The sequence below is a fragment of the Comamonas piscis genome, assembly GCF_014109725.1.
Classification (GTDB): Bacteria; Pseudomonadota; Gammaproteobacteria; order Burkholderiales; family Burkholderiaceae_C; genus Comamonas; species Comamonas piscis.
Window position 1 is genome coordinate 735,235 of record NZ_CP058554.1, and the last position, 55,341, is coordinate 790,575.

Here is a 55,341-nt window from a genome sequence, read left to right on the forward strand (position 1 = left end):
CGGCGTTTCGTGTAGACCGCTTTGCTACTGCTTAGCTGCAGCGGTCGTATTTTTATCTCAGGGAGTAAATGATGAGCAACGACATCCAACGTATCGACAGCAATGAACGCCTCAGCCGCATCGTCGTGCACGGCGGCGTGGTCTATGTGGCTGGCGTGACCGCTGGTGATATCTCGGGCGACATTGGCGCCCAGACCCGCGACGTGCTGGCCAAGATCGACGGCTACTTGAAAACAGCCGGCACTAGCAAGGCGCGCCTGCTGACCGTGCAGATCTGGCTCAAGGACATCGACAAGGATTTCGCCGGTATGAACCAGGTCTGGGGCGAATGGGCCGACAAGGCCAATATGCCGACCCGCGCAACCTGCGAAGCCAAGCTGGCGCGTCCAGAGTTGCTGGTCGAAATCATCGTGAGCGCAGCCGTTTAAGCGTCTGCTACACAGCAAAATGCCAGCCCTCGGGCTGGCATTTTTTGCTTAAAAATTCAGCAAATCAGGGGATCAGCAAACCCCGTTGCACGGCGGGGCGCTGCAGCCAGTGGCTGAGCACGCGGCTGACTTCCGGGTACTGACCCCAGCCGATCAGCGCCTCGGCGTTGTAGCGCACGATCATGTTGCGGATCCAGGGGAAGATAGCCATGTCGGCAATGGTGTAGGTATCGCCAGCCACCCATTCCTTGCCGGCCAGGTGCTTGTTCAGGACGGTCAGCAGGCGCTTGGATTCATCCACATAGCGGGTCAGAGGGCGCTTGTCTTCAAAATCCTTGCCGGCAAAGATGTTGAAGAAACCGACCTGGCCAAACATGGGCCCGATGCCGCCCATCTGGAACATCAGCCACTGCAGGGTTTCGTAACGCAGCGCAGGGTCCTGCGGCAGGAACATGCCGGTCTTCTCGGCCAGGTAGACCATGATGGCGCCGGACTCGAACAGTGCAATCGCCTGGCCGCCCGGGCCATTGGGGTCGATGATGGCCGGGATCTTGTTGTTCGGGAAAGTGCCGACAAACTCGGGCGAGGTCTGGTCATGGCTGTCGAAGTTGATCTTGTGCACTTCATACGGCATGCCCAGCTCTTCGAGCAGGATGGAGACCTTGACGCCATTGGGCGTAGGCAGCGAATACAGCTGCAGCAGATCGGGCCGGGTGGCCGGCCATTTGCGGGTAATACTGAAATCGGCGAGGGTGCTCATTGGGGATCTCCAGACGATATGCAGGCGGCTTGCAGGTGTGCGCCCTGCCAGCAGCATAAAGCAGATCGGGCGCGGGCCTGTCGGCCTACTTCGCGTCCTGGGGCTTCACAAAGTCGATGCGCAGGCCCTCGGCGGTCACCTTGAAGGTGGCAGGCAGCTCGGCCGCCTTGTCCAGCCGGTCCAGGTCCTCCTGGCGCAAGGTATGCACCACCACATCCTCCATCGCATGCTCGGCCGCGCGCGGCGCATAGGCCTGCAGCATCACGGCCATGGATTCCGGTAGGCCGGTCATCTGCAGTGCACGCACTTGCACCTGGGTGGCCCGCAGGCTGTGGTCAGCCGGCGAGTAGCGCAGTGCAAAGTCCAGCACCATGCTGCCGTCCAAGCGGTGGGGCAGCACTTTGCCAGACATGTCGGCGCTCATTGTTGCCTGGATGCGGTTGGTCTCTGGCAGCAGCTGCAGGCTGGGCGCCTGCACATCGAGCTGCAACAGGCCCAGCAAGGGATAGGAGCGGGGGAAGGACTTGGCCACGATGGCCTGCATATCGGCAGCAGACAAGGTGTAGCTGGGAGGGGAGAGCAAGGAGCAGGCGGCCAGCAGGCTGGCGGCGATCAGGCTGGAGGCCAATAAAAGGCGGCGGCGCATAGGGATGGGGTGGCGTAAAAGCAGAGGGCAGGTGGAGGCAAATCGTAGCCATCACTGGTGGCTACGAGCGCTGGATTTTCCCACCTGCAGGGACCGCATTGTTGCGCAGCTTGCATAACATTGTGTGCTGCACGAACAATGTCAGGTAAAGATCGCCCATCTCCTTGTTTTCTTGGGGTAAATGCCCACTTTTCGCGGGCCGCGCAGGCGTTAGGCGATGTAATTTTCGTGTGAGAATTCCCAGGCTTTCCGGCTGCGGACGATGGCGCGCGCTGGTGTGCCATGGCCTCGCCTTCCGGCTCGAAAGCGCTGCTTCCCCGCAGTGCTTATCCAGATCCCTAGGACAGACATGACTTTCGCATTGAACAAGCGCGCCCTGGCGCTGGTGGGCGCCTCGCTGATCGGCGCAGCCCACGCCCAAAACCTGACCATCGCCCTGGCCTCCGAGCCCACCGCGGCCGATCCCCACTACCACAAGATGACGACGAACGACTCGTTCTCGGCGCATGTCTACGACTCGCTGGTGGGCCGTACCGCCAGCATGGAACTGGTGCCCGGACTGGCCACCTCGTGGAAGAACCTGGACGACCTGACCTGGGAGTTCAAGCTGCGCAAGGATGTGAAGTTCTCCAACGGCGCGCCCTTCACCTCGCAAGACGTGCTGTTCACCATCTGCCGCACCTTGAACAACGAGACCAATGTCTCGCAGTCGTACATGGATACGACCAAGCTGATCACCGATGTGCAGACACCCGATGACCTGACGGTGATCGTCAAGACCGCCGAGCCGGTGCCGCTGATCCCGGCCGAGTTTGCGCGCAACCTGCCCATCATCTCCAGCAGCATCATCAAGCACGACAAGCTGAAGTTCGCGCCCAAGGAAGGCTGCGGCTACAAGGGTGCCTGGCCCACGGTGGCCGACTTCAACAGTGGCAAGATGGCGATTGGCACCGGCCCGTTCAAGCTCAAGTCCTATGTGAAGGGCAATGCCATCACCCTGGAGCGCAATGACAGCTACTGGGGCCCCAAGCCCGCCTGGCAGACCGTCAAGATGGTCGCCGTGCCCAATGCCGGCCCGCGCCTGACCGGCCTGATGTCCGGTGACTACGACCTGATCGAGAACCCGGCTGCCCGCGACCTGGCCCGCATCAAGGAAGACAAGAAGCTGGCCTTTGTCGCCACGCCTTCCACCCGCCTGGTGTTCTTCCAGCCTGACATCGGCCGCGACAAGTCGCCCTTTGTGACCGCCCCCGATGGCAAGAACCCGCTGCAGGACCTGCGCGTGCGCAAGGCCATCAACATGGCGATCGACCGCAAGGCCATCGTGCAGCGCCTGATGGACGGCATGGCCACCCCCGCCTACCAGTACATGCCCGATGGCATGTTTGGCGGCCTGGCCAAAGCACCGGAGATCAAGTTCGATCCCGAAGGTGCCAAGAAGCTGCTGGCCGAAGCCGGTTACCCCAACGGTTTCGAGATGACCTTGTCGTCGACCAACGACCGCTACATGAACGACACGCAGATTGCGCAAGCCGTCGCGCAGTACCTGACCCGCATTGGCATCAAGACCAAGGTCGATGCGCTGACCGCGTCGATCTACTTCCCCAAGCGCGCCAAGCGTGAGTTCAGCTTCCCCATCGGCGGCTGGCCTTCGGAGAATGGCGAAGCATCTGGCTTGTTCCAGCTGTGGGTGGCCAGCACCGATTCGCCCAAGGGCCTGGGCACCAGCAACTACGGCGCGTTCAGCAATACGGATTTCGACAAGGTCTACATCCCTGCGGCCAAGACGGTGGACCCTGCCAAGCGCAAGGCCATGCTGGAGCAGGCCACCCAGATCGCGCTGGACAACGTGCCGCTGATCCCGCTGCACTTTGAAAGCAGCATCTGGGCCTTCAAGAAAGAGCTGAGCTACGAAGGCCGCCGCGACCAGTACACGCTGGCCACGTCGGTCAAGCCCGCGAAGTAAGCGCGGCGCTGGAAGCAGCCGGGGCGCAGTCCCCGGCTTGCGGATGGAATGGGTTGCTGTGGCATGGCATTTGCATTGCTTGGCAGCAGAGGCTTTTAACCAAGGAGGAACGACCTGTGTCTACCAAGAAGATCTCGCGCCGCATACCTTTGTCGCTGGCCAGCCTGGCTGCGCTGGCCCTGCCTGCGGGCATGGCTGCCGCCCAGTCCCTGACCATTGGCCTCGCTTCCGAGCCCACCGCCGCTGACCCGCATTACCACAAGGTCACCACCAACGACGCGTTCTCGGCCCATATCTTTGAGTCGCTGATCAACCGCAATGCGCAGATGGAGCTGATCCCCGGCCTGGCCCAGTCCTGGCGTGCCGTGGACGACAACACCTGGGAGCTGAAACTGCGCCAGGGCGTGAAGTTCTCCAATGGCGAGCCCTTCACCTCCAAGGATGTGCTGTTCACCCTGTGCCGCGTGCTGAACAACGAGACCAATGTCTCGCGCTCCTACATGGAGCCGGCCCAGAGCTTCAGCGATGTGCAGACGCCCGATGACTACACCGTCATCATCAAGAGCGAGCGGCCCATCCCGACAATGCCCAATGAGCTGGCGCGCTCGCTGCCCATCATCTGGAGCGGCATTGCCAAGTTCGACAAGCTGCGCTTTGCACCGAAAGAGGGCTGCGGCGTCACCTCGCCCTGGCCCACGGTGGCGGATTTCAACACCGGCAAGCTCTCGATCGGTACCGGCCCGTACAAGCTCAAGTCCTATGTCAAGGGCAACGGCATCGAGATGGAGCGCAACGAAGGCTACTGGGGCACCAAGCCGCACTGGAAGACCGTCAAGATGGTGCCCGTGCCCAATGCCGGCCCGCGCCTGACGGGCCTGATGTCGGGCGACTACGACGTCATCGAAAGCCCCGCTGCGCGCGACCTGCCGCGCATCAAGGAGAACAACAAGCTCGACTTTGTCGCGACGCCCTCCACCCGGCTGGTCTTCTTCCAGCCGGATGCCGGCCGCGCGCAAAGCCCGTTTGCCAAGTCCGCCGATGGCAAGAACCCGTTGCAGGACCTGCGCGTGCGCCAGGCCATCAACATGGCGATTGACCGCAAGGCCATCGTGCAGCGGCTGATGGATGGCATGGCGACCGTCGCCAACCAGTACATGCCCACGGGCATGTTCGGCAGCCTCGACAAGCCCACCGAGATCAAGTTTGACCCCGAAGCCGCCAAGAAGCTGCTGGCCGAGGCCGGCTACCCGCAAGGCTTTGAGCTGACCTTGACCACCACCAATGACCGCTACATCAACGACGGCCAGATTGCGCAAGCAGTGGCCCAGTACCTGACGCGCATAGGGATCAAGACCACGGTCGATGCGCAGGCCGCAGCCATCTATTTCCCCAAGCGCGCCAAGCGCGAGTTCAGCTTTGCGATTGGCGGCTGGCCATCGGAGAACGGCGAGGCCTCGGGCCTGTTCCAGTACTGGGTGGCCACCACCGACAAGGACAAGGGCCTGGGCACCAGCAACTACGGCGGCTTTAGCCTGCCAGCGTTTGACCAGGTGTTTGTGCCGGCCATGTCGCAGATGGATGCGAATGCGCGCAAGGCCGCCTACCAACAGGCTACGCAGATTGCGCTGGCCAACGTCCCCCTCATTCCGCTGCACTTTGAGAGCAGCATCTGGGCATTCAAGAAAGGGTTGAGCTACGAAGGCCGACGCGACCAGTACACGCTGGCCATGTCGGTCAAGCCGAAGTAGAAAGCTGATGCCACACCGGGCGCAAGACAGGCCCGGTCCCTGGCATGGCCCGCATCCAGCTCCAGTGGTGGGGCCATGCGGGCTTTGTGATTTTGTACGCCCCACGATGAACAGACTCCACAGAGGGCGGCAACCATGCAGGTGACAGCGCATGGCATTCTAATTTTGAGGACGTAATGTGATCGTCTATATCCTGCGCCGCATGGTGCAAAGTTTTCTGGTGCTGCTGGCGGTCTCGCTGGTGGTGTTCATGGCGGTGTACGCGGTGGGCGACCCCATCGAGCTGCTGGTGAGCGCCGAGGCCAGCGATGCCGACCGCCAGGTCATGATCAAGCGCCTGGGGCTGGACCTGCCGGTCTGGCTGCAGTACTGGAGTTTTCTGACCCGCGCCTTCCAAGGCGACCTGGGCACCTCCTTTGTGCATGGCATCCCCGCGATCGAGCTGATCGTGCAGCGCTTTCCAGCCACGTTTGAGCTGGTGGTGGTCGCCATTGGCCTGACCTGCCTGCTCGGCATTCCGCTGGGCCTGGTGGCCGGCCTCTTCAACGACAAGCCGCTGGGCCGGGGCCTGATGGGCGGCTCGGTACTGGGCTTTTCGCTGCCCAACTTCTGGCAGGGCATGATGCTGATCCTGATGTTCGCCGTCTGGCTGCAGTGGCTGCCATCGTCGGGCCGGGGTGACACGGTCAATGTGCTGGGCGTGCCGCTGTCGTTGCTGACGGCCGATGGCTGGAGCCATGTGATGCTGCCGGCCATCAACCTGGCGCTGGGCAATATTGCGCTGGTGCTGCGGCTCACCGCCACTGGCGTGATGGAGGCCAAGACCCAGGAGTATGTGAAGTTCGCGCGCGCCAAGGGCATCAGCGAGCGCCGCATTTTGACCCGCCACATTCTGCGCAACATCCTCATCCCCGTGGTCACCGTGATCGGCATGGAGTTCGGCACCCTGATCGCCTACTCGACCATCACCGAGACCGTGTTCGCCTGGCCCGGCATGGGCAAGCTTTTGATTGACAGCATCTACAAGCTCGACCGCCCGGTGGTCGTGGCCTATGTGATGCTGGTCACTTTTATCTTCGTGATGATCAACCTCTTGGTGGACCTGGCCTATGCCGTGCTGGATCCGCGCGTACAGCTGCAGGAGGCCCAATAATGCAGCCCGACAAACCCCTGATGACCATCGACCCCAGCAAGCGGGCCCAGCCCCTGCAAGACACGCCCCAGCGGCGTGCCATCCTCAAGCAACTGCGCAGCAAGCCCTCCGTCAAAGGCGCGGTGATCGCGCTCATCGTGCTGCTGGCCGTGGTGCTGCTGGCGCCGTTTCTGTCGCCGCAAAACCCCTATGACCTGGGCGCGCTCGACCTGATGGACGGCCGCCTCAAGCCCATGTCCGAAGCCGCTTCGGGCATGACCTACTGGCTGGGCACGGACGACCAGGGCCGCGACATGCTCTCGGCCATCCTGCATGGCCTGCGCATCAGCCTGATGGTGGGCCTGAGCGCCGTGGTGCTCGCCACCATCATCGGCAGCCTGGTGGGCCTGGTAGCAGCCTACTTTGGCGGCTGGGTCGATACGGTGCTGATGCGCATCGTCGACTTCATCCTTGGCTTTCCGACCATCCTGGTGGCGCTGGTGCTGCTGGCCATTCTGGGCCGGGGGGTGGACAAGGTGGTGATCGCCATCGTGCTGGTGCAGTGGGCACATTACGCGCGCATCATGCGCGGCCGTGCCTTGCAAGAGCGCAAGAAGGAATACATCGAGGCGGCCAAGAACCTGGGCTTCCCCGGCTGGCGCATCATGACCCGCCACCTGCTGCCCAACTGCATGGGCCCGGTGATGGTGTTCGCCACCATCCAGATTGCCAATGCCATCGTGCTCGAAGCCACCCTGTCCTTCCTGGGCGTGGGTGTGCCGATTACCGAACCCTCCCTGGGCCTGCTGATTGCCAACGGCTTTCAGTACCTGATGTCGGGTGACTACTGGATCAGCATGTTCCCCGGCCTGGCGCTGTTGGCCCTGATCCTGTCGATCAACCTGATCGGCGACCGCCTGCGTGAAGCTCTGGACCCGAGGAAGTAATGACTATCCCTTTGCTTGAAGTACAAGATCTGCAGACGGTGTTCCACACCGAAGAGGGCGCATGGCCCGCCGTCAGCGATATCGATATCCGCCTGGAGGCGGGTGAAATTCTGGGCCTGGTCGGTGAATCCGGCTCGGGCAAATCGGTCACCGGCTTCTCCATCTTCGGCATGATCGATGCGCCCGGTGAAGTCACCCAGGGCGAGGTGCTGTTCAAGGGCCAGGACCTGCGCGAGCTGTCGGCCGAGTCCATGCGCAAGCTGCGCGGCGACCGCATCGCGATGATCTTCCAGGACCCGCTGATGACGCTCAACCCGGTGCTGCGCATCGAGGAGCAAATGCTCGAAGCCATTGACGCGCACCAGAAGTTGCCCAAGGCACAGGCCATCCAGCGCTGTGTGGAGGCGCTGGCGATGGTCGGCATCCCCGCGCCGGAGAAGCGCCTGCGCAGCTACCCGCATGAGTTCTCGGGCGGTATGCGCCAGCGCGTGGCGATTGCGATTGCGATGCTCAACCACCCGGACCTGATCATCTGCGACGAGCCCACGACGGCGCTGGATGTCACCATCCAGGGCCAGATCCTCTACCGCATGCAGCAGATCTGCCAGGCCCAGGGCACGGCGCTGATCTGGATCACCCACGACCTGGGCGTGATCGCCGAGCTGGCCGACCGGGTGGCGGTGATGTATGGCGGCCGCATTGTCGAGACCGGCACCGTCGCCGAGGTGCTGGATGCACCGCGCCACCCCTACACCCAGGGCCTGCTCAGTTCGCTGCCCGCCCAGGCCACGCCGGGCGCGCGGCTGTCGCAGATCAATGGCATGGCGCCTAGCCTGTCGGGCCGCGTGCCGGGCTGCGCCTTTGCGCCGCGCTGCAGCCGCGCCACCCCGCGTTGCGTCGATGAGCAGCCGCCCGTCACTACCATCCCCGGCCGCGCATTCCGCTGCTTTGTACCGCTGGAGGCACCTGCCCCATGACCGCGATGACCCCCCCTGTGATTGAGCTGCGCGATGTACACAAGCGCTTTGTCAGCTCCCCCGATCTGCTGCAGAAAATCGTCGGCGCCGTCGCCCGGCAACCCGCGCAAACGCGCACCGTGCACGCCGTCAACGGCGTCAACCTGCAAATCGCCAAAGGCGAGGTGCTGGGTTTGGTGGGCGAATCCGGTTGCGGTAAATCGACCCTGGGCCGCGTCGTAGCCGGCCTGCACCCTGCCACCGAAGGCCAGTTGCTCTACAAGGGCCAGGATGTGAGCCAGCTGGGCCGCCAGGAACAACTCGCCTACACCCTGGGTGTGCAAATGGTGTTCCAGGACCCGCAGGCCTCGCTGAACCCGCGCCAGAAGCTGCACCAGATCCTGGGCGAAGCGCTGCATGTGCACAAGCTGGCACCAGCGGCCGAGGTGCCGGGCCGCATCGATGCTGCGCTGGCCGAAGTGGGCCTGGCCAGCGAGTACCGCGCCCGCCTGCCGCACCAGATATCCGGCGGCCAGCGCCAGCGCATCGGCATTGCCCGTGCGCTGATGGTGACGCCCGAGTTTCTGGTCTGCGATGAGCCGGTCGCCGCACTCGATGTGTCGATCCAGGCCCAGGTCATCAACCTGTTCATGGACCTGCGCAGCCAGCGCGGCTTGACCTACCTGTTCATCAGCCATGACCTGGGCGTGGTGCGCCATATCTCCGACAAGGTGGCCATCATGTATCTGGGCAAGATTGTGGAGATGGCGCCCACGGCCGAGATCTTTGGCCAGGCCCAGCACCCCTACACCCAGGCGCTGCTGGCCGAGGTGCCTGATGTGGGACGGCGCAAACGGGTGTTCACGCCTATCAAGGGCGAGATCCCGTCGCCGTTAAACCCCCCACCGGGCTGCACCTTCCACCCGCGCTGCCCGCACGCGATGGAGCGCTGCCGGCAAGAGGTGCCGCAGCTGCGCGAGACGGCAACCGGCCATGTGACCGCCTGCCATTTGTTGGACTGATCGCTTGCGCGACGACCGAGGAAACCACCGCATGGACTGGCAACGATTTACCCAGCAGCACGGCCGCTTTGCCATCGATTGGCAGGCCGGCGACGGCGCGCTCTACCTGCCGATCACCCTGAACTGCTACCGCCCCGAAGGCGTGGCTGCCGATGCGCCGCTGGTGCTGGTGCAGCATGGCGTGCTGCGCAATGGCGACGACTACCGCGACTTCTGGATGCCTGCGGCGGACCGCTATGGCTTGCAGATCATCGCGCCCACTTTTGGCAACCAACATTGGCCGGGGGTGGAGAGCTACAACAACGGCAGCGTCTGGAGCGAAGAGGGCGACCTGCAGCCGCGTGATTACTGGGCCTACCAGGCGGTATTTAACCTGGCCCAGCAGCTGCGCGATGCTGGGGTGCTGCGCCAGCAGCCGCTTTACCTGTTTGGCCATTCGGCCGGCGGGCAGTTTGTGCACCGCCTGGTCAGCACCTTGGGCGCTGCCGGCTTGGCCGGTGTGGCGGCGGGCAACCCGGGTTGGTACACCTTGCCCGATAGCCAGCAGGACTTTCCGCAAGGCCTGGCCGGCATTGGCCTGGCGGGTGATGCGCTGGCCCAGCTGCTGCGCACCCCGCTGGTCATTTTGGCGGGCGACCGCGACACGGACACCCAGGACCCGAACCTGCCAGCCGAGCCTGCCGCGCTGCGCCAGGGCCCGCACCGCTTTGCCCGCGCCCACCACTACTACGCAGCCGGCCTGCAAGCGTCGGCACGGCTGGGCATTCCGCTGGCCTGGCAACTGCATGACGTCGCAGGCATTGGCCATGACGGCGAGGCCATGAGCCATGTCTGCGCCCATTTATGGTTTGAAGGGCGTATGCCCGATGCGGACTGGCTGGCCCCCTGGGCCGGCCGGGTGACCGCCTGACCAATCCCCATCACTTTTCGACAAGACCCAAGGAACAAAGATGCAAGCAACAACGCAACAACTGGTGGACGGCATCTCGGCATGGATGCACTGCGAGTCGCCATCGAACAACCCCGCCTCGATCGCCCGCATGGTCGAGATGATGCGCGCCCAGGCCGCTGCCGCTGGCCTGCGCGCCACAGTGATCGAGACCCAGGCGGAAGGAAAGCATGCGCCCGGCCCGGTGCTGCCGGTGCTGCACATTACCAACCGCGCCGAGGGTGATACCCGCGAGGGCCTGCTGATCCTGGGCCACTCGGACACCGTGCACCCCATCGGCATGCTGGCCGACAACCCCATCCGCATCGAGGGCGACCGCCTCTACGGCCCCGGTGGCTATGACATGAAGGCCGGCATCTACCTAGCGCTGACCGCGCTGAGCGCCGTGGCCACGCCAGGCAGCACGCCCTTGCCGGTGGACCTGCTGATCGTGCCTGATGAAGAAACCGGCAGCCACGCATCGCGCAAGCACATCGAGGCCTTTGCCCGCCATGCGCGCTACTGCCTGGTGGCCGAGCCTGCCCGCGCCAACGGTGGCCGCTGCGTGACCGCACGCAAGGGCACCGGCATGCTGCGCCTTGGAGTCAAAGGCCTGGCATCGCATGCCGGCGTGGCCCATGACAAGGGCCGCAGCGCGATCCGCGAAATGGCGCACCAGATCCTGGCGCTGGAAGCGATGACCGACTACCAGCGTGGCGTGACCGTGAGCGTAGGCACCATCGAGGGCGGCACCACCACCAACACCGTGCCGGCCTTCTGCAAATGCGTGGTCGATTTCCGCCTGCCCGATCTGCAGGCCGCCGATGAGCTGGTGGGCAAGATGCGCGCACTGCGCCCTGTCGGCGAAGGCCTGACCCTGGATATCGATGTCGAGGTGAACCGCCCCCCCATGGTCAAGGACGCCCGCGCCGAAGCCCTGCTGGCCAAGGCCCAGCAATCGGCCCTGGAAGCCGGCTTTGCGCTGGAAGAAGCGCCCCCCACCGGTGGCGGCAGCGATGCCAACTTCACCTCCGCCATGGGCGTCCCATCGCTGGACGGTCTTGGCGCCGATGGCGACGGTGCACATACGGTGTACGAGCACATTCTGGTGTCCACCCTGGAGATGCGTGCGCGCTTCTGGCTGCACCTGCTGACCCATTTGGATTAAGAGGCTCAGGCTGGCCTCAGACGCGGGCCGGCTTAACCGATCCGCTGGTCCTTGAAAGTGACCGGCTGGGTGCGCCCACCTTTGCGGCGCACCACCACGGTGCCCGCAATCTTGTCGTGCCAGCCCTGCTTGCGCGGGTCAAACGCGACCCAGATGAGGCCCAGGCACAGCGGCAAGGCGGCGACAAAATAGCCGAGGTAGCGGATGACCGATTGGCCCAGGCTCATCGCCTCGCCCGTCTCGGCGTCCACGATCTCGGCCCCGATCAGCATCTTGCCTGGCGTGGCCCGCAGCTTGTGCCACAACCAGATGCAGGCGACAGCGGGCAGCACCCAGCTGATCAGCACATCGGCCGGGCCTTTTACCAGTCCGTCCGCCATGAAGTATTCCCAGCCATAAATGGCCACCAAGGCTGGGGTAATGATGACCAGCAACACCACGGTGTCGATCAAGGCCGCACCAACGCGCGCCCAAAAGCCTACATATTCCAGATCGCTGTTATCCATTTTTTGCTCCACTGAGAGGCGCCATCTTAGGCCTCTTCGGTAAAGCCGAGGTGACAAGGCCTGAGCGCGCCATGGCAAGATGCAGGCTTTCAGCACCGCCCGCACAACACCATGGAACCAGCAAACTCCGAGCCCCGCATGGCCCCCGATATGTGGGCTTTTGAAGCCCTGTACGCCCAGCCCGCGATGCTGGATGGCGAGACCCTGCGTGCCGCGCTGGCCGAGCGCCTGGGCGCGGTGGACCTGGTAGCAGATGGCGACACCATCTTGCTCGCGCTGCGCGATTACTGCGTCGATTACAGCGACAAAAAGGGCGTGCCCAGCGAGATCGCGATCATCCGCGCGGGCGAGCCGATGGACCCCACGGACTACGCCAGCGCGCTGGAGCAAACCTGGGACTGGCCCGAGAAAGAAAGCGCCTTGGCCCAGTGCCAGCACTGCGTGCTGGTGAGCGAATTCATGGGCCGGGGCTTATCCGTGCCCGAGCGGCTCGAAATTCTGCAAGCGGTCATGCATGTGCTGATCGAGAACGGGGGCGTCACTGCCATCAGCCAGACCAATGCTGGCTGCCTGCTTGACCCGCAGCGCTACCTGCAGGCCCATGCCGACGGCTTTATCTACTACGGCGTCGTCAATGTGCGCTTTTTCAACATCAGCAACCGCCCCGGCGAGATGCTGATGGACAGCCTGGGCGGAGCGACCTTTGGCGTGCCCGATGTGCAGTTATTGTTCTCCGAGCTAGACCCCGCCGAAGTCTCGCGCTTTGTGTTCAATACCAGCGTCTACCTGGTCGAGCATGGCGATGTGATCGCCGACGGCCACACGGTGGCCGGCATCGATGGCCAGAGCAAATGGGCCTGCAAGCACCTGGATGCGCTGGTTGAGCCGGAGCGGTTGGTGTTGGATATCGATCCCCGGCCCGCTGCCGAGGCCGACCAAGCCAGTTAAGGCTTAAGGCTTAAACCGGCGCATAGCTGCCGGTGCCATTCGGCCAGGTCGTCAGCACCTCATGGCCATCGGGCGTTACCGCCACCATATGCTCCCACTGCGCCGACAACGAATGGTCCTGGGTCACGACGGTCCAGCCATCGGCCAAGGTTTTGACTTGGCGTTTGCCGGCATTGAGCATCGGCTCAATCGTGAACAGCATGCCGGCCTCCAGCACCAGGCCCTCGCCCGGGTTGCCGTAGTGCAGCACATTGGGGGCATCGTGGTAGGTCTCGCCAATGCCATGGCCGCAGAACTCGCGCACCACACCAAAGCCCGCGCGCTTGGCCACCGTCTCGATCGCATGGCCGATATCGCCCAGGGTGGCGCCCGGCCGCACCTGGGCAATCCCCGCGCGCAATGCCTCATAGGTGGTCTCGACCAGGCGTTTGGCCAGAATGCTGGGCGTGCCGACAAAGTACATGCGGCTGGTATCGCCAAACCAGCCATCCTTGATCACAGCCACATCGATGTTGACGATGTCGCCTTTTTTCAGAATCCGGTCTTCGGACGGAATGCCGTGGCAGACGACATGGTTCACCGAGGTCAGGATGGTCTTGGGGTAGTCCTGGTAACCCAGATTGGCCGGCACCGCCTTTTGCACATTCACGATGTAGTCGTGGCAAATGGCATCCAGCGCCGCGGTGCTGACCCCCGGCACCACATGGGGCGCAATCATCTCCAGCACCTCGGCCGCCAGCTGCGCCGCCTGGCGCGCACTGGCCAGCTCGCTGGCCGTATGCACAGGCGTGATGCGGTGCTTCATGCCGCCATCCTTGCCTTGGCAACCAGCGAATGGATATCCAGGCCACCGTCCAGCTCCGCCTGCACCAGCACCTGGCAGATCGCTCGGTGGTCCATATCGGGGTACATCTCGGCCAGCATGCCCACCCGCATCCAGTGCTCGGCCTGCGCATTGATCGAACGGCTCAACGCCGCGCCCGCGACCCGCAGGTTTTCATGCATCGGGTCGGAAATTTTGACGATGCCCATGGCTATCCTCTATAAAACATATGCGAATTGTATATGTTTTATATATTTTTCGTTTATGCACGGCCTGTGTGGCGATGTCGGCTTCGGCAGTAAAGATATATCTTTACAAAAAACCGGCTTGAAATCTCCGATTAAAAGATATATCTTAGATGCATCTTAGTAAAGGAACACAGATGCCACATCCCCACCACCACTTTCACCATCACCCCCACCTCTGCAGCCCCCGTGGCCGCCATGTGGGCGACGAGGGAGGCCCCGGTCGCGGCCCACGCCACCATGGCGATGGTCCCGGTCATGGCCACGGCCCGCACGGCCATGGGCCAGACGCTGCGCGCCACCTGGCGCACAAGCGTGAGCGCATGTTTGAGGCCGGTGGCCTCAAGCTGCTGGCGCTGCATTTGCTTGGCCAGCAACCCAGCCATGGCTATGACGTGATCCGCGCCGTCGGCGAGCTGGTGGGCGGCGACTACCAGCCGAGCCCCGGCACCATCTACCCGACCCTGAGCTACCTGGTGGACATGGGCCATGCGACGGCCAGCGAATCCGAAGGCGGCCGCAAGCGCTACACCATCACCGCCGAAGGCGAGCAGGCCCTGGCCGAACAAGCCGATGCGCTGCAGCTGCTGCTGACGCGCCTGGCCCGTGGCAAGGACCGCGAGGCGCGCCAACGCCCGCCGCAGCTGGTGCGCGCGATTGAGAACTTCAAGATGGCCTTGCGCCTGAAGATGGCCGGCGATGGCGAGACGGCGCTGACGGCCGAGCAGATCGACAAGATCGCCGCCTTGCTCGACGAGGTCGCGCTGAAGATCGAAAAAGCCTAAGCGCGTTCCGGGCCTGTTGCCCGGCCGCCGCAAAGCTTGCGCCATATCGTGTCGCCAGGCCCTGGGCCGGGGTATGCTCGGTAGCTATCCATCCTCCGAGATGACAACCTCTACCGAGAAAAACCATGCAACGACGCCACTTTGTAGCCGCCACCCTGGTCATGGGTAGCGGCTCTTTTTTGGGTTTGGCCGGCTGCGCATCCCGCCAGTCTGCCCACCCCCGTGCCGACCGCGCCTTGCACAAGGCGCTGGCCCTGATTGAAGCCCAAAGCGGTGGCCGCCTGGGCGTGTATGCGTTCGATGGCGAGACCGGCGGCGAAGCCGGCTACCGCAGCGATGAGCGCTTTCCGATGTGCAGCACCTTCAAGACCTTGCTTGCGGCCCATGTGCTGTACCTGGGGCAAACCGGGGCGCTGGACCTGGGCCAGCAGGTGCTGGTGACCTCGGCCGACATGGTGCCCTATGCGCCGGTGACCGAGAAGTACAAGGACCAGCCCGGCGGCATCAGCCTGCTGGAGCTGAGCGAGGCGATTGTGGTGCTGAGCGACAACGTGGCCGCCAACCTGCTGCTGCGCGCCAGCGGTGGGCCGGAAGCCTTGACCGCCTGGCTGCGCACCCTGGGCGACAAGACCACGCGGCTGGACCGCATTGAGCCCCTGCTGAACACCGCGGTGCCGGGCGACCCCCGCGACACCACGACGCCGCGTGCGATGCAGGCCAGCCTGCAGGCGCTGCTGCAAGGCGATGTGTTGAAGGGCTATGGCCGCGCGATGCTGCAGCAGTGGCTGACCGACAGCCGCACCGGCGACAAGCGCGTGCGTGCAGGGCTGCCCGCTGAATGGCGGGTGGGCGGCAAGACTGGTGGCGGTGCCAACAGCACTGCCAACGACAGCCTGATCGCCTGGCCCAATGCCGCCTCCGAAGGCCTGATCATCACCGCCTTCCTGACCGGCGGCGAGCGCACGACCGCGCAAAGCGATGAGGTGATGGCCAAGGTGGGCGCAGCGATTGCGCAGTGGCACGCCGCGTTATAACGCTTTTGGCGACGTCGATCAGCTCGACGACCTAGAGCCCTGCTGGCGCGGGCCGGCCAGCAGGCCCTTGCACAGCTGCAGCAGCGCCCAGAAAAGCGCCAGCGGTATCACCAGCGTCTGCAGTGCAAACACCACCATCAAAGTGACCAAGCGCTCTACCTGCTGGTCGAGCTGTTGCTGCAGCTCGCTGAGCTTATCGCGCAGCGCATCGCCGGGGTTGCGCACCAATGACTGCACGCCCGAGGCCGTCTGGCTGGCCGATTGCTGGGCCTGCTGGCCCCATTGTTTGAAGCGCTCCCAGAGGCTGGCCGTGTCACCGGGCGCTGCCTGCGCCGTTGCAGGCGGGGCAGTGTCTGCTGGCGTTTTCGGCGTTGCTGGCGCCTTGGCGGGGCCGCGCACATCAAACTGCTGCAGCTGGCCGACGGCGCCTTCGGTGGCGATTTGGTTTTCCTGGTAGGTGCTGGCCATAAAGTGCTGGAACAGCGCCTCGCTGCCGATGATGGTGACCGGCATCACCAGCCGGGTGAACAGCAGCACCACCAGCAGGCGGCTGAGCCAGGTGGGCACCGTTTGCTGGCGCCAGCGCAGCAGCAGCCAGGCCAGCGCAATAAGGGTAAGCACGCCGGTGACGCCATAGCTGCCGCCCATCGACAGCAGCAGTTTTTGCAGGCCAAAGGCAATGCTGGCCCAGAGCATCCAGTCGGCAAACTGCGCCACCAAATCGCTGATGGGCGCCAGCACCTGTCCCAGGGTCAAGGTCAGGCCCACGCCCATGGGCTGCACCGCCAGCTCGGTACCCTGCAGCACGGAGACCACGCTGTGCAGCGCGCGGGCCGTGGCAAAGCTGAGCAGGGACCGCTGCAGGCCGTCGTCCACATAGCTGTCGGCCATCGCCTGGAAAGCGGGCAGCCAGCACAGCAGCACGGCCAAAACCAGCAGGCAGGCCAGTGCGATCTGGCGGGGTGTCCAACGGATGGCGCCCGGGGGGCGGGGGGAGGAGAGAAGATTGTTCATCGGCGGGAGGCCCGCAGTGGAACCTTAGGTCGAAGGAACAAACGATTATTCCAGATACATCTGCGCGAGCTTTTGCTGTGCCTTTGCATCCACGCCCAGCACCTTTTCGACATAGTTGGGAATGCTGCCGTAGTCCTGCAGCACCGGCTGCAGCGCAGCGGTCAGGAAAGGCTCTTGCACGCGCCACAGCACCTGCAGCACCTCATCGGGGATCTGGGCGGCAGCGGCCACGGCCTTGGCCGGGCGGTGGTAGTAGTCGTTGGTCAGCAGGTAATCCTGCAGCACAACATCCTGGGGCACGCCCAAGGTGGTCAACAGCAAGGTGGCGGCCCAGCCGGTGCGGTCCTTGCCGGCGGTGCAGTGGAAGACGATGGGCGCATCGCTGTCGAGCAGCATCTCGAAGAACTGCGTGAACGGGGCGGCATTGTCGTGGATAAAACTGCGGTAGGTGTCCTGCATCAGCAGAACGGTGTGGTCGGGCGTCAGGCGTTCGCCTTGCTGCATCAGGCTGAAGGCGCGCTGCACCAGGGTGGGCTCGATGGCCAGCGAATGGTGCTGCAGGCCGTCGATCGCATAGTGGTCCACGCTCTGCTCGCGCAGGCCCCGAAAATCGGCCGAGCGGGCGACACCCAGCTCTTGCAGCAGCTGCCGCTGGGATTCGGGGCTGAGCAAGGCCAGGTGGTCCGAGCGGAACAGCTTGCGCCAGCGCACCGTGCGGCCGTCCAGACCCTGGTAGCCGCCCAGGTCGCGGAAATTGCTGGTGCCTGCCAGCGGCAGGTGGCGGGTGTAGGCCTCAGCGGTGGTCAGGGGGGTGGCGAGGGGAGCGGATTCGGCGTGGATGGGCATCCTTTGTTTATAGCCCATCTGCAAGTCCTGGGCACGACACCAGGGTGTCATCGGCAGGCGCGGCGATACGGGATCGGGCAGCTCTGTCTCAACGGTGACCGCCTGGCACGCGGCGCATGGCACCATTTGCAGGCCCCCTTACCCGAAGACCGCACCATGGATTTTTCCCTGTCCCCCGAACTGCAGGCCCTGCGCGACAAGACCCGCGCCTTTATCGCCGAGCAGGTGATTCCGCTGGAGAACGATGCCCGGCAAAGCCGCCATGGCCCCGATGAGGCGCTGCGCCGCGAGCTGGTGGAGCGCGCCCGCGCGGCCGGCCTGCTCACGCCCCATGCCTCGCGGGAGCTGGGCGGCCTGGGGCTCACGCACATCGAGAAGGCGGTGGTGTTTGAAGAGGCTGGCTACTCCTGGCTGGGCCCGACGGCGCTCAACATCCATGCGCCCGATGAAGGCAATATCCACCTGATGGAGGCAGTAGCCACCCCGGCCCAGCAGGCGCGCTGGCTGCGCCCGCAGGTGGCAGGCCAGCTGCGCTCATGCTTTGCGATGACCGAGCCGGCACCGGGCGCCGGATCCGACCCGGCCGCGCTGGCCACGGTGGCAGTGCGCGATGGCGATGACTACCTGATCAGCGGGCAGAAGTGGTTCATCACCGGCGCCGAAGGGGCGGACTACGTGATCATCATGGCCCGCACCGAAGATGGCGGCGCGACCATGTTCCTGAGCGATATGGACCAGCCCGGCATCACGCTGGAGCGCTCGATGGATGCGATGGATGCCTGCTTTACCGGCGGCCACGGCGTACTGCGTTTTGACAATCTCCGTGTGCCCGCCAGCGACATTCTGGGCGAGGTCGGCAAGGGCTTTCGCTATGCCCAGGTGCGGCTGGCGCCCGCGCGGCTGACGCACTGCATGCGCTGGCTGGGCCAGGCCCGGCGCGCGCAGGATGTGGCGCTGGCCTATGCCCGCCGCCGCAACGCCTTTGGCAAGCCGCTGTCCTCGCATGAGGGCGTGGGTTTTATGCTGGCCGACAACGACATGGACCTGCACACCGCGCGCCTGCATATCTGGCACACCGCCTGGCTGCTGGACCAGGGCGAGCAGGGCAGCTATGAGTCAAGCCGCGCCAAGGTGGTTTGCTCCGAGGCCGAATGGCGCGTGGTGGACCGCTGCGTGCAGATCCTGGGCGGCCAGGGCGTGACTATGGAGACCCCGGTGATGCGCATCTTTATGGACATGCGCGCTTTTCGCATCTATGACGGCCCCAGCGAAGTACACCGCTTCAGCATGGCGCGCAAGCTGGTGCAGGCGGCCGAGAAGGATGCGCAGGCCGAGCGCGGCGTGCCAGCGATCATCCAGGCGGTGCCCGCAGCGCCGCGCCCGCTGTGAGCACGGCCGCGCACAGCCCGCAGGCGCTGGCGGATTTGCTGCAGCCTTATCTGCAGCGCCTGGGCCTGTCGAATGGCGAGCCGGTTGCCGTCAGCGTGCTGGCGGGCGGCCAGTCCAACCCCACCTACAAGCTGCAGGTGGGCAGCCGGCAGATGGTGCTGCGCAAGCAGCCCGCCGGCAGCCTGGTGGCCGGCGCACATGCGATTGACCGCGAGCACCGGGTGATGCAGGCGCTGGCCGGCACGGCCGTGCCCGTGCCGCGCATGCTGGCCTACTGCGACGATGCCGAGTTGCTGGGTACGCCGTTCTACCTGATGGACTTTCTGGACGGCCGGGTGCTGGTGGACCCGGCCTTGCCCGACATGCAGCCGGCCGAGCGCGGCGCGCTGTACAACGAAATGAACCGCGTGATTGCCGCGCTTCACCAGCTGGACCCCGCTACCTTGGGCCTCGCCAGCTATGGCCGCCCGGGCGGCTATGTAGCGCGGCAAACCAAGCGCTGGAGCCAGCAAACCCAGCAGCTCAGCGTAGCGATCGACCCTGCGATGCAGCGGCTGATGGACTGGCTCCCCCAGCATCTGCCCCAGGCTGAAGAAACCACCTTGGTGCATGGCGACTACCGGCTGGACAACCTTGTCTGGCACCGCACGGAGCCGCAGATCATCGGCGTGCTGGACTGGGAGCTGTCCACCTTGGGCGATCCGCTGGCCGACCTGGCCTACCACGGCATGGCCTGGCGCGTGCCGCCCGCGCTGTGGCGCGGCATGGGTGGCTGTGATCTGGCGGCCTTGGGCATCCCTGACGAGCGCCAGTACCTGGCGCTGTATGCCGAGCGCACCGGCCGCGACCCGGGCCCTCTCTGGGAGTACTACCTGGCCTTCAACCTGTTCCGCATGGCCGCCATCCTCTACGGCATTGCGCAGCGCGCCGCCGATGGCACGGCCGCTGCCGCCGATGCGGTGGCAACGGGCGCCAAGGCCGGCCCGCTGGCGGCGCTGGGCTGGCAATGTGCGCAGGCTTTTGAGCGCGGCTGATCAGCTTTGAGGGGCCTGCACGCCCGGCGGCAGCGGCGGGCGTGCGCCGCCAGGTTTGAAACCAGGCGGTGGTCGGCCTGGGCCACCGGGTCCGCCAGGGCCGCCCTGCATGCCCGGCGGTGGGCCGGGCGGCATCCTGCCTTTGACCTGGCACAGCGCATCGTCCAGGCTGTTGCGCAGCACCAGGGTCTTGCTGGCCAGCAGCACGCCAGCAATGTTCTGCACATCCCAGAGATAGGCGCTCTTGTCCGGCTCTTCGCCGACGACGTTGTCGCTGTCCAACGTGGTGTCGGGCTGGCCCTTGTCCTGGTAGTGCGGCGCTTGCGCAAAGACCGCGCTGTTGAGCGCGTCGGGAAATAAGAGCTGCGTGGTCAGCCAGCTGCTGGCCGCATCGCTGGCGTCGTAGGCGCCTTGCAGAATGCGGATGTGGATATGGTTGGCGCGGCTGGCGTACCAGCCGGGGTAGCAGCTGTCAAAACGCACAATGCCCTGCGCATCGCTGCGCTGCCAGCCGCGAAAGAACTGGCGCTCGGTATCGGCCGCGTTGTTGTTGCACATCGGGACGATCTCGCCCGAGTAGCCGCCCGTGTAGTTGGTGTGCCATATCTCTACGAGGACGCCGGCAATGGGCTGGCACTGCAGATCGAGCAAGCGCAGCTGCAGGTGCATCGGCAAACCATCCCAGCCATCGCTGATATCGATCCGTTCGGGCGAGGTGGTGTGGCAGGGGCCGATCGTCGCTTCGCAGCTGAGGGTGCATGGGCTGGCAGCGGCCGTGGCGGCAAAGGGATTGCTGGCGCGCACCGCCGCGCTGATGGCCGCCGTGCCGCCTGTCGCCCAGTGCGCATTGCCAATGGCCGCGCTGGCGGCCGGCGCCTTGGTGATGCTGCTGCAGGCGCCCAGGCTGAGGGCGGGAACAGCCCAGGCCGCTTGCGCAAGATGGCGCAGCATTTGGCGGCGGGAGGGGGGGGCCGCTGTGGGCCCTTGGGGAGAAGACATGCCGCGCATGCTAAACGCGGCATGGGTGGGGATCACGGCTTTTGCGCCCCGTGGCGGGCTTCTTTACCCGGTTTTACCCGCCCTTGACAGGCCCCTTTCAAACGCAGCACCCAGGCTGCCGCTGGGCAGACTGGGTGCAGGGGTTCAACGATCAGGCATGGCCTTGGGCGGGGTGGTTCACCGACAGGAAATGCTGGACCACAGGTGGCTCGCTGCCCTGGTGGTACTGCGCCACTTCGCTTTGTACATCGGCATCGCTATGGGTCACCCGCTTGTGCTGGCGCAGGTGCTCGGCCCAGGATTCGACCTGGAACCACTCCATAAAGTGGTCCTCGGAGGCGGTGTCCTGCACGATGCCCCAGGTGTAGGCGCCATCGCGGCGGCGGGCGGCAGACAGGCGGGCGAGGGCCTTGAGGAAAGGTGCGTGGTTGTCCTTGGCCACGTGGTAGCGGATCTGGATCATCACCGGGCCCCGGTCTTTGTCGACCGGGTTGGCGGTCAGCGGCTCGGGCCAGTGGTTGGATGGGACCAGGTCGGCCTCGCCTTCGGGCAGTTTGATGCGGTGGGCGATCAGGCCCATGACGACGAGGCCCACGGCGCCGATCAGCAAGGTGTTGGGAACGCCCATGGCCTTGGCGGTAAAGCCCCAGCTCAGGCTGCCGAAGGTCATCGCGCCGTTGAAGACGGTCAGGTAGACGGCCAGCGCACGGCCCCGCACCCAGTTGGGCAGAATGGCCTGGGCAACGCCGTTGAGGGTGGTGAGCGCGGTGATCCAGGACTGGCCCAGCAGCAGCAGTGCCAGCACGGCAGCCCATTGGGGTGGCGACATCGCCAGGAAGGCCATCACGGCAGCGGAGACCAAGGCCGACATCAGCAGCAGGCCATCGGACGACAGACGGGCACGCAGCTTGGGCAGCAGGAAGGCACCGCCAATCGCACCGACACCGACGGCGCCCAGCAGCACGCCGTAGAAGCCGGCCCCACCGCCCAGCAGTTGGCGGGCCACCAGGGGCAGCAGCGCCCAGACCGAGCTGGCCAGTGCAAAGAACAGGAAGGCACGCAGCAGCACCACATGCAGCTCGCGGCTGGAGCGGGCATAGCGCAGGCCGGCACGGAAGGCGCCAGCAAAGCGCTCGCTCAGGTCGTCTTGCTCCGCCTTGGGGCGGGGCCACCACAGCAGTGCGGCAATCACAAAGGCGTAGCTGATGACATCCACCCCGTAGGTGACCGAGGCCCCCAGGCCGGCCAGCACAATGCCGCCCAAAGCCGGGCCAATGGCGCGGGCAATATTGATGCCCAGCGAGTTGAGTGCCACCGCTGATTTGAGGTCCCGCTTGGCGACCAGCTCGGGCACGATGGCCTGCCAAGTCGGACCCATCAGTGCGGCGCCAATGCCACCCAGAAAGGTCAGCGCGACCAGCGAGCCCACCGTCTGCATGCCCATCGCCGACAAGGTCATCAAGCTGATGCTGACGCAGGCCAGCAGCACCTGGATGGCGATCAGAAACTTGCGGCGGTCCAGGATGTCGGACAGCACGCCTGCCGGGATGGCCAGCAGAAAGGCCGGGGCCGAGGCTGCTGCCTGCACCAGCGCGACTGCCGTCGGCGACGGCGAGAGGTCGGTCATCAGCCAGGCGCTGGCCACATCGCGCACAAAGCTGCCGGTGTTGCCGACGACAGTGGCGATCCACAGCACGGCAAACAACTTTTGCTGCAAGGGGACAAAGCTGCCACTGGTGGTGCTGGCCGAGGCTGGTGGCGGCGCCGGGGGATGGTCGGGATGGGGGTGGGTCATGGCAGGTCTCGGATCAGCAGTATTTGAATGGGAGTGGGCAAGGTCGCTCAGGACATCCAGCAGGAGCAGCCCAGTGCGCCAAAGAAGCCTTGCATGTCGGACGCCGGCACCTGGGAGCCCCAGGCATTGGCATGCTGGTGGCCATGCATGCCGCATTGGCTGCTGCAGCCGCAGGCAGCAGCCAGGCTGCGGTAGCGGGCGGGGTTCAGCGAGTTTTTGCCCGCACCGTCGGGCTCGCCCCAGGCGCCATAGCCACCAAAGCGGCGCACGGGCGACCAGTCAGGCATCGCAGGGGGCAGGGGGTTGTCGTCATGGCGGGCAAAGCTGCCTGCGCCATACACCACCCGGCCACCGACCACGGTCAGGTCCGAGGTAAGGAAGGAGATTTCATCTTCGGGCACCTGGAAGTAGTCCTTGCTCGGCACGATCAGGTCGGCAAACTGGCCCACCTGGATGCGGCCACGCGCACCTTCCTCGTTGGAGAACCAGGCCACGTTTTCGGTCCACATGCGCAGTGCGGTTTCGCGGTCGAGCAGGTTGCGCTCGGGGTACATCTGCATGCCGCCGACGGTCTTGCCGGTGACCATCCAGGACAACGACACCCAGGGGTTGTACGAGGCCACCCGCGTGGCATCGGTGCCGGCGGAGACCTTGACGCCTTTTTCCAGAATCTTCTTGACGGGCGGGGTGGCTTCTATCGCCTTGTGGCCATAGCGCTCGGCAAAGTACTCGCCCTGGTAGGCCATGCGGTGCTGCACGGCAATGCCGCCACCCAGCGCAGCGATGCGGTCGATTGAGCGGTCGGAGATGGTTTCGGCATGGTCAAAGAACCAGTTCAGGCCGTCGATGGGGGTTTCCTGGTGTACCTTTTCAAACACATCGAGCGCGCGGCTGATGGTCTCGTCATAGGTGGCATGCAGGCGCCAAGGCCATTGGTTTTGCACCAGCACGCGCACGACATCTTCCAGCTCGGTCTCCATCTGCGGGGGCATGTCGGGGCGGGGCTGGCGGAAGTCTTCAAAGTCGGCGGCCGAGTACACCAGCATTTCGCCTGCGCCGTTGTGGCGGAAGTAGTCGTTGCCCTGCTTGTACTTGACCGACTGGGTCCACTGCAGAAAGTCGTCCTTCTCTTCCTTGGGCTTTTGCGTGAACAGGTTGTAGGCCAGGCGCACGGTGATCTGGCCTTGCTGGTTGAGCTCTTCGATGACTTGGTAGTCATCGGGGTAGTTCTGCGAGCCGCCACCGGCATCGATGACACCGGTGACGCCCAGGCGGTTGAGCTCGCGCATGAAGTGGCGCGTAGAGTTCACCTGGTACTCGAAGGGCAGCTTGGGGCCCTTGGCCAAGGTGGAATACAGGATGGTGGCATTGGGCTTGGCCAGCAGCAGGCCCTGCGGGTTGCCTTGGCTGTCGCGCACAATCTCTCCGCCCGGTGGCTGGGGCGTATCGCGGTGGAAGCCCACGGCGCGCAGCGCAGCAGCATTGAGCAAGGCGCGGTCATACATATGCAGGAGGAACACGGGGGTGTCCGGCGCAATCGCGTTGATCTCGGCCAGGGTCGGCAGGCGCTTTTCAACAAACTGGTGCTCGGTAAAACCGCCGACCACGCGCACCCACTGCGGCGCCGGCGTGATCGCCACCTGCTGGCGCAGCATCTCCAGCGCATCGGCCAGCGAGCGCACCCCGTCCCAGCGCAGTTCCATGTTGAAGTTCAGACCGCCCCGGATCACATGGGTGTGGTTGTCAAACAGTCCGGGCAGCGCACTGCGGCCTTGCAAGTCAATCTTGCGGGTGCCGCTGCTGGCCAGCGCCAGCACCTCGGCATCACTGCCCACCGCCACAAACTTGCCATCGCGGATGGCCACGGCACTGGCCGTGGGCTGGGCCTTGCTCAAGGTGGTGAAGCGGCCGTTGTGAAAAATGGTGTCGGGGCTGGAGGTGGTCATGGCGGTGGCGGGCGTTTGGCGGATGGTGCGGAATGGCGGGCAGCGGGGGCCGGGCCTGCATACGCAGGCCCGGAACCTCAGCGCAATTAAACAGCGGGCTTGGGGCCGATGGTGTTGCCGTGCTGTGCACGCTCTGGCGCCTTGTGCACCATCGTGTAGGCGTAGTCCACGCCCATGCCGTAGGCACCGGAGTGCTCGCGCACGATGTCCATCACGGCGTCATAGGTCTCGCGCTTGGCCCAGTCACGCTGCCATTCCAGCAGCACCTGTTGCCAGGTGACGGGCACGACACCGGCTTGCACCATGCGCTGCATGGCTTGGTTGTGCGCTTCGAGCGAGGTGCCGCCGGAGGCATCGGACACCATGTAGATCTCGTAGCCGGCGTCATGCATGGCGCTCAGTGCAAAGGTGGTGTTGCAAACCTCCGTCCACAGACCGGAGACGATGATCTTCTTGTGGCCCTTGGCGACGTTGGCGGCCAGCGCATCACGCACATTCTGGTCGTCCCAGGAGTTCATCGAGGTGCGCTCCAGGAGGGGGTTGCCGGGGAACACATTCAGCAGCTCGGGGTAGGTGTGGCCGGAGAAGCTGTTGGTCTCGACCGTCGTGATCGTCGTTGGCACGCTGAACACCTTGGCCGCCTTGGCCAGGCCCACCACGTTGTTCTTCAGGGTCTGGCGGTCGATGGACTGCACGCCGAAGGCCATCTGGGGCTGCTGGTCGATGAAGATCATCTGGCTGTTGGCGGGGGTCAGGACTTCGAGGAATGCTTTGTTGGTCATGGTGCGTGCTCTTGAAAAAGTGAAAAACGGAGAGGAGTGGTGTTTAAAAAGGAATCTGCGCTGACTTAGTTCAGGGCCGGTGCATCCACCAGCACGATTTCGGTGTCTTCCGTGGCGGTGATGCGGATCGTGGTTTCGCCATGGATGGCGGCACCATCGCGGTTGGACAGCGCCACACCGTTGAGCGAGGCACTGCCCTTGGCAAGAACCAGGTAGCCATAGCGGTCGGCATGTTCAAAACCGTAGTCCAGACTTTCGCCGGCCTTGATCGTGGCGCCCAGCACCCGGGCATTGGCACGGATGGGCAGCGCATCGCCATCACCGTCCATGCCGCTGGCCAGGGTCACGAACTTGCCGCTGCGGTCGCCCTTGGGGAAGGGCTTGGCACCCCAGCTGGGCTTGTCACCTTGGCGGTCGGGCAAGATCCAGATCTGGAAGATGCGGGTCGTCGTGGACTCCAGGTTGTATTCCGAGTGGCGCACGCCGCTGCCAGCGCTCATCACTTGCACATCACCGGCTTCGGTGCGGCCCCGGTTGCCCAGGCTGTCTTCGTGGGTGATGGCACCTTCACGGACATAGGTGATGATTTCCATGTCGGCATGGGCGTGGGGCGGGAAGCCGGTTTGCGGCGCGATGGTGTCATCGTTCCAGACCCGCAGAGCGCCCCAGTTCACGCGCTGGGCGTCACGGTAGTCTGCAAAAGAGAAGTGGTGCTTGGCATCGAGCCAACCGTGGTTGGCACCGCCCAGGCTGTCAAAGCTGCGTCGTTCAATCATGTCTTTCTCCAGGTGTTTTGTCGTCGATGAAGAAAGTGTAGGTGGGCTTGACTATGATTAAAATAGAAAATATAGAAAAGCATTCATTCCATATTTGATGTGATCAAGAAAGCGATGTACCGATGAGCAAGCTGCCTGACCTGGAGGCCTGGGCCATTTTTGCGAAGGTGGCCGAGACCGGATCCTTCGCGCGCACTGCTGCCGAGCTGGCGCTGTCGCAGGCAACGGTGTCGAAGGCCATTACGCGGCTGGAGGGGCGCATGAAGACCAGCCTGTTCCACCGCACCTCCCGCCGCATGGCGCTGACCGATGCTGGCAGCAGCGCGCTGGAACGGGCCACGCGGATCTTGCAGGAGGGCGAGGCGGTGGAGGCCGACATCACCGACCGCTCCACCAGCCTGCGCGGCCAGATCCGCATTGCCGCGCCGATGTCGTTTGGCATTGCGCGGCTGTCGCCGATCCTGCCCAAGTTCATGAAGATGCACCCGGATGTGGAGCTGAACCTGCACTTTGCCGACGAGCAGGTGGACCTGATCCGCGACCGCTTTGATTTGGCGCTGCGCATTGCCAACCTGAGCGATTCGAGCCTGATTGCGCGCAGCCTGTGCAAGGTGCGGATTTTGCTGGTGGGGTCACCGGCCTACTTTGAGCGCCACGGCCACCCGACGCATCCGCGCGATCTGGCCAAGCACAAGGGCCTGCAATACAGCCTGGCGCGCTATGGCAGCAGCTGGCGCTTTCGCCATGCGCGGCATGGTGAGTACACGCAGGTGATGCCGATACAGATGCAGGTCAACAATGCCGAGGCGCTGCAGCCCGCGCTGCTGGCCGGTATGGGCCTGGCCTTGCAGCCCTCGTTTCTGGTGTGGCAGGAGCTGCTCGATGGCAGCCTGCAGACCGCCATGCCGGGCTGGGAGGCCGATGTGCTGTCGCTGAACATCGTCACCCCGCCGGGCCGCACCCGGCCCGCGCGCGTGCAGGCTTTTATGGACTATGCCGCCCAGCAGTTCATCAACGAGCCCTGGGCGGAGCTGCCGCCGCAGATGGTGGAGAACCCGCTGGCCGATTGAGGCAAGGGTGGCGGATCAGCGCGCTGCTACGGCAGCTGCTGGCACCGGCGGCGCGCGCCGGCCCCAGTTCATCACCCCGGTGCCGACAATCGCCATCGCACCGCCGGCCAGCATCGATGCATCGATCTGCTCGCCCAGCAACAGCGCCGAGCAGGCCACGCCAATCACCGGCACCAGGGTGATATAGCCCGATGCCGCGCCGGCGCCCAGCGCCTTGACGCCATCAAAGTACCAGGCATAGGCCAGCGCGGTAGAGCCCCAGGCCAGGAACAGCAGCGCTCCCCAAGCGGGCAGGCCGGCATCGAAGGCCTGGGCCATGCCCTGCGGCCCTTCGACCACCAGGCTGGCGACCAGCAGCATGACCGCGCCGATGGTGGCGGTGACGGCGGTGGTGGACAGCGCATCGACCCCCGCCAGAATGGCCCGGCCCAGCAATGTATAGCTGACCCAGCAGGCCACGCAGCCCAGAATCAGCAGCTCGCCATGGCCCAGGCCACCGGCCAGCAGCTGGGCCGGATCGCCATGCGAGATGACCAGCACGGCACCGAGAGCGGCCAGCACCATGCCCAACGCGATCGTGCGGTTGATGCGTTCCTTGAAAATCCATACCGCCAGCAGCAAGGTCAGCACCGGGTTGAGCGTGATGACCAGCGCCGCCTTGCTGGCGGGCAGGTACTGCAGGCCGCTCAAAAAGCAGGCGGCGTAGCCAAACACGCCCGTGGCAGCCGCGGCCACCATGCCCAGCCAACGCTTGGGCGACCAGTGCCGGAGCCCGGCCATGCCGCCTGAGGCATACAGCCAGACCAGCAGCACCAGGGCCGCCAGCACAAAACGCAGGCTTGACGCGGCCAGCGGCGGCATGTGCTGGGCCACCATGCGGCCACTGGGCCAGGAGGCACCCCAGAGCAAAGCCATGCCAATCAAACGCAGGTGCGAGGCGGCCTGCGGGCCGAAGGTATTTTGTAAATTCATGTGTGGATTGCAGGCCCGGACCCGGCACGCGTAGCGCATGCCAGCAGGCTCGGGGGCGACTATAGCCACTGTGTGGGCTGGGTGGTTGGCAGGCGGGCGACACATGACCAGAGCCAGGGGCTAAGCCACGCCACTTGTGCGGCCAGGTGCTGTTGTGTGTTGGCTGCAAACCGGCGGTGATGATGGTGGATACTGCGCGACAAGCGCGCGTTCCCTGCCGCCCGCAAGCGCCGCTATAGTGGCAGCTGCCCGATCTTTCCCCACCGTTTTTCCCACCCTGCAAGGAGACACCCATGTTCAGCCACATCATGCTCGGCACCAGCGATCTGGAGAAATCACGCCAGTTCTACGACGCCTTCCTCGCCGAGCTGGGCGTGCCCGCAGGCGCCGCCAACAAGAACCGCTATTTCTGGCGTGCCAATGGCGGCACCTTCAGCGTCAGCACCCCCATCAATGGCGAGGCAGCCAGCATCGGCAATGGCAGCACCACCGGCTTTGCCGCCAGCAGCACCGAGCAGGTGGACAAGGCCCATGCCGTGGGCGTTGCCCATGGTGGCGTCGCCTGCGAAGACCCACCCGGCTGGCGCGGCGAGGGCCCTGCCGCCCTGTACCTGGCCTACCTGCGTGACCCGGACGGCAACAAGCTCTGCCTGGCTTACCGCCAGCCCAAGGTCTAAGAAAATTTTCTAGGCTAAGCTCCACGAAAAACGCCCCGCAGCTGCGGGGCGTTGTCGTTTGTTGTCGTTGGCCAGCGTGTCAGACCTTTGCGCCGCGTTGGCCGCCCAAGGTGATCCAGGTCAGCAGCACGCCACACAGCGCGCCGGTGGCCATGCCCACCACCATCGGCAAGGGCTTGCCGCTGGAGAAGACGCCCACCACCTGCATGGCGACCGCGCCGGTCAGCATCTGCAAGGTGCCCAGCAAGGCCGAGGCGGTGCCTGCAATCTGGCCATGCGCCTCCAGCGCCAGCACCGAGGTGGTGGGGATCACCAGGCCCATCAAGCCGCTGGCGACAAAGTACAGGCCAATCAATACGGCGAGTTGGTCGCCGCCCATCAGGTAGTAGGCCAGCAGGCAGCACATCACCACACCGCTGGCGGTGGCAGCCAGCTTGACGACGGGCACCAGGCCAAAGCGCTTGCCCAGCATGCCGGTGAACTGCGCAGCCCCAATAAAGGCAATCGCATTGAACGCAAAGGCCAGGCTGTACTGCGTGGTGCTGAGGCCATAGTGGTTGATCAGCACAAAGGGCGAGCCAGCGAGGTAGACAAAAAAGCCCGCCATCGCGCAAGCGCCGATAAACACCAGGCCCAGATAGTGCCAGTCGCGCAGCAGCAGACCATAGGCCTTGAGCACGCCGCCCAGGCTGCTGTCCACACCGCTGCTGGCCGCGCGCGTCTCGGGCAGGCCACGGGCCATGGCCACCATGCCGATGAGCGCGGCCACCGCCACTACCCAGAACACCATGCGCCAGCCGCCGACCGCAATCACGCCGCTGCCGGCCAGTGGCGCGAGGATGGGCGAGACGCTGAAGACCAGCATCAGCAGCGACATCATGCGGGCGGCCTCGTGGCCGGTGTGCAGATCACGCACCACCGCACGCGGGATGGCCATGCCGGCTGCCGCGCCCAGGCCCTGGATAAAGCGCAGTACCACCAGGGTGTGGATGTCTTGCGCCAGCGCGCAGCCGATGCTGGCCAGCACAAAAATGGCCAGGCCCAGGTAGAGCGGCTTCTTGCGGCCCCACATATCCGCCAAGGTGCCAAACAGCGGCTGGCCCACGCCCAGCGCCAAGAAGAACGCCGTCAGGCTGGCTTGCACGGCCCCGACGGGCGCTTGCAGGCTGGCGCCAATCTGCGGCAAGGCCGGCAGGTACATGTCGATGGCAAAAGGGCCGATGGCGGAGAGCAGGCCCAGGATAAAGACCAGGCGCAAGGAGATGGCTGAAGACATACGCGTTAGCGACAAGCAGGCCGGCGGCCTGCGGTCGTTGATGGGTTCGGTGGTGGAAAAGGCCTACGGCTGCGGAACGCGAGAGTTCAGGCAGCCGGGCCGGATGCAGCGGGTGCATCGCGATAGATTTCCATTATTGCACCGAGCCACCGCCATGGCCAGTTGCAAGGCTGCTTTGCAACAGCGCCCCTGCTGCGCGCTGGCTACTAACCTGCGGCCTAGGCGCTGTGCCGTGCCAGATGCTGTGCCGCAAACGCTTCGTACCAGGGCAGGCAACCGGGGTTGGCCATGGTTTGCGGGTTCAGCACCTGCTGCGCGGGCTGGCCCAGCAGCAGCTTCTTGATCGGCAGCTCCAGCTTTTTGCCGGTCAAGGTGCGCGGCACCTCGGCCACCTGCGCGATGGTGTCCGGAATAAAGCGGGGCGACAGGGCCGTGCGTATCGCCTGCTCGATGCGGCCCTGGATGGCGGCGTCCAGCACCAGGCCATCGCGCAGCACCACAAACAGCGGCATATAGCTGTCGCGGCCCAGGTACTCCAGGTCGATGACCATCGAATCCTGCACCTCGGGCAAGGCCTCGATGGCGTTGTAGATCTCGCTGGTGCCCATGCGCAGGCCCTGGCGGTTGATGGTGGCATCGCTGCGGCCATAGATCACGCAGCTGCCGTCGCGGTTGATCTGTATCCAGTCGCCGTGGCGCCAGATGCCGGGCCAGTGGTCAAAATAGCTGTCCAGGTAGCGCTGCTTGCCCGGGTCGTTCCAAAAGTACAGCGGCATCGATGGAATCGGCTTGGTGCAGACCAGCTCGCCGACCTCATCGCGCACCGGCTGGCCTTGCTCATTCCAGGCTTCGACCGCATGGCCCAGCCAGCGGCATTGCATGCGGCCGGGTGCCTGGGGCAGGCTGCGGTTGCCGCCAATAAACGCGCCACAAAAATCGGTGCCACCCGAGATATTGCACCAGAACACCTCGCCCGCCCCGGCGGCCTGCAGCTGGGCACTGCCCCAGCGCTGCACCTCGGGCGCCAGCGGTGATCCAGTGCTGCCCAAGGTGCGCACCTGCTGCAGACCGGGGATGGCGCCCACCTCCAGACCAGCCTTCATGCAGTTGCTGTAATAGGCGGCACCCGCGCCAAAAATAGTGGTGTGGTGGCGCGCTGCAAAGCGCCAGAGCACGCCCCAGTCAGGCTGGCTGCTGCTGCCCGCTGGGTGGCCGTCAAAAATGGTGATGGTGGTGCCAAACAGCAGGCCGCTGACCTGGATGTTCCACATCACCCAGCCGGTGGAGCTGTACCAGAGAAAGCGCTCGCCGGCATGGCTGTCGCTGTAGCTGGCGCCCAGGTCGTTGTGCAGCCCTGCCACATGCAGAGCCAGCAAGATGCCGCCAGTGCCGTGCACGATGGGTTTGGGCAGGCCGGTGGTGCCACTGGAGTAGACGATCCAGATCGGGTGGTCAAAAGGCAGCCATTCGGGCTCGAAGGCCGCCACGGCCTGGGCATCCTGGCCGGTGGTGGCCCATGCCCAGCTGTGGCTGCCTACCGGTGCGGCGGCATAAGGGCTTTGCACGGCGATGCAGTGCTGCACCGTCGGCAGCTCGGCCAACAGCGCCTGCACCACCGCGCTGCGGTCCAGCGGCTTGCCGCCGTAGTACACACCATCAACGGCGATCAAGGCCTTGGGCTCGATCTGCTTGAAGCGGTCCACCACGGCAGCCACGCCCATGTCGGGGGCGCAGACGCTCCAGATGGCGCCCAGGCTGACGCAGGCCAGCATGGCGACCACCGTCTCGGGGATATTGGGCATATAGGCGGCCACCCGGTCGCCCTGGCCCACGCCCAGGCTGCGCAGCGCCAGCGCCACGGAGGCCACCTGGCGCTGCAGCTCGGGCCAGGCCATCTCGCGCACCTGGCCCAGCTCGTTGTCGCTGACGATCGCCGGCACCCCTGCTTGCTGGGCGGCCGCCGTATGGCGCAGCAACTGGCGCGGCAAGCTGACCTGGGCGCCGCTGAACCAGCGCGCATGGGGCATCGGGTCGTCGCTCAGCACCTCGGTAATCGGGCTGGGCGATTCAAGCTGGTAATAGTCCCAGATGCTGCGCCAGAAATCGGGCAGCTGCTCCACCGACCAGGCATGCAGGGCCTCGTAGTCGTCAAAGCGCAGACCGTGTTGCTGGGCGAGCCATTGCTGGTAGTGCTGGATCTGGGGCAGGGGGGAGGGGGCAGAGGTGGTCATGGCAGATGAGAAAGCGTGTGCCGAGGGTACGCAATGCTGCGCCCGCTTGCACGAGGGGAAGCACGCAAGCTGTCACCCTGGCAGCAGGGGGCGGCGTCATCAGGCAGGGACCGGGCTGGCATCGGGCGTTTTCAGGGATGCAATGTTATTTATTGTCATGCTCCCCCTGCCATTTGCGCTGACAGGGCATGGCTTGCTGGCACAATTCGCGCCCGGGTACTGACGGGCGTCTTTCGTCTTTTCCTACATGCCCATGGTTGCCGCCCGGGCGATCATCGTCACGCAGGCTTTGCACACCGTGCGAGCCAGGCAAGGCTGAGGGGTAGGAAGGTGGGGTGCTGAAGGGCCTTGGGCCCGCTGTGGTCTGTATGCATATCTTGCGCATTGGTCACAAAATAAAGCATCAACTCCGGAACTAAAACTATAGGCTCGGCTTCTCAATCGCGCGCTTTGGCGCATGGATTGTCAATTCCAGCCTACCCTGGAGACCAGCGGCTATGCGGTAACCGCGAAGCCCTGCCGGTCAGCTTACGCACCCCATGGCGCGTTAAGCACAGATGTTTAATTCCCAGCATGCGCTGGTGTGGCAGCCCTCTGGGCCTGCACCAACACAGCGCAACAAATGACACCAAGTCTGGGAGCGCAGCAAGAGCTTAGGCCCTTCTGCGGTTAGATGGAGATCATTGGTTTTGTCTGGATTCCGTATGAAATACAACCCTGCGCTGGACGGCATGCGCGCAGTGGCGATTGTCCTAGTGTTCCTGTCCCACGCCCATGCGCCCATGTTCGATGGCGCCTTCTTTGGTGTGGACCTGTTCTTTGTGCTCAGCGGCTTTTTGATTACCTCGCTGCTGCTCAAGGAACACCAACAATCGGGCCGGCTCGATTTTTGGCGCTTTTACCAGCGCCGTTTCTTGCGCCTGGCGCCCGCGCTGCTGCTGTTCCTGGCGGCCTACTGGCTGTTTGCCCCGCTGATCTGGCCCGGCATCGAGGATGTCAATAAGGATGTGCTGGTATCGGCGCTGTACCTGGCCGACTATGGTATCGCATTCTTTGACAGCCCGGACACCTTGCTGCACATGTGGTCGCTGTCGGTGGAGGAGCACTTCTACCTGATCTGGCCACCGCTGTTGGTGCTGCTGCTGGCGCATACCGCGCGCAAGCAACTGTGGCGCCCGATCATGCTGCTGGTGCTGCTGATGTTTGTCTGGCGCGCCTACTGGGTCGCCGACGGCCAGCACTTCTACGAGATCTTCTTCCGCTTTGACACCCGCGCCACCGGCATGCTGCTGGGCAGCGCGCTGGCAGCGGTAGCCGTACACCGCCCCGAGTGGATGGACGCCCTGCATGCCCGCCAGAAGTACCTGCTGTGGCTGCTGCCCGTTCTGCCATTTGCGGTGATTGGTTATGCCTGGGATGACGCCGGTGCACTGCTCTGGGGCTTTGCGATGGTGGAGCTGGTGGCTGCTGCGATCATCGTCGCCGTGAGCAAGCAAAAGGGTGTGCTGTTCGATATGCTGAGCCTGCCGGCGCTGGTGTGGGTGGGCAAGATGTCGTACGGCATCTACCTCTGGCACTACCCGGTGGTTCGCCTGCTGCGCGCCCACACCGACTGGCAATGGGTGGTCATTCTGGGCCTGCCGATTTCGGCTGCGTTGGCTGCGCTGTCGTTCTACACGGTGGAGCGTTGGGCATTGTCCTGGCGTGACCGCTCGGGCAGCAAGCCCGTCGCACAGCCTGCGGGCTCGCGTACGGCCTAAACCCTTGTTCCCCATGACAAAGCCGGGCCATGCCCGGCTTTGTCGTTTCTGCATGGTACAAACCGTTTTTGATCACACAGGCCCTTGCCATGACCGACGTTTCCGCGCCCTCGCCAATTGCCTCCGCTGACGAGGTGCTGCAATTCTGGTTGGGGGCCGCCCGCCCCAGCAACAGCGAGGCGCTGCAGCACAAGCAGCAGTGGTTCAGCAAGTCGGATGAACTCGATGCCCGCATCCGCCAGCGTTTCGAGCCGGCGGTACAAGCGGCGCTGACCGGTCGCTTGAACGGATGGAGCGGCGGTGTCTGGGACACGCTGGCACGCATCCTCTTGCTCGACCAGTTCACCCGCAATATCTACCGAGGCACCCCCGAATCCTTTGCGGGCGACCCATTGGCACTGCAGTTGGCGCTGGGCCTGTGCGACAGCGGCCAGGACCAGGAACTGCCTGCGGTTTTGCGTGTTTTTGTGTATTTGCCGCTGGAGCATGCCGAGGACCGGGCGCTGCAGCAGCGCAGCGTGGATCTGTTCAGCCAGCTGCGCGATGCCAACCCTGAGCCCGCCGAGCTGCAAACCTATTTGCAAGGCACTTGGGACTACGCCTTGCGCCACCAGGCCGTCATCGCACGTTTTGGCCGTTTTCCGCACCGCAATGCCATTTTGGGCCGCAGCAGCACGGAGGAAGAGCAGGCCTATCTGGCCCAGCCCGGAGCCGGTTTCTGAACTTTTAGCGCAAGCACAGTAGCCCTTGTCTCACAGACGCGGGGCTGCTGCAGGCTTACCTTGGAGGGGTAGTGTTCACAAAACAACCTCCCACCAAAAAAGGAAGCCACGATGCTAGATAAATCCCGCACCCCGCTGGCGCTTGATACCAAGCGTCTCGACGCCGCCAAAAAGAGCCTGGAAGAAGGCGCTGTGCTGCCCGATGACTCTCCGTACCGTGAGGACATCATCCGCCTGCTCAACGATTCGCTCGCTACCGAGCTGGTCTGCATCCTGCGCTACAAGCGCCACCACTTCACGGCCACCGGCCTGGAATCGCCTGCGATAGCCGAAGAGTTCCTGGTGCATGCACAAGAAGAGCAGGCCCATGCCGACCGCATCGCGACGCGCATTGTGCAGCTGGGCGGCGAGCCCGACTTCAACCCCGACAGCCTGACCGGCCGCAGCCATGCCGACTACAACGACGACATGGATCTGCACTCGATGATCCGCTCCAACCTGGTGGCAGAGCGCGTCGCCATCGAGGCTTACACCCAGATGGTGGACTTAATTGGCGATAAGGACCACACCACGCGCCGCCTGATCGAGCAGATCCTGGAGCAGGAGCAAGAGCATGCCGATGAGCTGTCTGATTGGATGAAAAAAGCCCAATAAGCGCCACACCCCCGAACCGCAACCCAGTTGCGGTTTTTTTTATGCCTTTGGAGGAATGAACGGATGACCGATACAGAAGCAACCCGCAAGAACGCCAAACACCTGCTCTACCTGATGGTGAATGAGGAGCTGCTGCGCACAGGCGATGGTTTGGATGCCGAGTCCCTCGGCAAGGTGCTGGAGCGCCATGGCGTGGGTGCCGATGCGCAGCAACCCACCTTGGACTATGCCTGCGAGCAGGGCTGGTTGCGCCAAGGGGAGGGCGGCGAGCTGCAGATCACCGAAGCCGGTTTTGCACTCGACTAAGAGTCGCTAACACGGCCCAGTAAACCGAAGGTTTGCGGTTGAAGCTGGGCGCCCCCGACGAGGCGCCAAGCCGCAGGCAGTACAGGCGTACGACAAGGCTTGGCGCGGCCGGCCAGGCAACGAAGTATCAAGGGTTGAGTTAACGGCTCTAGGACGTAAAAAAGCCACTGCTGGCGAACCAGCAGTGGCTATCAAGAGCTCGGCCCAGACGCAATGGGACAAGGTCTGGCCGGGCTACGCACTAGATGCGTTATCGGTTATGGGCGGTTGCCCGCTCAGTGTTTTAAGTCTTGCAACCGGCGCCCTGCCGCTTTCGCATAGCAAGGCGCTGTTCCATCCTTATTCGCCGAAGGATTCGCCTTCAGGCAGGGTGCCTGCCTCCAGCGCTTCATGGGCTTGTTGCTGTACTTGGGCGCGGCTCAGGCTGGACGTGCGGCTTTCTGCACCGAAAGTGTTGATGCGGTCACCGATGACAGCCATCGAGCCGTTGCGCTGGGCTTCGCTCACCTGGGATTGAACTTCGGCGCGGGTCAGGGTGCTGTGGGCGGCAGGGTAGGCAGGGTAATCCGAGCCATTGCCCACGGGGGCGGTGGTGGCTGCGCTGGCAGCACCGGCAAACACCAGGCCAGCGGCCATCATCAAAGCGGACATATTGCGTGCAAACATGGTTTCTCTCCACGGACCCGCGCTGCTGGGCAAATCGTTGATTTGCGCTAAGAGCGGCGGCATCCAAAAATAATTGATTCGAAATGGGGGCGGGTGCGAGAGCGGCTGGTCGCCTGCTCTCAGCTTTTTTGCCTGGGCTTATTCGCCGAAGCTTTCGCCTTCAGGCAGGGTGCCGGCGACGCGGGCGTCATGGGCGGCTTTCACCACCTCGGCTCGGGTCAGGTTGCTGCCGCCCTTTTCAAAGGCATTGGCTTGCAGCTGGTCGCCCTTGAACAGCAAGGTGCCGTTCTTTTGCGCATCGACAAATTGCGCTTGCACATCGGCGCGGCTCACGGCGCTGGTGGCTGCAACTGGGGGGGCAATCGAGCGGTCGCCTTCAAAGGGGTTGGCCTGGGCAACACCGGCACCCAACATCAAAGCAGCTACACCGGCAATCGAGAAAATACGTGCGTTCATTTTTAACTCCTGGAGAACTCCAGCGACTCACCATGAGGGGCTGGTTCGCTCAACGGGTGGTGCAGTGCACCTGTGTGGTTCTCGTTGATCGATGTAGTTAGTGTATGCACTGCCCCCGCTTCGATAAATAGCCTAAATCGGAATAGATTGTTCTGAAAAACGGTCTAATGATTTTTAAGGTCGTGAATCGTCATCCGCCTGGATGGACAGGCTCCTATAACGCACAAAGCCAAGCCTGTAGGACAAATCGCGCAAACCAGACGGCCAACCATGCGCAGGTTGACCATGGTTAACCCTGTGCGGGTTGACCCAGGTTTGTGGCGGCCATCGTCGCTCAATTAGCTTGTTTTATACGACAGTGACAACGCTGTCACACAGCGTTTTGCAGGCTCTGGAGCTGCTGGTGCGCTGCACTGCTCCAATCGGGCGGCAGCTGGTGCTTGGCCTGCAGGTAGTGGTGGGTGTAGATGTCGAGGTAGGTTTCCAGGGTCTGGGCCGCACGCAGGTCGCCAGCCAGATCCAGGCAAAGCGCAGCGACCTCGGCAGTGCAGAAATGGTCATCGCGCTTGGAGCGGCGCAGCTGGTAGCGCGATAGTTGCTCCGGGTGCAGGCTCAGCACCGGAAAGCGGTCCAGATAGGGGCTTTTGCGAAACATCTTGCGCGCTTCTGGCCAGGTGGCATCGAGCAGGATGAACAGCGGCCGGCGGGCACCCATCGCATGCACTTGCGGCTGCGCCAGCTGCTGCACCGCGCGGCCCGGCTCGCGTACAAACTCCTGGGGAAACACCACATAGGGCTGCCATTGCGGATCGGCCAGCAGGGTTTCAAGCCCCGCATCCACCGCCGTGCGGGTCCAGGCAAATGCAAAGGTCTCCGCCACCACATCGGCAATCAGCCAGCCGGTGTTGCTGGGCTTGAGGGCCTCGATATCGTGCATCAGCAGGCAGATACCCGCTGTCGTGGCCTGAATGGGGCGCAGCGCGCACAGGCAATGGCTGGGACGCAGCCGGCAGCCTTCGCAGCGCTCACCCTTGGGGCCGCCACGGGCCAGGAAGGGGCGGGTGCTGCGCTGCAGGCGCTCGGCGCGCAGGCGCGATACGGCATGGGGGGCGAGGGTGCCAGCGGCGCTGGCAGTGGGGGAAGAGGGCTGGGATGACACGGGCGCTATTGTCGTCGCCCCACACAACAAAGCGGCGCTGCGGGTTTAGCGCTGCTCAGTTCTGTACCGCTTCCAGCGCAAACAGTGGCACCTCGGCGCGCTGGCTCAGCCATACGCCGCCACCCAGCTCGGTAAAGCCCTGTGCCAGGCCCCGGCGGTAGAGCTCGGCGCGGTGGCGGTAGAGGCGCGGGTCGGTCAGCTCGTCATCGATGATGTCGCGCTCATAGTCTTCGCGTGCAACGGCTTCGACATAGAGGGCGCCCCGGCTCAGCCGCACCAGATTGGCCAGCGCCCGCTTCAAGTCGCCCGGGCTCAGGTAGGGCAGCACGCCCTGGCAAATCACCAGGTCAAAGGGCTGGCCATCGGCCGGCGCATAGTCCACGACGGATCCCTGCTCCCAACCGTAGCGCTGGCACAGGTACTCGCTGTATTCCACCCCGTGGTAGCTGGCCTGCGGAAAGTGCTGCGCAATCGCATCGCGCCACAGGCCAATGCCGCAGCCGACATCCAGCACGCGCTGCACGGGCACGCGTACATACTGCAGATAGCTGCAAACAAAGGCGCCCAGGCGCGCGGCATGGGCGGGGTCCACCACACTGGTTTTCTTGTCGAAATAGAAGCGCTGGTAGTACGCCTCGTCAAACCATTGCTTGTCCGCTGATTGCACGCATGTCCTTGATCGGTGCAATGCAGCTCCGGTGTGCATTGCGCAGGCAGTATCGCGCAGATGGCGCGCGTGGGTGGGGCGCTGCGGTATTGGCGGGGAGCGCGATCAGCGCGGAATGACGGACAGGTTCTCCGGCACCATCTGCTCCTGGCTGCCGTCCGGACAAGCGCCATCGGTATAGATGGTCTGGCCATTCAGTTGGCATTTGCGCGGCACGGCAGCAGTCCGTGCCGGGCCCGGGCCGCTGTCGGTTGCCGCGCGCCGCGCCTGGCTGCGTTGCTGTTCCTCCGCGCTGGGCGGCGGCGGTGCAGATGCCTTGCGCCACAAGCTGGTGGCGGCCTGCCCGGCCTCGTCAATGACCGCCGGACCACGCCAGAGGTAAATGGCCACAGCGGCTGCCGCTACCAGGGCCAGGCCGATCAGCAGGCGGTGCGCCGGGCGCAGGTACATGGCGATGGCAGTGGATGTTGGGGCATGGCAGGCACTGTATCAGCCCCCTTGGTAGAAGCGCAAATCCAGGTACAGCAGCAGGAAGGCCAGCAAGCTGATGCCCAGATTGAGGCGGCGCGCCAGCGGCAGGTAGGCGGCGCTGAAGTACCACTGCTTGTGCGCAGGCAGGTGGCGCAGGATATGCAGCAAGCCCATCTCCTGCATATTGCTGAAATGCGGCTGGCTGTCCTTTTTAAGCTGCTGGATGATGGAGGCATCGGTCAGCATCACGGCCGACAGCACCGTGGCGATGATGACCGCGCCCAGCAGCCACTGCTGCCATTCCGGCCGGTTGAGCCCAAAGCTGAACCAGTGGCTCAGCATCAGCACCGCGAGCACCGCAAACAAACGGTAGAAGATGGCCTGCCAGTGCGCGCGGCTGGGCATCGTCACCTGCCCTTGGCGGCGCGCCTGGCCGTCAATGATGCGGGCGAGCAACCAGGCCATGCCATGGAAGCTGGCCTCCAGCAGCAGATAGACGCCGACCGCCAGGGCCAGCAGCTGCAGAGGCTCGCCCTTGCCCATGCTCAGCGCTTTTGGCAGGCGGCGGCCACGCCGCTTTGGCACATCTCGCGCTGCGCGCTGTCAAAGATCAGCTTCTTGACGCCGGGCATGTCCACAAAGCCACCGATGTCCAGCTGGATGGTTTGGTCAAACGTGTTGTCGAAGGTGAAGAACTCCAGCGCCGCCACATCGCCCTTTTTGCGCTGCGCCTGGTAAAAGTCCAGGCCGCGTTGCACTTCGTCCAGCACCCGGGATTCAACCAAGCGCTCGGGCTGGCCCTTCTCGATGTTCTGTCGGGCATCGAACTCCAGCACGCCGTTGTTGCTCGACTCGGTCAGCACCAGGATCTTGCCCTTGCTGCCGATCTTGGCGATCTCCTTGCGCATCATCTCGGTGGCAGCCGTCATACGGCATTGGTAGAGCTGGTCAAGCAAGACCTTGTCCTGTTGCTGCGGCGTGGGGCGGCCCGCTGCTTTGTCAGCGGCACTGGCCTGGCGCACGGGGCCATCCTGGTAGAAAGACAGCTGCGCGCGCAGCTCGGACATGGTCGTGTAAGCGCTGATATCGCATTCGCCCCCGCGCACCTGCTTTTTCAGCAGCGGCAGCATGTGCTCGTAGAGCCGGTCCTGCAGCGCGGTGGACAAGTAGAAGTCAAAGCCATACAGGTCATAGCCGCGCGGAACGCCGCCGCCGGTGTAGAGGTTGCCGGCGTTGTCATAGGTGGTCAGCCGGAACTGCACGATGTCCTTGAGCCATTGGAGGTCGGCTGCCGAGGCCTGGTCACCCAGGTTGCTGAGGGTGTTGCGGTGGCCATCGATGGTTTGCACATAGCGCACCGCCTCCTGGTCCACCATCTTGGCAAACTCGGCATTCACCATGCCGCTTGCAAAGATCACGCCCAGCTTGATGTTCTTGATGCCCTGCTCGCGGAGCATTGTGCGCACCGTGGTGGCAATGCGCTCCAGATCTGCCTTGGGAATGCCATGCAGATAGGGCTCATCGGCAATGAACACCGTGGCCACCTGGGCCTGGTACCGCTTAATCACCGCCATGTAAGGCTGCAGAATCTTGCGTGCTTCCGCATCCTTCGGGATCACCCGCAGCTTGTTGTGCTCCTGCGGCGCCATGGACTTTTGCTGCCAGCCAGTGCGCGCACCGTTGGCATCGATGGCGTGGTAGCGGGTGGGAATCTGGTCCAGTGGCTTGCGGCTGTTGAGCACCGGCCCCAGGTCCAGATCCAAGCGCGTGGCCGTGCCTTTGACGGCCTGGAGGTTTTTCTCCAGGTCTTCGGGGCTGTGCACATTGATATGGGCTGTGGCCACCTTGCCGACAAATTCCGGGTGCACGCCGGGTGGCGCGAACAGGGCAATCTGGGCATGGCTCTGCGCCCCCCATAGGAGGGCGCTACAGGCGAGGGCCTGGCAAAGAATGCGGCGCATCAATGCATCAGCTCACATGCTTGCCGACGATGCCGGCGATCTCGAACATGCTGATCTGGTCCTTGCCAAACAGCGGCTGCAGTTTGGCATCGGCGTTGATGGCGCGCTTGTCCTTGGCGTCCTGCAGGCCGTTGGCCTTGATGTAGTCCCAGAGCTTTTTGATGACCTCCGGGCGCGAGGTGGCTTCGCCACCAATCACGGCGGCCAGCGCGGGGCTCGGGGTCAAGGTGGCTGCCACTTTGCGCGGCGTTTTGGCGGCTGTCTTGGTCGCCGTCTTGGCTGCCGTTTTGGTGGCGGTCTTGGTAGCCTTCACGGCCTTGGCGCCGGTCTTGCTGGCGGTCTTCGTCGCGGTTTTGGTTGCCGTCTTGGTGGCAGCGCCTTTGCGCGGCGGGAACTTGCTGTCGCGTGGTTCGAACTCGAAGTTCACCTTGCCGGCTTCCTTGTCCCAGGCCAGGAAGGCCTTGAAGCTGCGGCGCGTGCGGTTGGAGACAAACTTGTCGAGCAGGTCGGTCTTGCCAGTCGCCAGCAGCTTGACCATCTGGTCGCGCTCGATGGGCTGCTGCAGGATGATCTGGCCGCTCTTGAAGTCGCAGCTCGGCGTGGCTTGCTGGGCGGTAGGCACGGCTTTGCTGCAGACATAGTTGGCACCATGCTCGAACACTGGCGCGCCGCACTTGGGGCAGGCGCCCAAGGTGTTCTGGCTGCCAAAGTCCACCAGCTCGCCCGATTCTTCATCGGCCTTGTCGTCGAATAGGAACTCGAACTTGAAGTTGTTGTTGTCCTCGTCGCGCACGATGGCCACTTCGGCGGCAAAGGGCCAGCCGGCCTTGGAGCGGAAGCCATCGAGCGGGCCCAGCTTGCGGTCGCGCAGCAGCTGGTCGGCCTCGCCGGCCTCAAAGGTGCGGCCCGCAGGCGATTTGGTGAACGAGAAGCCGCAGCCCTCGCCCGCGCCGCCCACGCCCGTGCAGGTGTAGCGGCGGTAGTTTTCCTTGACCACGCCGCCGCAGTTGGGGCAAGGCGCAGTCAGGGTGGCGTAGTCGCCGGGGATGGTGTCGCGGTCGTATTCCTTGGCCTTTTTCACCAAGCGCTCGGTCATGGTCTGGATCTCGGCCATGAAGGCTTCGCGCGAGAGCTGGCCCTTTTCCATTTGCGCGAGCTTGTACTCCCACTCGCCGGTCAGGTCGGCGCGCGAGAGCTCTTCCACTTGCAGACCGCGCAGCAAGGTCATCAGCTGGAAGGCCTTGGCCGTGGGGATCAGCTCGCGGCCTTCGCGCAGCATGTACTTTTCGGTCAGCAGGCCTTCGATGATGGCCGCGCGCGTGGCTGGCGTGCCCAGGCCTTTTTCCTGCATGGCTTCGCGCAGCTCGTCGTCGTCGATCTGCTTGCCGGCACTTTCCATCGCGCCCAGCAGGGTCGCTTCCGAGTAGCGGGCGGGCGGCTTGGTCTTCAGGCCCTTGGGGTCGACCGGATCGGCCGTGGGCTTCTCGCCCGGCTGCACCGGCACCAGGTTCTGGCCCTTGTCGCCTTCCTTGGCGTCTTCCACCTCGTGGGCCGCTTCCTTGCCGTAGATGGCCAGCCAACCGGGCTTGACCAGCACCTTGCCTTCGGTCTTGAAGTGATATTGCTCAATCTGGCTGACCCGCGTGGTGACCTGGTGCTCGGCACTGGGGAAGAACACGGCCATGAAGCGGCGCACCACCAGGGTGTAGAGCTTGTGCTCGGCCTCGCTCAAGGCGCCGGGCGCCTGCGTGGTCGGGATGATCGCAAAGTGATCCGACACCTTGCTGTTGTCAAAAATGCGCTTGTTGGCGCGGATGTAGTTGGAGCCAATGGCCTGCTGCGCAAATGGCGCGAGCTGCTGCATATTGCTGTGGGCCAGCATCTCGAAGGTTTGCTGCGCGACGGGCAGGTAGTCCTCGGGCAGCGCGCGCGAATCGGTACGCGGGTAGGTCAGCGCCTTGTGGCGCTCATACAGCGCCTGGGCCAGCGCCAAGGTGGTCTTGGCCGAGAAGCCGAACTTGCTGTTGGCCTCGCGCTGCAGGCTGGTCAGGTCAAACAGCAGCGGCGATGCCTGGGTCGTGGGCCTGGACTCTTCAGTCACGGTGGCCGGTTTGCCGCGCACGGCATCGGCAATCGCCTGGGCTTCTTGCTGGCTCCAGACGCGGTCGGCGCGGGCCTCGACGTCGTCGCTTTTCTTCCACGCAGGGTTGAACCACTTGCCGGGGTAGGCGCCGGCCTGGGCGTTGAACTCGCCGTGGATTTCCCAGTAATTGCGGCTGACGAATTTACGGATTTTCTCTTCGCGTTCGACGACCAAAGACAGAGTGGGCGTTTGCACGCGGCCCACGGTGGTCAAGAAGAACCCGCCATCGCGCGAGTTGAACGCGGTCATCGCCCGCGTGCCGTTGATACCCACCAGCCAGTCGGCTTCGGAGCGGCTGCGGGCGGCATCAGCCAGGCCCAGCATCTGGTTATCGGAGCGCAGCTTGTTGAAGCCGTCGCGGATGGCTTGCGGCGTCATCGACTGCAGCCACAGGCGCTGGATCGGCTTGCCCAGGCCGCCCTTGGCGCCGCCGGCGTATTGCTCAATCAGGCGGAAGATCAGCTCACCTTCGCGGCCCGCGTCACAGGCATTGATCAGCGCGGTCACATCCTTGCGCTTGGCCAGCTTGACGACGGCGTTCAGCCGGGTCTTGGTCTTGTCGACCGGCTTCAACTCAAAGTACGGCGGGATCACGGGCAGGTGCGCAAAGCTCCACTTGCCGCGCTTGACATCGAATTCTTCTGGCGCCTGGATCTCCACTAGGTGACCCACCGCGCTCGTCACGATGAAGGTATCGGCTTCAAAGTAGTCGTCGTGTTTGGCAAATTGGCCTGCCACCGGCGTCAGTGCACGAACAATGTCTTGTGCAACGGACGGCTTTTCTGCAATGACCAGGGTCTTGGACATGGGTTCACTCTCATCAAACTGGGGTCTGCCAGCACGGTAGTTTGCTGGCTCTTTGGGCACGCTCTTACAATGCACGCTTTACGCGCATGTGCGCGGGCGCCTGCATGTGTACATGTGCGCACATGCGCATGTGCTTATTTTTAAAGTAGCAGAAAAAATCCCATGCCGAACCATGTTCCCCATTTTTCAACAGGTCGTCGTATTCAGGTACGGCGTTCGGGCGTGCACGGCAGGGGCGTTTTTGCGTTGCAGGATATCGCAGAAGGCGAAGTCATTGTCGAATATGCGGGCAAGGTCATCAGCTACGAAGAAAGCCAGCGCCGCCACCCGCATGATCCGGCGCATCCGAACCACACTTTCTTTTTCCAGATCGATGGCGACCGGGTGATTGATGGGGGTGACGGCGGCAATTCGGCGCGCTGGATCAACCACAGCTGCGAGCCCAACTGCTTTGCGGAAGAGGTGGACGACCGCATCTTTATCAGCGCGTTGCGCAATATCAGTGCTGGCGAGGAGCTGGGCTACGACTACGGCCTGATCATCGAGGAGCGCTACACCGCCAAGCTCAAGGCCGACTACGCCTGCCGCTGCGGCGCGGCTGAATGCCGCGGCACGATGCTGGCGCCCAAGCGCGGCTGGAAACCCAAGGTGCCCGCATCGGATCTGCCCGAGCCGGTCTTGCCCAAAAAGCGCAAGGCCAAGGCGGCTCCCGTCGATGCGGCGAAGCCTGCCAAAGCGGAAAAGCAGAAGGCCAAGGCCGCAGTCAAGGCCTCAGACAAGGCTCTGAGCAAGGCCAAGGACAAAGACAAGAAAAAGAGCGACAAAAAAGCCAAGACCGACAAAAAGAACAAGGGCCAGAAGGCCGCCAAGGCAGGCGCATGAGCGAGGAACAGAACACGCCCATCCGCTGGCCGGCAGAAGCGATCTGGGAGGCGGTGGAGCCGCTGCTGCCGGGCTTCACGATCGAGGTGCTGCCCAGCATTGACTCGACCAACACCGAACTGATGCGCCGCGCCCGCGCGGGCCGGCAAGAGCCCATCTTGCTGGTGGCCGAGCAGCAAACGGCAGGGCGTGGCCGCATGGGCAAGCCCTGGCGCAGCGAGAGCGGTGCATCGCTGCTGATGTCGCTGGGTCTGCCGCTGGCGCCGGCCGACTGGTCGGGCCTGTCGTTGGCCGTCGGTGTGTCCGTCGCGCAAAGCCTGCAGCCCCAACTGCCCGAAGCCGGCTCCAGCACGCCGACCATTGGCCTCAAATGGCCCAATGACCTGTGGCTGACCGGCGACCACAAGCTGGCCGGCATTCTGGTGGAGACCGCCAGCTTTGTCGCGGCCCGCAGCCAGGCCGGCGATGGCCAGCAGCAATCTGAACGCTATGTGGTGATTGGCATTGGCATCAATGTGCGGGCACCCGATGCGGATGGTTTGTCCACCGTACCAGGCAGCTTGCAGCTGCTGGATGACCGCTGGGATGCGCCCCAGGCACTGCAGGCGGTGGTGCCGCCGCTGGTGGCCGCCATCCAAGCCTTTGCGCACCAGGGCTTTGCACCGCTGCAGGCCGCCTATGCTGCCCGCGATGCACTGGCCGGCCGTGAGCTGGGACTGAGCGATGGCACGGCTGGTTTGGCACTGGGCGTGGCTGCTGATGGCGCTTTGCGGGTGCAGACCGCCGCTGGCGTGGTGGATGTGACTAGCTCGGAAGTCAGCGTGCGGCCCAAGGCCAGCGCGGCCTGAGCACCCAACAAGACCAGAGATTTACCAAACGGGAGCGGAGATGATTCGTTTTGCCATCGTGCTGCTGCTGCTGGCCAATGCCGGCTACTACGCCTTCTCGCAAGGCATGCTGCGCAGCCTGGGCTGGGCGCCGGATAACCCCTCCGAGCCCGAGCGGGTGCAGCAGCAGGTCAAGCCCGAGGCCCTGCGCATTCTGAGCGCGCAAGAAGCCAAGGAGGCCCAGCAGCAGGCCCGCACCGTGCCTGCCGAGCCTGCACCAGCGCTAGCACCGGTGGCCGCCCCCGTCGCCGAGCCCGCCGCTGTGGCAGCTGCGGAGCCAGCTACCGACAATGCAGACAAAACGGTAGCTGCCGAGGCCGACAAACTGGCGGCCAAGGCGGCAGACAAGCCCGCCGAGAAGCCGGCAGAAAAACCCGAAAAACCCGAGAAAAAAGAATGCCTGGTCGCCGGCAGTTTTGATGCCAAGCAGGTCGAGGCTTTGCGTCTGCAGCTGGCCAAGTTGCCTGACGGAAGCTGGCGCCTGGACAGCAGCACCAGCGCGGGCCGCTGGATGGTCTATGTCGGCAAGTTCAACAGCCAGGAGGCGCTCGATACCCGCCGCGATGAGCTGCGTGCGCTGGATGTCAGCACCGACCGGGCGCGCGTCGCCAGTCTGGAGCCGGGCATATCACTGGGCCGTTTCTCCAGCGAAGAGGCCGCCGAGCGCCATCTGGCGACGGTTGGCAAAAAAGGTGTGAGCGGCGCCAAGGTGGTGGTCGAGCGGCCCGAGACCGTCAGCTACAACCTGCGCCTGCCCAAGCTGGATGCGGCCACCAAGAAGCGCGTGCAAAGCTGGCATGTGATGGACGGTAAGGAGCTGCGCAGCTGCTCCTGATCCGCCTCTGCTCAACTGGTGGCGGGCGGTGCCAAGGTGGTGGGAAAGCAGACCTTGAACACCACGCCCCGTTGCGGCAGGCGCGGCTGGGCATCTTCCAAGGTCACGCTGGCGCCATGCTGGCGGGCGATCTCTTGCACGATGGGCAGGCCCAGCCCGGAGCCATCGACCTCGCTGCCCAGCACGCGGTAGAAGGGCTGGAAGATGCGCTCACGTTCTTCCTCGGGAATGCCGGGACCGGAGTTTTCCACCTGCAGCACGATCACATGGCCAAAGGGGTCGGCCATCAGCCGCACATTGATGATGCCCGGCGCGCTGGCGCTGGAGGGTGTGTAGTTGATGGCGTTGTCCAGCAGGTTGCGCACCAGCTCGCCCAGCAAGGTGGCATTGCCGTTGACCCAGACTTCGCGGTCATCGACCTGCATGCCCTCATACCCCATGTCGATATGTTTGGCCAGTGCGCGGTCAATGCCGTCATGCATGGCGTCCAGCACGATCTCGGCCAGATTGCAGGGCGTGCGCTGCAGCAGTGCGCTGGGGCCTTCAGCTCGGGCCAGCGACAGCAGTTGGTTGACCGTGTGGGTGGCGCGCATGCTGGAGCGGCCGATTTGCTGCAGGGATAGCTTGAGGTCGTCCTCCTTGGCATCGGCGCGCTGGGCCATCTCGGCCTGCATGCGCAGGCCTGCCAGCGGGGTTTTGAGCTGGTGGGCGGCATCGGCGAGAAAGCGCTTTTGGGTGGCCAGCGAATCGTTGAGGCGCTCCAGCAGGCCATTGACCGAGTCGACCAGCGGCACCACTTCCAGCGGCACATCCTTGTGGTGGATGGGCGAGAGATCTTCCGGTTTGCGTGCGCGGATGCGCTCCTCCAGCAGGTGCAGTGGCTTGATGCCGCGCGCCAGCGCCAGCCAGACCAGCAGCACCGCAAGGGGCAGGATGACAAACTGCGGCAGCATGACGCCCTTGATGATTTCCGTCGCCAGCACGCTGCGCTTTTCGCGCGTCTCTGCGACCTGGATCAGCGCCAGATTGGGCTCGGGCAGCGACAGCTGCACCCAGATCCAGGCGATGCGCACATCCATGCCGCGCAGCTCGCCATCGCGCAATTGCACCACGCCGATGCTGCGCTCCAGGTCTTTGGCGGGCAGGGGCAGGGCGGATTCACCAGCGAGGAACATGCCACCCGGCGTGGTGACCTGGTAGTAGACGGTGTCGGCATCGTCGGCGCGCAGGATCTCGCTGGCCGGTTGGGGCAGGTTGAAATAGGTCTTGCCACCCTGCACACCCACCAGCTGCGCCAGCGCATGGGCGTTGTACTCCAGCGCGCGGTCAAAAGGCTTGTTGGCCAGGTCCTGGGCCACCAGCCAGGTCAGTGCCAGCGAGACGGGCCACAAAAGCAGCAGCGGCGTGAGCATCCAGTCAAGGATCTCACCGAACAAAGATCGCTGCTCGCTGCGAAACAGGGCCAAGGCTGTCCTTGCGTAATGTGGTGCCCGGGGCGGTCATGGCCCCGCTGCGCTGGGGGGAAGGGGCTCAGAGGGGCGCGGGGGGCTGGATCTTCTCCAGGCAATAACCCAGGCCGCGCACGGTGGCAATGCGAATGGGGCCCTTTTCTATCTTCTTGCGCAGGCGGTGGATGTAGACCTCGATCGCATTGGTGCTGACTTCTTCGCCCCATTCGCAGAGGCGCTCGACCAGCTGGTCCTTGCTGACCAGGCGGCCCGAGCGCTGCAGCAGTACTTCCAACAGGCCCAGCTCGCGCGCCGACAGCTCCAGCATGCGGCCATCAAACGTGGCCACGCGGCCGGCCTGGTCATAGGCCAGCGGGCCGTGCTGGATCAGGCTGGTGCTCATGCCCACGCCCCGGCGGGTGAGGGCCCGCACGCGTGCCTCCAGCTCGGACAGCGCAAAGGGCTTGGCCATGTAGTCGTCGGCGCCCAGGTCCAGGCCTTGTACGCGGTCGTCCACGCTTTCGGCGGCGGTGAGGATCAGCACAGGGATGGCCGAGCCCCGCGCACGCAGCTTCTTGAGCACCTCCAGCCCATGCATGCGCGGCAGGCCCAGGTCCAGGATCAGCAGGTCAAAGGCATTGTTGGCCATCAGCGCTGCATCGGCTTCGCTGCCGCTGGCGACATGGTCCACCACGGCGCCGGAGTTGCGGAGACTGCGCAGCAGGCCATCGGCCAGCACTTGGTCGTCTTCTGCAATCAGTATTCGCATGCGGTCTCCTATCGATGTTGTAGTCGTGATTTGGATGCTGCCAATGATTCTAGGTCAGCCCATGACCCTGATGGCCGCACTGGGATAGATCCAAATGATGAAGGCGTCGTAACAGATACACTTCCTTCAGGCGCCTTGCGGTTTGTTGCAACGATGTAAAGCCGGTGGAGATGTCATCAAACGGTGGCGTGGCTCCCGTAGGATGGCGCCTCGTCCCCACCAGGACCGATGGGCACCCAGCCCGTGGCTGGCGGGGATTTTTCAAGTGGCAGGTGGTGATGAAAGCAGGGTCCCAGGTGCAGATGAGGTGGCGGGCGTCGCGGTGGCAGCGCCGCCTGGTCATGGCGGCGGCCTTGCTGGTGTTGAGCGCCTTGTACCTGCAATGGCACCATGTCATCGCCATGCCGGGGCATGTGGATGCGTTGCAGCCTGCTCCGCCCTCGGCGCCTGCGCCCATCCTGCCGCATTACCAGGCCAGCATCGATGCCAAGGTGGTCAGCGGTATTGCGGACAACCTCTCGGGCCTGGCCTTCAACCCCACGACCAATACCCTGTTCGCCGTGACCAACCGGCCGCCCCAGATTGCCGAGCTGAGCACCGATGGGCGGCTGCTGCGTATCGCGCCGTTGCGGGGCGCCGATGATACTGAGGGCATCGCCCATATCCAGGGCGACTGGTTTGCGATTGCCGACGAGCGCAGCAACCGCATCCACTGGGTGGAATTTGGCAAGGATGTGACCGAGATATCGCTGAAGGACAGCCCTTATATCCAGCTGGGTGATATCGCCATCAAGAACTTCGCACTGGAAGGCCTGGGCTGGGATGCCAAACGCCAGCAATTACTGGCCGTGACCGAGAAGTGGCCGATGCAGGTGCTGGTGATGGATGTGCCTTTTTCCAAGCTCAAACCCGGTTTGGTCGATGCCAAGATCAGCGCCTGGGAGGTGCAGGAGATGGAAGGCATGCCGAGCACGGACCTGGCCGCCGTCGAGGTAGACCCGCGCAGCGGCAACCTGTTGCTGCTGGGCGAAGAGGCCTCGGTGCTGTACGAGTACAGCCGCGCTGGCGCACTGCTCAGCGTGATGCCGCTGTGGGCGGGGATGAGCGGGCTGGAAAACCGGGCACCGCAACCAGAAGGCCTGGCCATGGACAACAGCGGCAATATCTACATCGTGTCCGAGCCCAACCTGTTTTATAAATTCGAGCGCAAGCGGGGCTGAGCGCTGCCCGCTTAGCTGTCCGCCCCGTACACCTCCAACCCCAACTTGACGACGGTGGCGACCTGTTCGCCCACCTCAGCACGGAACTCGTCCTCGGCCTGCGTCACCGCCCGCTCAAAGGCCTGCAACCACAGCAGACCGGTCTCGGTAAAGCGCACCGTGCGGGCGCGGGCATCGCGCGGGTCGCGCTCACGGGTCACCAGGTTCCAGGCTTCGCACTGGTCCACCAGCTGGGCCATCGCCTGCTTGCTCATGCCCGCCCTGGCGGCCAGGTCCACCAGACGGTCACCCGCCAGCGACAGATGCCGGGTGATATGGATATGCGCAGCACTCACCTGGTCGCGCTCAGCCAGGTGCGACAGCGCCAGCGGCACCAGCGCATCCTGGGCCATCAGCTGCAGCACCCGGGCATCAAAACGGCGCATCGCGTGGCCCAGCAGGCGGCCCAGGTGGGTCAGGCGCCAGCTGTCATCGGGCAAATGGGGCAGAAGAATGGGCATGGTGTAAACCTGCGGATAGGACAAAAAAGGCGGGCGTGGCTATTGTGCATTTAGTCAATTAAACTGACTAAAAAAATGCTTCTATAAAATATACCCATCCCCTAAACTACTGTTCAAGCATCCAGGCTGTATATGCAAACAGCTGGATCTCCAGACCCCAGACATGACCATCAAACGCAAGGAGAAATCCATGAACGCCACCGCCACCAAGCCAGAAGCCAACAGCGAAAAATCCAAGGCCTTGGCCGCCGCCCTGGCCCAGATCGAAAAGCAATTCGGCAAGGGCACCATCATGAAGCTGGGCGAAGGCGAAGCGGTTTCCGACATCCAAGTGGTGTCCACCGGTTCGCTGGGCCTGGACATTGCCCTGGGCGTTGGCGGCCTGCCACGCGGCCGGGTTATCGAGATCTACGGCCCTGAATCCTCGGGCAAGACCACCTTGACCTTGCAGGTGATTGCCGAGATGCAAAAGCTGGGCGGTACCTGCGCCTTTATCGATGCCGAGCATGCACTCGACACCGGTTATGCCCAAAAGCTGGGCGTCAACCTGAGCGACATCCTTATCAGCCAACCCGATACCGGTGAGCAGGCGCTTGAGATTGTTGACAGCCTGGTGCGCTCCGGCGCGGTGGACCTGATCGTGGTCGACTCGGTGGCCGCGCTGACCCCCAAGGCCGAAATCGAAGGCGAAATGGGTGACCAGCTGCCTGGCCTGCAAGCCCGCCTGATGAGCCAGGCGCTGCGCAAGCTCACCGCCACGATCAAGAAGGCCAACTGCATGGTCATCTTCATCAACCAGATCCGCATGAAGATCGGCGTGATGTTCGGCAGCCCCGAAACCACCACCGGCGGTAATGCGCTGAAGTTCTACGCCTCGGTGCGCCTCGATATCCGCCGCACCGGCACCATCAAGCGCGGCGACGAGGCCATCGGCAACGAGACCAAGGTCAAGGTGGTCAAGAACAAGGTCTCGCCCCCGTTCAAGACGGCCGAGTTCGACATTCTGTTTGGCGAAGGCATCTCGCGCGAAGGCGAAATCCTGGACATGGGTGTTACCGCCCGCATCATCGAGAAAAGCGGTGCCTGGTACGCCTACAACGGCGAGAAGATTGGCCAAGGCCGCGACAACTCGCGTGAGTTCCTGCGCGAAAACCCCGACCTCGCCATCGAGATCGAGAACAAGGTGCGCGAGAGCCTGAACATCAGCCTGCGCCCTGCCGAAGACGGCGTGGTGGACGGCCCCGCCGCCACTGGTACCGAAGGCTGATCGCTTCTGAAGCCTGAACGCTGAGATAGCTGCTTGTGCACAGCTGATGTGCGCAAGCAGCTATTTCTTTTATAGCCATCCAGACCCATGTCTTTCAGCAAGCTCTCCCTCAAAGGCCGGGCGCTGCGCTACCTGGCGCAGCGCGAGCATTCGCGCGCCGAGCTGCAGACCAAGCTCGCTCCCCATGTGGAAGAGGGCGAGGACCTGGCGGCCATCCTTGACGAGCTCGAAGCCAAGGGCTTTATCAGCGCCGAGCGCTTTGTCGACAGCGTCATCCACACCAAGGCAGCCCGCTACGGCGCCAACCGCGTGCTGCAGGAGCTGCGCCACAAAGGGGTGGATGCCGAGCTGGTCGCCGAAGCCCGTGAGCGCCTGCGCAGCACCGAGCTGGAACGCGCCCGCGTGGTCTGGCAGCGCCGTTTTGGCACCCCGCCTGACAGCCCGCAAGAGCGGGCCAAGCAGATGCGCTTTTTGGCCGGCAGAGGCTTTGGCGGCGATGTGGTGCGCAAGGTGCTGCGTGGCACGGACGAGGAATAGCCGCCTTTTGCAGGCAGCTGCGTGCTGCCATCCGCAAAGCCCCAGCCCGCCCCTCTTGGCCAGCGCTCGGCGACAATGGCGCCCATGAGCACTGCCGAACAGCCCAACAACCCTCTCCATGGCCTGACGCTGGAGGGCATTCTGAACGAGCTGGTCGCGTACTTTGGCTGGGAAGAGCTGGGTGAGCGCATTCCGGTGCGTTGCTTCTGTCTGGACCCGAGCATCAACTCCAGCCTGCGGTTTTTGCGCAAGACGCCCTGGGCGCGTGAGAAGGTCGAGGGCCTGTACCTGTTCATGCTGCGCGAGAAAAGGCGCAGCGGCGGTTGAGCCGCATTTGCCCGCTGCGGCGCCGCGCCATCGCTGTACAGCGATGTCCTACCCGCAGGCCTGCTGCCAGGCGCTAGGCTGGGCATCTGTGCAAGCAGGAGACCGACGATGACCGCGAAAAATACCGTATGCCTGTGGTACCAGGGTGATGCGCTCGATGCCGCGCAGTTTTATGCCCAGACCTTTCCGGACAGCAGCGTGGGCGCCGTACACCGCGCGCCGGGCGACTACCCCGATGGCAAACAGGGCGATGTGCTAGTGGTGGAGTTCAATGTGGCGGGCGTGCCCTGCATAGGGCTCAACGGCGGGCCGCATTTTCAGCACAATGAATCCTTTTCCTTCCAGATCGCGACCGACGACCAAGCCGAGACCGACCGCCTCTGGCAGGCCATCGTCGGCCATGGCGGGCAAGAGAGTGCCTGCGGCTGGTGCAAGGACCATTGGGGTATCTCCTGGCAAATCACCCCGCGCATGCTGACGAAGGCGCTGGCCGACCCGGATCGCGCCGCGTCCAAGCGGGTGTTCGACGCGATGATGGGCATGACCAAGATCGACATTGCGGTGCTGGAAGCGGCCCGCAAAGGCTGAGCAGGTGGTAGACGGCAGGCGGCGCTATTTGCTGCGGGTACACCACCAGCAGATCAGTGACCCTGCGGTGACCAGCGCCACACCTTGCCAGAAGCTCCATGACGGCTGCACATTCAGCCAGACCGTGCCCACCAGCGCCGACAGCACGGGCGTGAAGTAAGAGCCCACTGCCATCACCGTCAGGTTGCCGGCCCGCAGCCCATGGTCCCAGCAGCTGTAACCCAAGGCCGTCAGACCACTCAGCATGCAAAGCTGCAGCAGCGCGGGCAGTGAAAAGTGCATGGCCGGCTCGCTGCTGAATGCGTACTTGACCCAGAGCACGCCCCCCACTGCCCAAAGAAAGGCCGGCAGCGCATTGGCACCATGGGCATAGCGTTTGGCGATGACCGAGTAACAGGGCCAGAGCCAGGCGGCAGAAAAGGCCAGGCCATAGGCGAGGGGGTTGCTTTGCACATTGGCCCAGAGGCTGGCGATGGACAGCGCGCTGTCGCCCTTGAGCACCAGCACAATGCCGACCATTGCCAGCAACACCCCCGGCACCAGGCCGGCGCGAAAGCGCTGCAGCCCGATGGCGGTGGCCAGCACAATCGTCAGGCTCGGCCAGAGGTAGTTGATCATCCCCAGCTCCAGGGTCTGGTTGCGGTTGCTGGCAAAGCCCAGCGACAGTGACAGCGCTATCTCGTAGAGCACAAACAGCAGGCCGCAGCCCCACAGATAGCCCGGGTGCATCGCGCGCAGCTGGGCCAGGCGCGGCATGCCAAAGCGCAAGGTCACCAGCAAGGCTCCTAGGCTGAAGACGGCTGCCGCGCCGCCGATGGGTCCCAGGTGTTCGGCCACACTGCGAAACAGGCCCACCGAGGTGGACCAGCACAGCACGGCCGACAGGCCAATCAGGGTGGCGCGTTGTGAGGGGACGGGGGAGGGGGAATGCGGAGCAGAAGACATGGACGCGAGCGGGTGCGAAAGCAGGCTTGCATCCTAGCCGGAAAAGGGCAGCCCTGCAGGCCAAGCTGCGGGCGTACGGCAGCCACACAGGCCCTCCAGACTGTCTGGCCCTGCGTGGCATTCAAAGGATAAGGGGATCAGGCGATATGGCTGCCAAACACCAAAGCAGCGGCAATGGTGGCCACCACCGTCAGCACGGCAAACGCAATCAGGCCGCGCTGCTCCAGGCGCATGTCGGCCTCTTGCTCGGCGGCGGTGGGGATATGGTTGGGGCGGGAGTAGTCCATGGGCAGTTCGCAGAGAAGTGTATGGAGAAAGGCAACCCGCCCACTATAGTGCGACGTGGCCGTTTGGCCCGTCCGCACAGCCTAGGTGTTTGCATGTGTATACCAAACCGGTATCCATGCGGCAGCCCTGCCGTTAACCGGCCAGCTTTTTGCCATCGGCCACGGTAGGGCTGCGGGTGTACCACCAGCAGACCAGCGAGCCAGCCGTCACCAACACCACGCCTTGCC

At 64.1% G+C, this 55,341-nt stretch carries 58 protein-coding genes (2 of these 58 cut by a window edge); 29 read left to right on the top strand and 29 right to left on the bottom strand.

All coding sequences use genetic code 11. The features are described from left to right. Positions 1-35 carry the end of an NAD(P)/FAD-dependent oxidoreductase gene (locus HS961_RS03355; RefSeq protein ID WP_182326371.1) on the top strand. It extends 1,105 nt beyond the left edge of the window, so only the last 35 of its 1,140 coding nucleotides appear in the window; the start codon falls outside the window, past its left edge; it ends in the stop codon at positions 33-35. 36 nt (positions 36-71) lie between these two features. After that, entirely contained in the window at positions 72-428 is a 357-nt protein-coding gene (locus HS961_RS03360) for a RidA family protein (protein ID WP_027011185.1), read from the top strand. A gap of 64 nt (positions 429-492) precedes the next feature. On the opposite strand, the gene HS961_RS03365 is transcribed toward HS961_RS03360, so the two are convergent. Both HS961_RS03365 and HS961_RS03370 read right to left on the bottom strand, forming a co-directional pair. Further along, positions 493-1,188, bottom strand: coding sequence for a glutathione S-transferase N-terminal domain-containing protein (locus tag HS961_RS03365; protein ID WP_182326372.1), 696 nt, complete (start codon positions 1,186-1,188; stop codon positions 493-495). Positions 1,189-1,273: 85 nt separating this feature from the next. Next, positions 1,274-1,834 carry a DUF1439 domain-containing protein gene (locus tag HS961_RS03370; protein ID WP_182326373.1) on the bottom strand — a complete coding sequence of 187 codons (561 nt, stop codon included), beginning with the start codon at positions 1,832-1,834 and terminating at the stop codon, positions 1,274-1,276. 349 nt (positions 1,835-2,183) lie between these two features. On the opposite strand from HS961_RS03370, the gene HS961_RS03375 reads away from it, so the two are divergent. From HS961_RS03375 to HS961_RS03410, 8 genes are all read left to right on the top strand, one after another. Beyond that, the gene (locus tag HS961_RS03375) at positions 2,184-3,800 is read left to right on the top strand and encodes an ABC transporter substrate-binding protein (RefSeq protein WP_182326374.1); all 1,617 of its coding nucleotides are present in this window, start codon (positions 2,184-2,186) and stop codon (positions 3,798-3,800) included. A gap of 191 nt (positions 3,801-3,991) precedes the next feature. Next, on the top strand, positions 3,992-5,548 hold the full coding sequence (locus HS961_RS03380; RefSeq protein ID WP_182328103.1) for an ABC transporter substrate-binding protein: 1,557 nt from the start codon (positions 3,992-3,994) through the stop codon (positions 5,546-5,548). 178 nt (positions 5,549-5,726) lie between these two features. Further along, the gene (locus tag HS961_RS03385; protein WP_182326375.1) at positions 5,727-6,701 is read left to right on the top strand and encodes an ABC transporter permease; all 975 of its coding nucleotides are present in this window, start codon (positions 5,727-5,729) and stop codon (positions 6,699-6,701) included. Further along, on the top strand, positions 6,701-7,627 hold the full coding sequence (locus HS961_RS03390) for an ABC transporter permease (RefSeq protein WP_238347772.1): 927 nt from the start codon (positions 6,701-6,703) through the stop codon (positions 7,625-7,627). Before HS961_RS03385 ends, HS961_RS03390 begins: the two co-directional genes overlap by 1 nt. Further along, a complete protein-coding gene (locus HS961_RS03395; RefSeq protein WP_182326376.1) occupies positions 7,627-8,604 on the top strand; it encodes an ABC transporter ATP-binding protein in 978 nt (325 codons plus the stop codon). The genes HS961_RS03390 and HS961_RS03395 overlap by 1 nt, the downstream gene beginning before the upstream one ends. Further along, positions 8,601-9,605 (top strand): ABC transporter ATP-binding protein, encoded by a 1,005-nt coding sequence (locus HS961_RS03400; RefSeq protein WP_182326377.1) that lies wholly within the window; start codon positions 8,601-8,603, stop codon positions 9,603-9,605. Before HS961_RS03395 ends, HS961_RS03400 begins: the two co-directional genes overlap by 4 nt. Positions 9,606-9,636: 31 nt before the next feature. Then, positions 9,637-10,515 (top strand): alpha/beta hydrolase, encoded by an 879-nt coding sequence (locus HS961_RS03405; RefSeq protein WP_182326378.1) that lies wholly within the window; start codon positions 9,637-9,639, stop codon positions 10,513-10,515. Between the two features lie 40 nt (positions 10,516-10,555). Next, positions 10,556-11,701 (top strand): M20 family metallopeptidase, encoded by a 1,146-nt coding sequence (locus tag HS961_RS03410; RefSeq protein ID WP_182326379.1) that lies wholly within the window; start codon positions 10,556-10,558, stop codon positions 11,699-11,701. Positions 11,702-11,733: 32 nt separating this feature from the next. Here HS961_RS03410 and HS961_RS03415 read toward each other — a convergent pair whose 3' ends face one another. Beyond that, positions 11,734-12,207: an RDD family protein gene (locus tag HS961_RS03415; protein ID WP_182326380.1), complete on the bottom strand. Its 474-nt coding sequence runs from the start codon at positions 12,205-12,207 to the stop codon at positions 11,734-11,736. Between the two features lie 111 nt (positions 12,208-12,318). Here HS961_RS03415 and HS961_RS03420 point away from each other — a divergent pair, with 111 nt between their 5' ends. Continuing rightward, positions 12,319-13,155: a DUF4261 domain-containing protein gene (locus HS961_RS03420; RefSeq protein ID WP_182326381.1), complete on the top strand. Its 837-nt coding sequence runs from the start codon at positions 12,319-12,321 to the stop codon at positions 13,153-13,155. Positions 13,156-13,165: 10 nt separating this feature from the next. On the opposite strand, the gene map is transcribed toward HS961_RS03420, so the two are convergent. Both map and HS961_RS03430 read right to left on the bottom strand, forming a co-directional pair. Beyond that, a complete protein-coding gene (map, locus tag HS961_RS03425) occupies positions 13,166-13,960 on the bottom strand; it encodes a type I methionyl aminopeptidase (RefSeq protein WP_182326382.1) in 795 nt (264 codons plus the stop codon). Continuing rightward, positions 13,957-14,187 carry a ParD-like family protein gene (locus HS961_RS03430; protein ID WP_182326383.1) on the bottom strand — a complete coding sequence of 77 codons (231 nt, stop codon included), beginning with the start codon at positions 14,185-14,187 and terminating at the stop codon, positions 13,957-13,959. The genes map and HS961_RS03430 overlap by 4 nt, the downstream gene beginning before the upstream one ends. A 173-nt stretch (positions 14,188-14,360) precedes the next feature. Between HS961_RS03430 and HS961_RS03435 the strand changes: the two genes are divergently transcribed. Next, positions 14,361-15,008: a PadR family transcriptional regulator gene (locus tag HS961_RS03435; protein WP_182326384.1), complete on the top strand. Its 648-nt coding sequence runs from the start codon at positions 14,361-14,363 to the stop codon at positions 15,006-15,008. Positions 15,009-15,133: 125 nt separating this feature from the next. Then, positions 15,134-16,042 (top strand): class A beta-lactamase, encoded by a 909-nt coding sequence (gene bla, locus HS961_RS03440; RefSeq protein ID WP_182326385.1) that lies wholly within the window; start codon positions 15,134-15,136, stop codon positions 16,040-16,042. A gap of 18 nt (positions 16,043-16,060) precedes the next feature. Here bla and HS961_RS03445 read toward each other — a convergent pair whose 3' ends face one another. Both HS961_RS03445 and HS961_RS03450 read right to left on the bottom strand, forming a co-directional pair. Continuing rightward, entirely contained in the window at positions 16,061-17,056 is a 996-nt protein-coding gene (locus HS961_RS03445) for a hypothetical protein (RefSeq protein ID WP_182326386.1), read from the bottom strand. A 45-nt stretch (positions 17,057-17,101) separates the two neighbouring features. Then, the gene (locus tag HS961_RS03450) at positions 17,102-17,902 is read right to left on the bottom strand and encodes a tyrosine-protein phosphatase (protein WP_182326387.1); all 801 of its coding nucleotides are present in this window, start codon (positions 17,900-17,902) and stop codon (positions 17,102-17,104) included. Between the two features lie 156 nt (positions 17,903-18,058). Between HS961_RS03450 and HS961_RS03455 the strand changes: the two genes are divergently transcribed. Beyond that, complete coding sequence (locus tag HS961_RS03455; RefSeq protein WP_182326388.1) at positions 18,059-19,291, top strand: acyl-CoA dehydrogenase family protein; 1,233 nt, start codon at positions 18,059-18,061, stop codon at positions 19,289-19,291. Further along, positions 19,288-20,325 (top strand): phosphotransferase family protein, encoded by a 1,038-nt coding sequence (locus tag HS961_RS03460; RefSeq protein ID WP_182326389.1) that lies wholly within the window; start codon positions 19,288-19,290, stop codon positions 20,323-20,325. Before HS961_RS03455 ends, HS961_RS03460 begins: the two co-directional genes overlap by 4 nt. On the opposite strand, the gene HS961_RS03465 is transcribed toward HS961_RS03460, so the two are convergent. The 5 genes from HS961_RS03465 to HS961_RS03485 all read right to left on the bottom strand — a co-directional run bounded on the left by HS961_RS03465 (position 20,326) and on the right by HS961_RS03485 (position 26,623). Continuing rightward, positions 20,326-21,276 (bottom strand): intradiol ring-cleavage dioxygenase, encoded by a 951-nt coding sequence (locus HS961_RS03465; RefSeq protein WP_238347773.1) that lies wholly within the window; start codon positions 21,274-21,276, stop codon positions 20,326-20,328. 199 nt (positions 21,277-21,475) lie between these two features. Then, positions 21,476-23,119 (bottom strand): MFS transporter, encoded by a 1,644-nt coding sequence (locus HS961_RS03470; RefSeq protein WP_182326391.1) that lies wholly within the window; start codon positions 23,117-23,119, stop codon positions 21,476-21,478. 47 nt (positions 23,120-23,166) lie between these two features. Next, on the bottom strand, positions 23,167-25,065 hold the full coding sequence (locus HS961_RS03475) for an amidohydrolase (RefSeq protein ID WP_182326392.1): 1,899 nt from the start codon (positions 25,063-25,065) through the stop codon (positions 23,167-23,169). Positions 25,066-25,151: 86 nt separating this feature from the next. Continuing rightward, on the bottom strand, positions 25,152-25,847 hold the full coding sequence (locus tag HS961_RS03480; RefSeq protein WP_182326393.1) for a hydrolase: 696 nt from the start codon (positions 25,845-25,847) through the stop codon (positions 25,152-25,154). Between the two features lie 65 nt (positions 25,848-25,912). Continuing rightward, positions 25,913-26,623 (bottom strand): pirin family protein, encoded by a 711-nt coding sequence (locus tag HS961_RS03485; RefSeq protein ID WP_182326394.1) that lies wholly within the window; start codon positions 26,621-26,623, stop codon positions 25,913-25,915. A gap of 122 nt (positions 26,624-26,745) precedes the next feature. Here HS961_RS03485 and HS961_RS03490 point away from each other — a divergent pair, with 122 nt between their 5' ends. Beyond that, on the top strand, positions 26,746-27,693 hold the full coding sequence (locus HS961_RS03490) for a LysR family transcriptional regulator (protein WP_182326395.1): 948 nt from the start codon (positions 26,746-26,748) through the stop codon (positions 27,691-27,693). A gap of 15 nt (positions 27,694-27,708) precedes the next feature. Here HS961_RS03490 and HS961_RS03495 read toward each other — a convergent pair whose 3' ends face one another. Then, entirely contained in the window at positions 27,709-28,665 is a 957-nt protein-coding gene (locus HS961_RS03495) for a DMT family transporter (protein WP_182326396.1), read from the bottom strand. 293 nt (positions 28,666-28,958) lie between these two features. Between HS961_RS03495 and HS961_RS03500 the strand changes: the two genes are divergently transcribed. After that, on the top strand, positions 28,959-29,342 hold the full coding sequence (locus HS961_RS03500; RefSeq protein WP_133856259.1) for a VOC family protein: 384 nt from the start codon (positions 28,959-28,961) through the stop codon (positions 29,340-29,342). Between the two features lie 79 nt (positions 29,343-29,421). Here HS961_RS03500 and HS961_RS03505 read toward each other — a convergent pair whose 3' ends face one another. After that, entirely contained in the window at positions 29,422-30,618 is a 1,197-nt protein-coding gene (locus HS961_RS03505; RefSeq protein ID WP_182326397.1) for a multidrug effflux MFS transporter, read from the bottom strand. 218 nt (positions 30,619-30,836) lie between these two features. Further along, the gene (locus tag HS961_RS03510; protein WP_182326398.1) at positions 30,837-32,849 is read right to left on the bottom strand and encodes an acetoacetate--CoA ligase; all 2,013 of its coding nucleotides are present in this window, start codon (positions 32,847-32,849) and stop codon (positions 30,837-30,839) included. A 704-nt stretch (positions 32,850-33,553) separates the two neighbouring features. Here HS961_RS03510 and HS961_RS03515 point away from each other — a divergent pair. The 4 genes from HS961_RS03515 (at position 33,554) to HS961_RS03530 (ending at position 36,291) form a co-directional block, all read left to right on the top strand. Next, positions 33,554-34,609 carry an acyltransferase family protein gene (locus tag HS961_RS03515; RefSeq protein WP_182326399.1) on the top strand — a complete coding sequence of 352 codons (1,056 nt, stop codon included), beginning with the start codon at positions 33,554-33,556 and terminating at the stop codon, positions 34,607-34,609. A gap of 89 nt (positions 34,610-34,698) precedes the next feature. Then, positions 34,699-35,331: a DUF924 family protein gene (locus HS961_RS03520; RefSeq protein WP_182326400.1), complete on the top strand. Its 633-nt coding sequence runs from the start codon at positions 34,699-34,701 to the stop codon at positions 35,329-35,331. Positions 35,332-35,442: 111 nt separating this feature from the next. Beyond that, positions 35,443-35,985 carry a ferritin-like domain-containing protein gene (locus HS961_RS03525; protein ID WP_182326401.1) on the top strand — a complete coding sequence of 181 codons (543 nt, stop codon included), beginning with the start codon at positions 35,443-35,445 and terminating at the stop codon, positions 35,983-35,985. A gap of 63 nt (positions 35,986-36,048) precedes the next feature. Next, positions 36,049-36,291 (top strand): hypothetical protein, encoded by a 243-nt coding sequence (locus tag HS961_RS03530; RefSeq protein ID WP_182326402.1) that lies wholly within the window; start codon positions 36,049-36,051, stop codon positions 36,289-36,291. Positions 36,292-36,630: 339 nt separating this feature from the next. Here HS961_RS03530 and HS961_RS03535 read toward each other — a convergent pair whose 3' ends face one another. The 8 genes from HS961_RS03535 to HS961_RS03570 all read right to left on the bottom strand — a co-directional run bounded on the left by HS961_RS03535 (position 36,631) and on the right by HS961_RS03570 (position 44,621). After that, positions 36,631-36,957, bottom strand: a complete 327-nt coding sequence (locus tag HS961_RS03535) for a DUF4148 domain-containing protein (protein ID WP_182326403.1) — start codon at positions 36,955-36,957, stop codon at positions 36,631-36,633. Between the two features lie 138 nt (positions 36,958-37,095). Further along, positions 37,096-37,413: a DUF4148 domain-containing protein gene (locus HS961_RS03540; protein ID WP_182326404.1), complete on the bottom strand. Its 318-nt coding sequence runs from the start codon at positions 37,411-37,413 to the stop codon at positions 37,096-37,098. A 370-nt stretch (positions 37,414-37,783) separates the two neighbouring features. Continuing rightward, positions 37,784-38,581, bottom strand: coding sequence for a tRNA-uridine aminocarboxypropyltransferase (locus tag HS961_RS03545; RefSeq protein WP_182328105.1), 798 nt, complete (start codon positions 38,579-38,581; stop codon positions 37,784-37,786). A gap of 46 nt (positions 38,582-38,627) precedes the next feature. Next, positions 38,628-39,239, bottom strand: a complete 612-nt coding sequence (locus HS961_RS03550; RefSeq protein ID WP_182326405.1) for a class I SAM-dependent methyltransferase — start codon at positions 39,237-39,239, stop codon at positions 38,628-38,630. A 105-nt stretch (positions 39,240-39,344) separates the two neighbouring features. Then, a complete protein-coding gene (locus HS961_RS03555; RefSeq protein ID WP_182326406.1) occupies positions 39,345-39,689 on the bottom strand; it encodes a hypothetical protein in 345 nt (114 codons plus the stop codon). Between the two features lie 39 nt (positions 39,690-39,728). Further along, positions 39,729-40,253, bottom strand: coding sequence for a hypothetical protein (locus HS961_RS03560; RefSeq protein WP_182326407.1), 525 nt, complete (start codon positions 40,251-40,253; stop codon positions 39,729-39,731). Between the two features lie 2 nt (positions 40,254-40,255). Then, complete coding sequence (locus HS961_RS03565; protein WP_182326408.1) at positions 40,256-41,671, bottom strand: hypothetical protein; 1,416 nt, start codon at positions 41,669-41,671, stop codon at positions 40,256-40,258. 7 nt (positions 41,672-41,678) lie between these two features. Beyond that, positions 41,679-44,621, bottom strand: coding sequence for a DNA topoisomerase III (locus tag HS961_RS03570; RefSeq protein ID WP_182326409.1), 2,943 nt, complete (start codon positions 44,619-44,621; stop codon positions 41,679-41,681). Positions 44,622-44,867: 246 nt separating this feature from the next. Here HS961_RS03570 and HS961_RS03575 point away from each other — a divergent pair, with 246 nt between their 5' ends. The 3 genes from HS961_RS03575 to HS961_RS23700 are packed head-to-tail and all read left to right on the top strand — an operon-like array spanning position 44,868 to position 47,225. Further along, a complete protein-coding gene (locus HS961_RS03575) occupies positions 44,868-45,503 on the top strand; it encodes an SET domain-containing protein (protein WP_412101625.1) in 636 nt (211 codons plus the stop codon). Then, a complete protein-coding gene (locus HS961_RS03580) occupies positions 45,500-46,351 on the top strand; it encodes a biotin--[acetyl-CoA-carboxylase] ligase (RefSeq protein WP_182326411.1) in 852 nt (283 codons plus the stop codon). Before HS961_RS03575 ends, HS961_RS03580 begins: the two co-directional genes overlap by 4 nt. Positions 46,352-46,391: 40 nt before the next feature. Further along, complete coding sequence (locus HS961_RS23700) at positions 46,392-47,225, top strand: SPOR domain-containing protein (protein WP_182326412.1); 834 nt, start codon at positions 46,392-46,394, stop codon at positions 47,223-47,225. Positions 47,226-47,236: 11 nt separating this feature from the next. On the opposite strand, the gene HS961_RS03590 is transcribed toward HS961_RS23700, so the two are convergent. Together HS961_RS03590 and HS961_RS03595 are read right to left on the bottom strand one after the other, a co-directional pair. Further along, on the bottom strand, positions 47,237-48,691 hold the full coding sequence (locus HS961_RS03590) for a sensor histidine kinase (protein WP_182326413.1): 1,455 nt from the start codon (positions 48,689-48,691) through the stop codon (positions 47,237-47,239). Positions 48,692-48,755: 64 nt separating this feature from the next. Next, positions 48,756-49,442, bottom strand: coding sequence for a response regulator transcription factor (locus tag HS961_RS03595; RefSeq protein WP_182326414.1), 687 nt, complete (start codon positions 49,440-49,442; stop codon positions 48,756-48,758). 278 nt (positions 49,443-49,720) lie between these two features. On the opposite strand from HS961_RS03595, the gene HS961_RS03600 reads away from it, so the two are divergent. Then, a complete protein-coding gene (locus tag HS961_RS03600; protein WP_182326415.1) occupies positions 49,721-50,662 on the top strand; it encodes an SdiA-regulated domain-containing protein in 942 nt (313 codons plus the stop codon). 11 nt (positions 50,663-50,673) lie between these two features. Here HS961_RS03600 and HS961_RS03605 read toward each other — a convergent pair whose 3' ends face one another. Next, entirely contained in the window at positions 50,674-51,162 is a 489-nt protein-coding gene (locus HS961_RS03605) for a MarR family winged helix-turn-helix transcriptional regulator (RefSeq protein WP_182326416.1), read from the bottom strand. Positions 51,163-51,352: 190 nt separating this feature from the next. Here HS961_RS03605 and recA point away from each other — a divergent pair, with 190 nt between their 5' ends. From recA to HS961_RS03625, 4 genes are all read left to right on the top strand, one after another. Continuing rightward, complete coding sequence (gene recA, locus HS961_RS03610) at positions 51,353-52,429, top strand: recombinase RecA (protein WP_182326417.1); 1,077 nt, start codon at positions 51,353-51,355, stop codon at positions 52,427-52,429. An 87-nt stretch (positions 52,430-52,516) separates the two neighbouring features. Beyond that, complete coding sequence (gene recX, locus HS961_RS03615) at positions 52,517-52,966, top strand: recombination regulator RecX (RefSeq protein WP_182326418.1); 450 nt, start codon at positions 52,517-52,519, stop codon at positions 52,964-52,966. A gap of 75 nt (positions 52,967-53,041) precedes the next feature. Further along, positions 53,042-53,293: a VF530 family DNA-binding protein gene (locus tag HS961_RS03620; RefSeq protein WP_182328106.1), complete on the top strand. Its 252-nt coding sequence runs from the start codon at positions 53,042-53,044 to the stop codon at positions 53,291-53,293. A 108-nt stretch (positions 53,294-53,401) separates the two neighbouring features. Then, the gene (locus HS961_RS03625; protein ID WP_182326419.1) at positions 53,402-53,881 is read left to right on the top strand and encodes a VOC family protein; all 480 of its coding nucleotides are present in this window, start codon (positions 53,402-53,404) and stop codon (positions 53,879-53,881) included. 24 nt (positions 53,882-53,905) lie between these two features. On the opposite strand, the gene yddG (HS961_RS03630) is transcribed toward HS961_RS03625, so the two are convergent. The 3 genes from yddG (HS961_RS03630) to yddG (HS961_RS03640) all read right to left on the bottom strand — a co-directional run. After that, positions 53,906-54,826, bottom strand: a complete 921-nt coding sequence (yddG, locus tag HS961_RS03630) for an aromatic amino acid DMT transporter YddG (RefSeq protein WP_182326420.1) — start codon at positions 54,824-54,826, stop codon at positions 53,906-53,908. Between the two features lie 137 nt (positions 54,827-54,963). Then, positions 54,964-55,113 carry a hypothetical protein gene (locus HS961_RS03635; protein ID WP_182326421.1) on the bottom strand — a complete coding sequence of 50 codons (150 nt, stop codon included), beginning with the start codon at positions 55,111-55,113 and terminating at the stop codon, positions 54,964-54,966. Between the two features lie 133 nt (positions 55,114-55,246). Further along, positions 55,247-55,341, bottom strand: partial view of an aromatic amino acid DMT transporter YddG gene (yddG, locus tag HS961_RS03640; protein ID WP_182326422.1) — the end only. It continues 844 nt past the right edge of the window; only the last 95 of its 939 coding nucleotides appear in the window; the start codon falls outside the window, past its right edge — the gene reads right to left on this strand; its stop codon occupies positions 55,247-55,249.

Bases quoted from the DNA above. Each gene is read 5' to 3' on its own strand.
- HS961_RS03620 (WP_182328106.1), top strand. From the start codon at position 53,042: ATGGCGCCCATGAGCACTGCCGAACAGCCCAACAACCCTCTCCATGGC.
- HS961_RS03535 (WP_182326403.1), bottom strand. From the start codon at position 36,957: ATGTTTGCACGCAATATGTCCGCTTTGATGATGGCCGCTGGCCTGGTG.
- HS961_RS03480 (WP_182326393.1), bottom strand. From the start codon at position 25,847: ATGACCAACAAAGCATTCCTCGAAGTCCTGACCCCCGCCAACAGCCAG.
- HS961_RS03415 (WP_182326380.1), bottom strand. From the start codon at position 12,207: ATGGATAACAGCGATCTGGAATATGTAGGCTTTTGGGCGCGCGTTGGT.
- HS961_RS03410 (WP_182326379.1), top strand. From the start codon at position 10,556: ATGCAAGCAACAACGCAACAACTGGTGGACGGCATCTCGGCATGGATG.
- HS961_RS03375 (WP_182326374.1), top strand. From the start codon at position 2,184: ATGACTTTCGCATTGAACAAGCGCGCCCTGGCGCTGGTGGGCGCCTCG.
- HS961_RS03520 (WP_182326400.1), top strand. From the start codon at position 34,699: ATGACCGACGTTTCCGCGCCCTCGCCAATTGCCTCCGCTGACGAGGTG.
- HS961_RS03420 (WP_182326381.1), top strand. From the start codon at position 12,319: ATGGAACCAGCAAACTCCGAGCCCCGCATGGCCCCCGATATGTGGGCT.
- HS961_RS03380 (WP_182328103.1), top strand. From the start codon at position 3,992: ATGGCTGCCGCCCAGTCCCTGACCATTGGCCTCGCTTCCGAGCCCACC.
- HS961_RS03605 (WP_182326416.1), bottom strand. From the start codon at position 51,162: ATGCCCATTCTTCTGCCCCATTTGCCCGATGACAGCTGGCGCCTGACC.
- HS961_RS03595 (WP_182326414.1), bottom strand. From the start codon at position 49,442: ATGCGAATACTGATTGCAGAAGACGACCAAGTGCTGGCCGATGGCCTG.
- HS961_RS03490 (WP_182326395.1), top strand. From the start codon at position 26,746: ATGAGCAAGCTGCCTGACCTGGAGGCCTGGGCCATTTTTGCGAAGGTG.
- HS961_RS03500 (WP_133856259.1), top strand. From the start codon at position 28,959: ATGTTCAGCCACATCATGCTCGGCACCAGCGATCTGGAGAAATCACGC.
- HS961_RS03515 (WP_182326399.1), top strand. From the start codon at position 33,554: ATGAAATACAACCCTGCGCTGGACGGCATGCGCGCAGTGGCGATTGTC.
- HS961_RS03570 (WP_182326409.1), bottom strand. From the start codon at position 44,621: ATGTCCAAGACCCTGGTCATTGCAGAAAAGCCGTCCGTTGCACAAGAC.
- HS961_RS03400 (WP_182326377.1), top strand. From the start codon at position 8,601: ATGACCGCGATGACCCCCCCTGTGATTGAGCTGCGCGATGTACACAAG.
- HS961_RS03485 (WP_182326394.1), bottom strand. From the start codon at position 26,623: ATGATTGAACGACGCAGCTTTGACAGCCTGGGCGGTGCCAACCACGGT.
- HS961_RS03445 (WP_182326386.1), bottom strand. From the start codon at position 17,056: ATGAACAATCTTCTCTCCTCCCCCCGCCCCCCGGGCGCCATCCGTTGG.
- HS961_RS03370 (WP_182326373.1), bottom strand. From the start codon at position 1,834: ATGCGCCGCCGCCTTTTATTGGCCTCCAGCCTGATCGCCGCCAGCCTG.
- yddG (WP_182326420.1), bottom strand. From the start codon at position 54,826: ATGTCTTCTGCTCCGCATTCCCCCTCCCCCGTCCCCTCACAACGCGCC.
- HS961_RS23700 (WP_182326412.1), top strand. From the start codon at position 46,392: ATGATTCGTTTTGCCATCGTGCTGCTGCTGCTGGCCAATGCCGGCTAC.
- HS961_RS03560 (WP_182326407.1), bottom strand. From the start codon at position 40,253: ATGGGCAAGGGCGAGCCTCTGCAGCTGCTGGCCCTGGCGGTCGGCGTC.
- HS961_RS03495 (WP_182326396.1), bottom strand. From the start codon at position 28,665: ATGAATTTACAAAATACCTTCGGCCCGCAGGCCGCCTCGCACCTGCGT.
- HS961_RS03580 (WP_182326411.1), top strand. From the start codon at position 45,500: ATGAGCGAGGAACAGAACACGCCCATCCGCTGGCCGGCAGAAGCGATC.
- HS961_RS03625 (WP_182326419.1), top strand. From the start codon at position 53,402: ATGACCGCGAAAAATACCGTATGCCTGTGGTACCAGGGTGATGCGCTC.
- HS961_RS03540 (WP_182326404.1), bottom strand. From the start codon at position 37,413: ATGAACGCACGTATTTTCTCGATTGCCGGTGTAGCTGCTTTGATGTTG.
- HS961_RS03455 (WP_182326388.1), top strand. From the start codon at position 18,059: ATGGATTTTTCCCTGTCCCCCGAACTGCAGGCCCTGCGCGACAAGACC.
- HS961_RS03395 (WP_182326376.1), top strand. From the start codon at position 7,627: ATGACTATCCCTTTGCTTGAAGTACAAGATCTGCAGACGGTGTTCCAC.
- HS961_RS03475 (WP_182326392.1), bottom strand. From the start codon at position 25,065: ATGACCACCTCCAGCCCCGACACCATTTTTCACAACGGCCGCTTCACC.
- recA (WP_182326417.1), top strand. From the start codon at position 51,353: ATGAACGCCACCGCCACCAAGCCAGAAGCCAACAGCGAAAAATCCAAG.
- HS961_RS03435 (WP_182326384.1), top strand. From the start codon at position 14,361: ATGCCACATCCCCACCACCACTTTCACCATCACCCCCACCTCTGCAGC.
- HS961_RS03510 (WP_182326398.1), bottom strand. From the start codon at position 32,849: ATGACCACCTCTGCCCCCTCCCCCCTGCCCCAGATCCAGCACTACCAG.
- HS961_RS03360 (WP_027011185.1), top strand. From the start codon at position 72: ATGAGCAACGACATCCAACGTATCGACAGCAATGAACGCCTCAGCCGC.
- HS961_RS03525 (WP_182326401.1), top strand. From the start codon at position 35,443: ATGCTAGATAAATCCCGCACCCCGCTGGCGCTTGATACCAAGCGTCTC.
- HS961_RS03635 (WP_182326421.1), bottom strand. From the start codon at position 55,113: ATGGACTACTCCCGCCCCAACCATATCCCCACCGCCGCCGAGCAAGAG.
- HS961_RS03450 (WP_182326387.1), bottom strand. From the start codon at position 17,902: ATGCCCATCCACGCCGAATCCGCTCCCCTCGCCACCCCCCTGACCACC.
- HS961_RS03505 (WP_182326397.1), bottom strand. From the start codon at position 30,618: ATGTCTTCAGCCATCTCCTTGCGCCTGGTCTTTATCCTGGGCCTGCTC.
- HS961_RS03465 (WP_238347773.1), bottom strand. From the start codon at position 21,276: ATGCTGCGCCATCTTGCGCAAGCGGCCTGGGCTGTTCCCGCCCTCAGC.
- HS961_RS03365 (WP_182326372.1), bottom strand. From the start codon at position 1,188: ATGAGCACCCTCGCCGATTTCAGTATTACCCGCAAATGGCCGGCCACC.
- HS961_RS03470 (WP_182326391.1), bottom strand. From the start codon at position 23,119: ATGACCCACCCCCATCCCGACCATCCCCCGGCGCCGCCACCAGCCTCG.
- HS961_RS03555 (WP_182326406.1), bottom strand. From the start codon at position 39,689: ATGTACCTGCGCCCGGCGCACCGCCTGCTGATCGGCCTGGCCCTGGTA.
- HS961_RS03530 (WP_182326402.1), top strand. From the start codon at position 36,049: ATGACCGATACAGAAGCAACCCGCAAGAACGCCAAACACCTGCTCTAC.
- bla (WP_182326385.1), top strand. From the start codon at position 15,134: ATGCAACGACGCCACTTTGTAGCCGCCACCCTGGTCATGGGTAGCGGC.
- HS961_RS03390 (WP_238347772.1), top strand. From the start codon at position 6,701: ATGCAGCCCGACAAACCCCTGATGACCATCGACCCCAGCAAGCGGGCC.
- HS961_RS03565 (WP_182326408.1), bottom strand. From the start codon at position 41,671: ATGCGCCGCATTCTTTGCCAGGCCCTCGCCTGTAGCGCCCTCCTATGG.
- recX (WP_182326418.1), top strand. From the start codon at position 52,517: ATGTCTTTCAGCAAGCTCTCCCTCAAAGGCCGGGCGCTGCGCTACCTG.
- map (WP_182326382.1), bottom strand. From the start codon at position 13,960: ATGAAGCACCGCATCACGCCTGTGCATACGGCCAGCGAGCTGGCCAGT.
- HS961_RS03405 (WP_182326378.1), top strand. From the start codon at position 9,637: ATGGACTGGCAACGATTTACCCAGCAGCACGGCCGCTTTGCCATCGAT.
- HS961_RS03600 (WP_182326415.1), top strand. From the start codon at position 49,721: ATGAAAGCAGGGTCCCAGGTGCAGATGAGGTGGCGGGCGTCGCGGTGG.
- HS961_RS03430 (WP_182326383.1), bottom strand. From the start codon at position 14,187: ATGGGCATCGTCAAAATTTCCGACCCGATGCATGAAAACCTGCGGGTC.